Below are 57,671 nucleotides of genomic sequence, written 5' to 3'. Positions count from 1 at the left end.
GCATGGCGGAACAGGCGCAGCAGAACGGCACGCTTCTGAGCGCGCCGCGCATGACGGGGGACGGGTTTTACGAAGCGGTGATCGCCGACCCGGACGGGAACCGGATTGAGCTGGTTGGGGAGTCGTTCTAAGAATAAAACCGCATCCCCGCATAGGTTTTTTCCCGACACGCCGCCAGTCGCGCGGCGATATCACCCACGTGCAATTCCAGCTTATGTCCGTCCGGGTCGAGAAAATAGAACGACGCCCCTTCGCTTTTATTGGTTTTCCAGACGGTGACGCCAGCCTGCTCCAGCTTGTGCGAGAAAGCGTCAAAATCTTCGGGTGCCACGCTGAACGCATAGTGGGTGTAGTCGCTCTTCTCAGGCGGAACGTAGTTGCGAGTTTCGTCGAAAGACAGGCACAACCAGAGGTCGCCGCAGGTGAGATATGCGCCCGTGTCCCACTGCGCATGGAGTGACAACCCCAGCAGATCGCGCCAGAAATTCACGCTGGTTTGCAGGTTGCTGACGGCCAACGTGAGGTGGTTCAGTGATTGCAGCATAGGATCCCCTGTTGTGTTTCGCTCAGAACATGATACGGTAATTCAATGAACAGAAAACACCTCCCCGCTTTCCATCACACCCAGTGGTGGCTGCCTTCTTAAAGGCGGCCCGGAATTGTTTTCCCTCTTTTTCAGATAGCCGCCGAAAGGCGGCTATTGCATTTCTAAGACGTCTTTCGGCTTTTAAAACCTTAAGGAGTCTTACATGAACACCAAAACCACTATTCTCACCGGCGACCGTCCGACTGGCCCTCTGCATCTTGGGCACTATGTCGGATCGCTGCGCCAGCGCGTCGCGCTCCAGCAGGATTATCAGCAGTTTGTGCTGGTCGCCGACCTGCAGGGCCTGACGGATAACGGCAGCAACCCGCAAAAAATCCGCGATAACATCCCCGAAGTGCTGGCCGACTATCTCGCCGCGGGTATCGACCCCGATCTCACGACCATCTGCCTGCAATCCGCCCTGCCCGCGCTCGCCGAGCTGACGATGCTGTACATGAACATCGTCACCGTAGCGCGCGTGGAGCGCAACCCGACGGTGAAAAACGAAATCGCCCAGAAAGGTTTTGCCCGCTCGCTGCCCGCCGGTTTCCTCGTGTATCCCATCAGCCAGGCGGCGGATATCACCGCGTTTAAAGCGGAAGTGGTGCCCGTCGGCGATGACCAGCTGCCGATGATCGAGCAGACCAACGAAATCGTGCACAAGATGAACAGCCTGCTGCCCGCCCCGGTGCTGCGCCACTGCAAGGCGATGCTGAGCGACACCAGCCGCCTGCCGGGCGTCGACGGCAACGCCAAGATGTCAAAATCCCTCGGCAATACGCTGCATCTGTCGGCCAGCGAAGAGACCATCCACCGCGCCGTCAGCGCCATGTATACCGATCCGAACCATTTGAAAGTGAGCGATCCGGGGCAGGTCGAGGGCAACGTGGTGTTTACCTATCTGGATGCGTTCCACGCGGATAAAGCCAAAGTCGCGGCGATGAAAGCGCAGTATCAGCAGGGGGGGCTGGGCGACAGAGCCTGCAAAAACGAGCTGGAAGTGTGTCTGCAGGAGCTGATCGCGCCGATGCGCGAGCGGCGGGCGACCTACATTCAGGACAAAAGCCAACTGATGGCGATGCTGAAAAACGGCAGCGAACGGGCGCACGAGATCACGCAGGCGACGCTCAAAGAGGTGAAACAGGGGCTGGGCGTACCGGTGTTCTGAGGGACAGATGGACGCCTGCCGGGCAGGCGTCCACAAAAGCTAATTCACCGAGACCGGGCGATCCAGCCGCTCGTCACCTTCCACATCCTGCGTGGAAGCATGGCGGCGCTCCGCCAGCAGACGGCAAATCTCCGCATGTTTCTCTTCGGTGAAGGTGAAGCGCGACATGCAGCCGAGGCGGATCAGCGAGCCAATCGCCGGAAGCAGGCAGATGCCGAAGAACAGCCCGGTCAGCACGCCATCGCTCTGGGTTTGCGCCTGCGGCACGTAGCCGATCATCGTCAGGAACACGCCGATCAAGCCCCCACCTACCGCCACCGACATCTTGCCGGTGAAGGTCTGCCCGGAGAAAGTGATCGCCGCACAGCGTTTATGGGTGTGGTACTCGGCGTACTCGATGGTGTCGGCGATCATCGACGAGGTGAGGATATTGCTCATCATGACGAACAAGGTGCTGAGACCAAGCAGCAGGAACAGCAGCGCCGTGTGCTGATACCCGGCGAACCACATCACCGCACGCACCGCGATATCCAGCCCACAGAGGATCATAAACAGTTTTCGCTTCTGCATCCTGCGCGTCAGCATTGGTGCTATCAGGCACACCACCGCCGCCACGATCCCCATAATGCCGATCGCCATCTGCAGGCTGCCGTCGCCGAGGTTGTAGATAAAGAAGTAGATGTAAATCCCGTTGGCGACGTTATGGAACACGCAGAAAAAGAACGACAGCAGGATGACGAAAAGCGGTTTGTTCTGACGCAGATTGTGGAAGGTGTCTCGCATCGTCACCTTCTCCGCGCTCGGCGGGACGCGCTCTTTAATCTGCATAAAGCCGTTCAACATCAGCGGCAGGCCGAAGAGCATCATCACCAGCGCCGCCATGAAATAGCCTTTGTCGTTGCTGTACTGGGCAAAAAACGCTGCCAGTTTCGGGAAGAAGATATTCGCGCAGGCGATCCCGGCGTTGACGCCGAGCATCGCCGCCGTCACCGCGCGGGTGCGCTGGCCGGAGTCGTTGGTCATCACCGACGACATCGACCAGAACGGGATATCGGAGATCGCGTACAGCGTCCCCCACAGAATATAGGTCACCCCGGCGTAGAGGATTTTGGTGGTCATGTCCGCTTCGATTTTATAGAACGACAGCAGCGTGACGCAGGTAATCAGCAGCGGAGCGATAAGTAAAAAATGCCGAAACTTGCCGAATCGGCTGTTAATGGTGTCCATAATACTGGCGAACAGCGGATCGTGAACCGCATCCCAGACGCGGGCAATCAGGAAGATCGAGCTCGCCGCCAGGGCCGAGATCCCCAGCACGTCGGTGTAAAAATAGTTAATAAATGAACCCACTAAACCAAAACTAAAACACTGACCTAAACCATAGCCAAAATAGGACCACAACTCGCGAGACGGTATTTTCATTGTCGTTGCCATAGTGCGTACCTTGCTGTCCGGCGGCGTACCGCCGGATCGTTATTGTTATGCCTGCGGCTGCGGGGCGATTTTGCGCAGCTTGCGCATCAGGGCGATTTCGCTACGCGAGAACGGGATGCCGTTCTCTTCGAAGACGTCGTGGAACCACAGACGGCAGTAGTCGGTGGAGCCGGTCATGATCACCGGCCACGGCAGCCAGGTCTGGGTTTTGCCGCGCACCAGGCCCCACTGGTACGGCGCGACCTTCGCGGTGTACATCAGGGGGAGCTGCTCTTCGATGGTGCTCCCGACGTGACGCGCCAGCCATTCGGTGCAGAACATCGGGCGGCCAAGCTGCTGTAACTGCTGGATAATGGCGGTCATGCGCCCGGTGTTGAGGTAGGCGTGGTAGCTCACCACGTCCGACAGTTCCAGCGCGGTTTGATCGAGCGGATGCTGGAAGAACGTCTCCCCTTCCACTTCCACATCTGGCGACACGCGCCACGCGCAGACCGTCAGCGGCTGCTCCGGATCTTCTTTCCGCGCCCACTCGAACGCCCGTTTCATCAGCTCATGCGCGTAGCTTTCCAGTTTTTCGTCGTACTGCACTTCCACGGTGCCGGTCGCAAAAATCCCGCGGTTGCCCGGTTCGTTATAGAGATCCCACACCAGGACGCGTTTATCGTCGCGGAACTGGCGGATAACGTCGCGGATATAACGTTCAATCTGCGGCCAGCAGTCGCGATCGCACACTTTATCGCGCCCTGGGCTCGCCGCCGCCTGGCTGTTGTGCTTACCCGGGATCGGCGGCTTCTGCGGGCCGAGATACGGCTCATCGCCGGAGAACCCGCAGTCGTCCATCAGCGTCAGCATGGTGCTGAACCCGTGGCGGTCGGCAAGCGTCAGAAAGTGGTCAATACGCGCCAGCAATCCGTCACGATCGTGCTCCCAGACGATAAACGGCAGGTTGATGCGCAGGGTGTTGTAGCCCGCGTCCGCCGCCCAGCCCAGTTCCCGGTCAATGGTTTCAGGATCGAAGGTCTCCTGCTGCCAGATATCCGTCCAGTTCACCGCCGTCGACGGCAGATAGTTAAACCCGCACAGCCACCCTTTCTGCTGATACCACGCCTGCGCCTGTTCTTTACTCCACTGCTGTTTCATCGTCACCTCACTTGCTGATAATATTTAGCTAATAAATATTAGTTGAACTATAAATGAGCAAACTGGCACGTTCAGAAAAGCGACAGCAATCACAAAGTTCAGGCTTGAGCGCATAAGAAACGTGATCGACCGCGCTTTGGAAGACGGTTAAGGTATGATGCTGTTTCTCAAGGGGGAGCGAGCGGATGAAGCGGAAAAACAAAATCACGATGAACGATATTGCGCGTGCGGCGGGGGTGTCGCAGGCGACGGTATCGCTGGTGCTCAACCAGTCCCGCAACATCAAGCTCAGCGACGAGACGCGCCAGCGGGTGATCGGCGTGGCCGCCGAACTCGGCTACAATCGCCTGCCCGCCATCCACGCGCCGCGCAACCAGGAAGAGGTCGCGCTGCTGGTCAGCTCCCTGCAAAGTTACGACCCCTTTATCGACGCCATCAGCCAGGCGCGGGATGCGGCCTGGCGGAACGAGACGCTGCTGACCGTGTACGACTACGGCGACGACGTGGAGCTGGCCCTGAACATCATCCGCCAGTTGGAGAAGCGCAACTGCGTGGGAATTATCCTCGCCTCCCCCGTCACCACTCTGGTGGACATGACCGATTTCCAGGACTTTACGCAGCTCCCGCTGGTGCTGCTCAACCAGCGTGATCCCGGTTCGCCGCTGCTGCCGTCGTTCATCCCCGACGACTTCGCCAACGCCTTCCAGGTGACGCGCCATCTGATTGCTCAGGGGGCCACGCGCATCGCGCACATCACCGGCGAGAGCTGGATGGAAGCCACCCGCCAGCGTAAGGCGGGCTACCAGGCCGCACTGGAACAGGCCGGACTGGCGTTCGACGAGCGCCTGGTTCGCCCGACCAACTGGCAGTTCAGCGAGTCCTTCACCGCGACCGAGGCCCTGCTGGCTTTGCCGGAACGCCCGGACGCGATCTTCTGCGCCAGCGACTGGCTGGCGATCGGCTGCTATCAGGCACTGGCGGTGAACAACGTGCACATCCCGCAGGACATGCTGCTGGCGGGCTATGACGATCAGAAGATTTCCGAACAGCTGACTCCGGCGCTGACCAGTATTCAACTGCCTTATAGCGAGCTGGGGCGGTTAGCCGTGGAGTATCTGTGCAATCAGGAAGATGCGGCGACGCATGTGACGCTGGCGGGAAGGTTGAGGGTGAGGAGATCGAGCGAGCGTCATTAATTAAACACTTATTCCGGCAATATATATTGTGAATAATGAATTCATTATTTTTATATATTCAAATCACTCCGAATAACGCTTATTACGTTTTGTATTCAGCTGGACTTTAAATATTTTCCTGATTAAATATACAGGTATTCATAACGCGATGCGGACATGCGCCAACACGTCCGCACCGCTCATCACAATCACTATTTACGGAGAATAGTAACCATGACTAACGTCGATTGTATTGCAGATTCAATTGAACCAGAAGTGTTCCCCGCCGATAACCGCACCTTCACCGTGAGTTATGCGAGCCGTTTTCACGATCACGCCCGTATGCCAGCCTTTATCATGAAGGGCTACTGGCTGGACGAAGCCGGATTCAGCACCGGCACCAAAGTGGACGTGAAGGTGATGAAAGGCTGCATGATCCTGACCGCACGAGAGCCAGAACCGGAAGAGACGGAGATGGAGAGGCTGGTGCGCGAGGTAAGTAAGCTTTCAGCGCGCAAGCAGAAGCAGGTGGTGGAGTTTGTCGGGGTGATATCGGCGAAGAGTTCGAAAGGCTGAAAAATCAATTGAGTGGAGAAGGCGCCGATGGGCGCCTTTTTTGTTGGATGTGAGAGGTGGGTGGTTGATTGGGAGGGGTTTTGCGAGCATTGCAAAGGGTTAATACCATCAGAATAAAGGAGCTTTACACACGATATGCAAGTCTCTGTCAACCGCTTTCGGCCCTTCAACGAGGTGGATGATTTTAACCGCGAAGCACTGGCGATCAAAATTGACCTAAATATCCCGGTGCAGCGGGTCGTGAGAGTGCTGGATAGGATCGTGGCAAACCGAGGATATCCCCGGAAGACGCGGATGGATAACGGTCCGGAGCTGGTCTCGCTGACGCTGACACAATGGGCAGAAGAGCATGGTGTGATGCTGGAATTTATCAGGTCTGGTAATCCAACATAGAATGCCATTACCGAACGGTTCAACCGAAAACACAGAACAGAAAGACTGGATTTTTAGCTGTTAAGAGCACTGAATGAAGCACGGAAAATTACAGAGTGCTAGCTGGCTGAATATAACGGCGAGCGCTCCATAAATCCCTGAATAACCTGACACCGGAAGAGTACCGGCTGATGGCCGAATCTCAAAAAGTGCGTGGAATTAAAGCTGGGATACTACATAACCAACGGTGCACCCGATACACTCACAGCGCGACTAAGCGTTATTGGGATCAATCTACATCTTGCTTTTTACTATCACTAACATTTTGAGTTTGAGAAAAAAAACTATTACGGCCAGCAACTTTCGCATTTTCATGATCCACTTTACTCTTAATCATATCAGCAGGAACCAATGTCAAAATAACGGTCCATATCTGCCAAGTTGTAAGTGCAATGAGCAAACTAAATGACACTCCTCGTAGTAATTCCTTATGGGGGAGCAGAAAAGAGACTTGCTTAATCAATGGTGCCAAAACTCCCACCATTAGTACAATGCACAAAATAAATGTAGAGTTTACAGCTGGATGCAATAGCTTCCCCATATTGACAGGCATAGATGTTGATTCACTACTGTCTGGTTTAAATGTGAAGCGCAACCTTTCAGGGTAGATGATTGCCATCCACGCCCCCACAACTGCAAATATTATTGACGCAGTCGTTCTGAGAGCTTCAAAAAGTGGAGACTGTTGAGCAAATGGAACAAATCTCCCATACCAGAATCCCACACCTATTAACCCTATGAGGCAAACGATGATGAACAACTTCACTATATTCCAGAACATTACTCCTCACGTATTTGTCGTAGAAGCTCTGCTTTACCAGCAGTTAAAACTGATAACAACGATTCACTATTAACAACCTCATTATTATCCCAAACAACATTCAATTCAGCAGATGCTGTTAGAGTACTATAGCTCAGCCAGTGGACCTTATTGGCATCACCTTTAAAAGTAAAGCCATAATCATCCCATTCTGAACGCGTAGGCTCAGATCCATCCCACTCTTCCATCATCGAATCAACTTTTTGCAAATCAAAAAATTCAGGACGTAGCTCATACTTTACATTCACATCGTCTGTTCTTCTATAATCGCTACCACTGCTAATCCCCAAACGGCTTAAGGCAGATTGCCACCATTGGCGTTCATCATCGTGGTTCAATCGTAATGTCTCTTTACGAATAATTTTGCTAACTCGAGTAGCATTTTCCCTGATGTACTGCCTATTACCGACATCATGCGCAAGAGAAGTTTTGAAACGAGGAGAAGGACTTGGGCTAACCAAATCCTCTCCTACCGGTGCGTAACCAATCACCTGTCTTGAATCATCGACCCCATCTTCACCATATCTGACGTAAGAAGAGATCAAAGAAAGTGCCTGCTCCATATACTTTCTAAATGGTTGTTGACCAGTTTGAGTACGTTTTTTGAATCGCAAACTAGCAAACAAGCCATCATCCGGTAATATCCAAAAATACGTCGCATAACCTGGAATGGAGTTATCCTGGATACGGTTCATGATCACATCAGCTGCAGTAACACTTGAATCCCTTATAACAGATGCTATACCGGCTTCAGTTGATGGTACTTCATTCCAAGTAGTAACCAACCAATCTTCACCCATACACTTGATATCAAACAAATAAGTTGAGAGATAGTCACTACCTACTTGTGGTTCATACAATTTGGTATTTTCAATGCTCTTGTCCGCACTCCAGTGGAGAAGGTCCGTTAGCAGTTCCTGTATAGACCCAAAAACTGGGGAACTGTTTCCCCATGAGTAGTAACCACACTCATCCACTTGATAAAAACTAAACTTAACAGACTCGCTCATTGGTCAGATGATCCATTACCTTATGATTCTCAATAGGATCATCTTACCTTGTGGGGCCGATCCTTACGAGTTAAACGGTCACATTTCGCCCCATAAATTGCAAATACTAACCTAATCCAACTAAGTATCATTTAGGTAAATGGTGTCTCAATTACTGAACATCACAGATTCACTTTAAGAATACAAGTAATACGGAATCTCTAAGTGCCCCCACGAAGTTAAGGGGCACTTAATATTGGTGGTTATCGTAACAATTTTCTAACTTTGAGATGTGCTTGAGGAAGATTTGAACGGAGAAGATATTCGTTCAACGCCAAATGATTATCGACTTTTTTGCAATTACAGACACCATGCTCAAACTCAGGTCTGTCAATCAGGCCAGGATAGCTTCCTAAAGCTACAGAATGGCCATTGAAGGAAACGACCAAAGGCACGTCCAGGGCCCTATCCTCTGAACATTGAAAACCATCTAGTTCTAAGCTCGCCCTTAACTGCGACAGTTTTTCCACCTGAATATCATTTAAGGAACAACTCGGCACTTCACCGTATATTGCATAACGGAGCAAAGAAGCGCCTAGTTTTCTATCAAGGCGACTCTGGATGTGCTGATTATGGAAATGATTCAAACACTCTGTACAGGAAGTGTCGCACTCACAACCTTCGAGTAAATCGAGAGTTGCTATAAGTATTTCTTCTAGGTTAGAAGCAGCGACCTCAGCATAACCAGCACCGCCAGATAAAGTATCATAAAGAAAAAGATCTAACGTCTGAGCGTCTTCTGCCTCAACAGGTAAAATCCTGAAACCGGAGCCGAACTCGGCCGGGTCGAGATCTAGCTGTTTATGGCGGCTAGCTGCGAGTCGAAGTGCTTCAGCGATTGAGTATAATGCGTCCTCGTACATTCTAAGCACAATCACATTTGAAGTGTCAGTTACAAGTGGGGAATTAACAGTTAAACTTAGTAAAAGCAAATCAGTACGGAAATCATGCCCAAGAAAAACACGTTTATATTCACCAGAACATTGTGGCGGTGTCTCTTTGGTTTCATTATATCTATAAGGCCTTTTATGCGGCCCTTTTACTGGGGAGTAGGAATCAAACACTGAAGCAGCACCACACTCAGTACATACGGAGAAACCACTGGATTGACCATCATTTTTCCCCCTGTTCACCGTTACCAATTTCTGGTTAATTGCATGGGTAAAAAGGATATGCGCCCCACCGCTTCTGAATTCAAAATCTTCAGGATCAACGGGCTGAGGATACTGTGCTACTGTTGCATAAGTAATTTCTTGTTCTCTATCATCCTCATTCAGTTCTCTGGCGTTTTCAGCTCCAAATACTTCGGGCTGAATCATTATCTCTTCTTTGAGAATACCTTCGCAAATTGGGCAAACATTTTTATCATTCTGAGACTTATGAGGATCTCGAACAAAAGAACATTTATCACAATGAACAAATTTTTTAGATTTTTCGAATAATACTTTCGCTCTATTAACTTCTCCGTTCGAAGAATTGGAAAAAACTCCACCTGAGCGATATGTCTTCCTATCAATGACAATTAGTCTTCCTGGTGCGTATTCACTAAGAGCTTGTGAGATTGATTGCTGCGGTTGTTGCACCGTACGAACCTCATAAGTTCCTCTGGAACTTTTTTCGATCTTCTCTACCAAGAAACTGCAGAGGCTCGTAGGAAAAGCATAACTCGGTAATAGACCATGATAAAATAAGAATTCAAGCAACTCTTTTTGCACAAATTTATCTTCAATATCATCATCACTCTCTTGCTCTAAAAGAACAATTGGTAGTGGCACGTTTTCAGCTAAGCTATGAAGTTGGTTTAAAAACTCTTTTGAGACAGTAGATAACCACTCACCGAGAGAAAGTCCGTTAGTCTCAAGAACTGAAGGAAGCCATTTCTCAACACTTGCTCTCAGATCACCACTCTCGGATAGTATCCGATCCTCTACCCAGCGATCGAAACAATCCAAATTTAGGCCAGTATCCTTTGCTCCGTGGAAAAAATCGCTAGTAGTGCCAAGCGCTTTTTCCAATATAGATGTTTTTTCACTAGGGCTATTAACACCCTGTTCCATTTTTTCATGGAAAAATGTCTGAATCAAAAATGAATGTACGTGCCTTCTGGCTATTTTGGGGTTATTAACTTTCACTTCAGGCGTTCTAGGTGCACCTGCGACGATGTACTCAGGATTAAGAAAATAATAACTGTCATGAGGACCATTTTGAGAATATGTCACGACCGTAGAAACAGAAGCACCTCGACGACCAGCACGACCTGCTCGTTGCTGATAATTTTCGCGTTGTGGTGGAACATTCCTTAGTGCTACAGCAACCAAAGAGCCAATATCAACACCTACCTCCATAGTAGTTGTACAACTAAGAACGTCGATTGGCCTATCAGAATTGTTAATTAGAACATCCTGAAATCGGAGTTCATAGAGTTCAGTAGTTGCATGAACACTAGCTCGATCTCTATGTGATAGCTGTGCTGTATGCTCTTCAACATTAAGGTTTAGAAGCCTTGAATGGGAAACCAAAGCATCCTCTACTGGTGAACGCCAAAATCCTTTTCTAGTTTTGATGTAATTGCTTTCTAACGGATCAACTGATTTAACATTGTTACTACCACAGGCAAGACAAGTGGATTTACCCAAAACTAATGGCATAAGTGCCGTACAATCTGGACACTGCATCCATATATGTGAAAGATCAATTTGTAAACGAAGAGAATTTGGTGAAAGATACCACGCCCCATCTTTTTCAGATGCCAATTGATTACGGAAGATTTCTTCCAATTTATTTACTGCGGATTCATCCATAGCCGGATGATGCTTTAGAGCTTTTCTCAGGGACTTTCCAAATTGTCCCTTACTCCCCCAATTTGGCTTATAGAAACCTGCTGCTTTGCAGCGTAAAGCTGAATCAATAGAATCATCAAAAGAAAATTCAGTGAGTAATGTATCAATCCAAGCAATAGCCAAGGCATTCATATCACTTTTTTCGATCTTAATATTTTTTCCCTTGACTTCCTTCCATATTCTTTCTTTTTTAGCTGGTAATGGTTCGACGAACCCTACAGTAGTTCCTGAAAGTGAATAGTAGTTGCCGCATAAAAGTTTAAGCAACGCCATTTTGTACCGAGACGGCGGGTCCTGTGGTCTAAAATCATCATCAAAAGCCTCTGCTAGATCACTACCATAGTCTCGCTCAAACTCAGTACGAGCCATTACAACCTTCCGAGAATCCTCTCCATCAAAAATGAGTAAATCATGTTCAGATAGAACTGATAGGAAAGCGAGGTAAAGAATAGGTGTTGGCCTAGGCTCTTTAGTAATATCTTTCAGCTTAGAGCAAGCGAGTGCAATAGATTGTCTGAATAAATCAAGTTCTATGTCTCTGGGAATATCCCGCGCTAATCTAGCTGCTTTTTGGCGGCCGTCAGAAAAAATGAGTACTTTTTTTCCACCATTTGGGTGTGCAATATCCGTTGGACGGCTATCAGGCTGACGCGACATCTGCGTTCGAACTAATGTAGTAAAAGGGGCCTCACCTTTGGTCACATGATCCATAATCTTTGAAGGTTCATCAGGTTCACCTCTTGTCTTACGCATACAAACCGGACACTCATCGAATGTTATATCTGTGCCCGACTTAAATCTGTCTGGTATAAATACCTTGCGATACCCTAAGCTATTATCAGGGCATTGTTTAAAAAGACGCCCTGTTTCGATATGTAGCCACCGATCTTGATATTCACTATTGGGGTGTGGATTTTCCTCAACTAAAATCTCTATAGAAACTAAATCTATACTTCCTTCCTCAGATAATGGTCCATTAGGTTGATGCCATACAAAACTCATTTCCGCATCGACATACCCACGAATAAAGGCCGCACCACAATCACGATGCGTAAGTAATTCATAGATCCGCCCTTTTGATGAACATGTACAATGATCTAACGGTTTCGTATGCAAGCGTCCAAGTATTGTAGGCTTACTGTGATTTGCTAGTCGTTGATTACATTCGGGATCAATGCAGGAATAAAGACCAGGTAATCCCCTAAAAAAAAGATGCATACGAGTAGGAATCAGCACTCTATTATCAGAGCTTCGTTGAGCATAGCAGCCCAATGCAAGCAGTGAATCTAGAGCACGTATTGCCATTTCTTGCGGGAAATTAGGGAAAATTTGTTCACTTAGAAAATCCAATCTTACTGCTTTTCCAGAAACGCGTTCAATTAGAGTTTCAAGTGGCTCAAAACCGGTAAGTTTTTCAAACAACCAATTTCGCAGCGTGTTGTGATCTTTTGTTATTGGTTTATCCCAACCGATTTTTTCAGCAAGAATATCTATTTCGTCAAGAGCAGAATGAATATTATTAGCTACATTCTGAAATGAATTAAGATTAAATTCAGCCAGCGCTTTAAGCTCTTTTTGGGAAACCATTCGAGCGGGTGTTCTTACTTCCCGTGTACCTTCAATTATTCGAAATTTTCTTGAGGATGTTTCTGACAACCCAGTTAAATCTTGTGCAAAATGTTCACCTTCCTCGATAGATCCAAGGCTTGCGCTAGTTAAAATACAACGCATTCGTTCTCGAGGAATATTCAAACGAGCACAAAGACGGCGAATGAGAAGCGCTACTTCGGCTCCCCCTGCACCTCGATACATATGTGCCTCATCAAGTACGAGGATAAGTTCATTCTTATCGTCTGCTTTAAGCCAATCTCTTGTCTGTTCAAAAATGTTACGCTCAATTGGTCGCATCAACATATATTCAAGCATGGAATAGTTGGTTATCAACAACTCTGGGCATCTATCTTGGATCTCATGCCGAGTCATTAATTCACGATCCCCTGATTGTGTAATTAACCTCTCCCCCCAATTGTTTGAAACATATTGCTTTCCTTTATTTTTACCAGATTTGTAAGTCTTTGACTGGGATAAACCTGGCCCATAAAAAGCATCTAAGTCTTTACTTGGCCAACGACCAATCTTTTCAAGCGCCTCTCTCACAGGAGTATTGTCTGCAATCTTATTATAAAACTCTTCGAATAGTGGCTTAATGTACTGTTCGTCTCGTTTAGAACTTCGACGCCCTGGGTAAGGAGTTCTTCCCGTATATCCGCCAAAGCGCACAGGAAAGTCTCTTCCAGCCATAAGCACTTTAGATGCCTCTGAATCACCAAAAAGACGCCTAATACGAGCTAACTGATCATTTACTAATGCATTCATCGGATATAGCAAAATAGCTCTACAACCTGGCATAGATGCAGACTTAGGTCTTTCAGTTGCCTCAATCGCCAAATTACCGATGATAGGCATCAAGAAACTTTCCGTTTTACCGGAGCCGGTACCCGTGGCTATAACTAAATCTGATTTTTCATCCCCAAGAAATGAAGTAAGTGCTTGAGATTGATGTTGATAAGGGCGTGGGTAAAGACCAACTCCCATTTCCGATAATTGAGTCAAAACATCACTTGCAACTTTAGGAATAGGTAATTCACTATATGTTATTCCAGATTCATAAACTGGTGTTGCTTCAATATACGGAACTTGTGCAATTGTTTCGTCTTTCTGAAGTAGAGCCCGACGTTCGTCAATTAGGCCTTCATCACGAATATGATATTGCGCTTCAATATATTGCCGCAAATTATCGGTTAGACTTCTCACTGTCTCATGTATGCCAGAACGATCAGATACTTTATTTTTATCAATCATAATTTATTCCGTCATTTAGATTCATTAACTAAAACAATTCCGAGTCCTTCAAAAGTACAACGCACTATCGGTAATACTTCCTCAGGAAATATATAGTGTGCTATCCAAGAGGGCTCATATTTGTGGCCTGACTCACGCCATCCGAGCATAAGCACCTTTGACTCTCTTCTTGGTAATGGTCTAACCAGTTTCATTTTTATTAGTCCATTATCTTTTTTTATTTTTATTTTCAATGAACAAGCTTCCCGTATATCCTGATAGAAGCGTAACCTTCTAGCATCATCAGATGACTCCAAAGAACTCATCCTCGATAGTTCCCCATCCACGAACTCCCCCAAAAAATATGAGAAACTGGTACCAATAGAGAGCTTGCATAGCAATATAATTCTTTCACAAGAAGGTATTTCTGATAACTTAAGCCAACGGCCTTTCACGTATACAGTTACATCTCCGATATTATTAGGAACATCCGTTAATCGAGAGCATGTATGCGAAAACAGATTTGACATCCATATTTCATGACCTTCAACTGGAGCTCCTATCCACTCATTTGCATCCCATAGCTCCACTATTCCTTCGCAAACTCTTTGTTCGACTAGTCTTACTCTACCAATAGTTTTTACATCCATATCTATTGGAAGAGCATATGCTGGATCTCCACCAATTAAAATTGCCATCTCATTATCAACACGGACAGCATGTAAAGGTGCAGTCAACCATTTACCGCCCTCTAACCTAATCATGTCACCTAATTCAGCCATACTTTCAAGCACTGCCAAAGCCCCAGGATAAATGACATTGCTACAATCTAAAACATCTGGCCATAATGGCGCTAGCTTTCGCCTTACTGCATTAGTGAGGCGAAGAGAGGCTACAGCTTCTCTAGTATCCTTAATATCAGAAACAGAATATTGGTACAGTACACTTCTCAAACACTCAGATATTATTGAAATTCTCAATCCTTCATTAGAGAGTCGGCATTTTATCGCAGCCGAAATAATTTTAAGAGATTCTTCTCGTGATACTGCCGTCCATTCCATGCCATTCCTCTCACGCAGATAACTGTTCACCACGTTCTGTTAATTCACGCTCAGCAATACTTGCAATTTTTTCAACTGGCCCATTTTTGACACGAGCCCAAGGCAAGGTATAATAGAATAAAACAGAATAAAGATCATAAGTTGCATTTCCATCAGGAATACTCATGAGTGATATATAAAAACGGCTGATCATTCTTTTCCATAAATTACCGCCATCAAAGTCAGACTCATCCAATAGATCTCTCAACTCACTGACATCCTCCCTAGTCACATCTGATTGCATGCCTTCAATTTCAGACCATTTTCTCTTTGAAAAAACCCCGAGTTTTAACTTAGGCAAAATAACAGTGACGCCACGAATTTTTAATGTATCTGTATCAATTACTGGGCCCAATTCAGCTAACATTCCACCGTCAGGAAATACAGCATGACCTTGTTTCCAGGTAGCAATCAGTGCAAGATGATCATAATCTGTTTGATATATTTGACGCTGAACCACAATATCCCTAATTGCAGTGCCATAAATTTCAAATGCTGAAAGGTTAGCACCTTTCAAAACTAGGCAATGTGACGAATTGGCTGCAGACTGAACAAAATCAAAGGCAGTAGCATCAGAAATAAGTCCTACTGGAACTCTCCATTCATGATAAAGAGAAGCTCCTACTGCAGAAGCAATCGCATCAGCTACTATATCAGCTAGAGAACCGCACAATTGAACTATCTGACCTGAAATAAATGCAGCAAGTACTAATCTAGCTACATCTCTAGATGACTCTTTATTCAGACCAACAGCTTGAAGATTCGATGAAATAATATTAAACGCTTCATCGTGAGTTGATATATGTTCAACTGACTCTATGGTTTTATTTTCACGGATTTCATTACATTGGGGGTAAATTAAACCCGAATTTTTCTTTTCGAAATTCAAGTCAAGGATATCAATTCTTTCAGCGAGTAATTTATAAGTCTCATTATGATTAAGAACATCATCATTGCTTTCTTTTTCGTAAATACCCTCTAATGAATTTTGAATCTCAACAATCTTTTTATTTATACAATCTAGATTTTTTCCATACTCGTAAAATTCATCTAAAGCTGAATCATAGGTATTATTTCTAATTGTGATGTTTTCTAAATTTAAATATATATCTTTATTAGAAATAGATAGTTCATCGACGGCCTTATTTACCTTATCAGTTCTTTTCACCTCTTTTTCTATTATTTCTTTCAAATCAATGAGCGACTTTAAAACAAATTTATTATCCTTTGCATATTTTTTTAACTCTGTGGCAAGTGAATTAGTTGCTGATTTGAGCGATTTAATACCACTTTCATTATCTTCAATAATATATTTTGCAAGCTCAACACACTCTTCTAGCTCATCTAATCGAATGGGAAGAGCATCGAGTGCATTATCACGAGCAAGTATCCTCGCTGGCCGAAAAAACTCAAATGCTGCTGTAATTTTTGAATCATTAGTAAAACCGCTAAAATAATAAAGACGTTCAACATCCTCTCTTGATACCTTAGGAAATGTATCTGCAAGTTCCTTAATAAAAATCAAGCCAGTACCAGGTTCAACTCCCTTCTCTTCACATATTGTAAATGGCTTACCTATTTTTTCTTCTGCCCATAGTTTCCAAAAAAGAGCAAAACTTTTCCATGCATATGTCTCCTCAGGAGAGGAATGAGTCTGAAACATGTATCCAATGAGCCGCTTCTGCTTCTCTTTTATTTCTAACGGTTGACCTACTCTGAACCCAGGAACTTTAGGCATAAGGCTGAATACCTTGCGCCGAAGGGCAATAGGAACCTCCCCAATAAAATCAATAATATCAGACTGTCCTAACTTACGGACTCTCTCCTTAGCCTCTTGGCTATATTGATAACTCATGAGAAGGCACCTTATCTAAAGCGATTAAATTCAAATCCACTGGCAACAACTTCTTTTACCAATGCTCGGTAGTGGGGTAACAGGTGTTTTTTAGGGTTTAATTTTCCCAATACTTCAAGTAACTTAGAATCATTAATCATGACAACCTCATTATTAATTGATTGCATCTGCAATATGAAGCTCAATATACGAAGACGTAGGCTCGAAGATATTTCATTACTTACGACAATGTCTTTTCCAAGTTTTTTAAATCCAGTAAGATGTAATTCCCCTAGCCCTTTAAACTCAATATCCAGATTATAACTCACATCAGATAAACATTCAGATAACTTAGAAAAGGCATCAGAACGTAGTAATCTCATATTGCTATCATGAGGAGCCACATGATCACTTGAAAAAAGATTGATACGACTAATATCTATTTTCCTCTGTATTTTGGCCGTCCCTTCGGCCCCAGAAGGCATAGACAAGTACTCTAACTTATAACCTAACAGTCGAGCTTCCATTGTAAGTTCAACACATCTTCTCTGATGCAATGAGACTATTTCTCTCGCACCATTTTTTTTTGTATAAACTAGATCAACTGAAGGATATTTATGGTTTTTTATCTTATTAGTAAAAAAAGAATAATATTTTTTTATATCTTGATCATTTGAAGCAGATACTCCTACTATGTCACTATTATCAGGGGTAAGAGTAAAGAATGCCGGTGATTTTTCTACTCCAATCGCTGAGAGGACTGAAGAGGCCCCTTGAGCACACATTGTCGGCCCAGTTTCATTGGGTGGGGTCGAAATCATATTTGCAGACAATAGTAAAAAATTGGAATGAATGCACTCGACCTGATTAATACTGATGTCTTGAGTTTGGAATGGCCAAATAGCTGTAATAGAAGCTTTTGCAGGAACAATTGGAAGTTGAGTGAAGGAGTTAAGCCATGAAATGCTCTCTGGGGAAAGAGTTTCAGGTATTGTCACAATGGCTAAATTCCATCCTTGCCTACTAACTAAACTATCAATGTCTAATTCATCAGGAAATCCGGGACTTGCAGGCTCCCGCCAAAGGAAAGCGAAGGTTTCAGTGCATCTTAATTCCTGCGCCAGAGGAAATCCGTTCGATGCCCCACCTCCCATTGCGGTGAATACAGCAGCCCCTATTGAGGGTAGTCCCGGACATTCCCTTTCCACTTCTCTAACAAACTCAGGATCAGGATTGCCAGTAAAAGATACTATGCGATATGGTCTAGCTGAGAGCTCAGCACTAATCTGACGGCGCGTTACCATACCTCTCATATCAATCGTTTGAGATCTTCCTCCTACGTCAAGAATGACCTTAGCTTGACATAAGTTACAAGTGGGTAATGCTAGCTCTAATGACCATTCTCGAATCTTTTTGGCAGTAGAGATCAACAAACGCAGCTCCATACGCCGCTTTACAATATCGTTGATATTTTCTTTTGTAGTGAAGGATAAATGAGCAGGGACAAAATTTTCACAGTCGAGTGTGCCATATCCCCGAAAATGGGCAAAATACGGAGGTATTATTTTTCCGCGTCGGAGACTAACTCCTTTTTTACAAACTGGGCATATATACCGACTATATCTCAATGCTTGAGAAGCCGATACTAACTTCCCACTAGCCTCGTTAATGGCGTAGTCCACTACCCTTCCCTCCACCCAAGGTTAACTAATAGTCTTTTTTTTATCAGTTTCCACTTCCAAGCTCAACCAATTATTATCAATAAAATCAAAAAGATAATCTGAATCCCAAGAACGATACTCAGTTTTGCGTATTGATCGAGGAATCATCCACCTCTCCATAGCTAGCTCAGCGATGTCTTTCGCAGAAAGCAATGATGTAAGATCTGGTTTACCTCTACCCGTTTGCAGAATATTAGTTGCATTATCAGCTAACTGACTGATAAATACTTCGCGTTGGATTCCATGTTTCATCATATCATCCCTAAATCCTAGCGCATTTAAAGCCGCCTTCATCGTTCGTAGACGCCAGTTGGGACCATTCCCAAACATATGGTGGTCTGCATAGCGATGATCCATGTCGCGCAGGTAATCACGTAATTCAATAAACAAGCTATCAGGTATGTGAAAATGCCCCCAGCCGCCAGTATAACCAATGGGTTCCATATACTGAATTCCATCAAGTTTTAATCTGTTGTATACAGAAGAGCGCCCCATCGATGATGTAGTTGTAATTGCTAAAAGACGGGCTCTCTTCTTCTTTTGAGATATAACCCCCACACTGTTGCCATACACTCTTGCAAAGTCATCATATAACTCGCGACTACGAAGTAGGCAAGCTACCAGTTTTCCCCCAAGCAGAAAATTATAAGGTGGAAGTGCGCCAAGTACATACGCATCCATCACATTAACAAGTCTTGAGCTTCTATCCTCTGTACTCCAACCAATCAATCTATCCCTGACGGCAAGATTGAAAACGGGGTCACCAATAGCAATTAACCCTATCAATTTTCCATTACTTTCATCCCAAACAAGGTATCGGAGACGCCTTCCAAATCCGTTTGAAACCGGTACAGACCAAGTTAATGCCGCTAACCTAAACAGATCTCCTTGCCAAGTTCCTGATGACACCCGCTCAAGAACAGGCGATATCTTGTCAGGAATAACATCCTTACCAGATGCAAAAAATTTCAATAATTTTGAGGACTTGAGTGTTATGAAATTTTGGTTTGCAGCAAGTCGCTCAGCCCGTTGAGCGCTATGAAGGGTCCTGATTACCTCTTTCGTGTTTCCTGGGGCCTGTAGCGCTCCTGCATCAGATTTTGTAAATCCCAATGATTGTAAATGTTCTCGAACCTTCTTTTTTAACCGGGCTTCACGCAGGTTCACATTAACTATTATTGAGGGATCTTTGTGCATTTTTCTCACGCTCCAATTAATATTTGCCGCATTAAATTTAACTTAAGGTGATAGTTATCGATAGCGTAGTACCATAGAGCATAAGCTCGACACTTAACGGGGCGACGCCAATGATAGCATCCATCCAAACTCTTCAGGGGCTTTCTCTAATGTATGAAATTGTCGCGGCGACAAAGATTCAAAGAAGCATTGACGACACATTTTTAGTCATAAACATGCTGTATTAAGTCTTGTTGCACCCTAAATTCCAGCTACGGCTACACTAATTATTCTTGTAAAAACATGGAGATACTATCGGAAAAGATGTTAACTCAATTTTTGATCATAACCTCTTTACCTCATAGCTCAATCACCTCTATAAAACAAAAAAAACATATCCACTTGATTTCAATGGGTTTTCATCACAAATATATAATTAACTAATAGAATTATTAGTCTTTGCGTAATCAAAAGGTGTCATCAACTTATACATTAATGACTCTAGATAATCAGCCCACCACTGCAACATCAGCCTACGCTCGTCCAAATGCTCAGCCTTATGGATATAAGCCGCTCTTACAGAGTTACGTTCCATATGACTCATCTGCCGTTCTACCGCATCCCTCGACCACAACCCCGATTCAATCAACGAGCTACAGGCCATCGTCCTGAATCCATGCCCGCAAACCTCAACCTTCGTGTCGTATCCCATCACGCGCAGTGCCTTGTTCACCGTGTTTTCGCTCATCGGTTTACGAGGGTTATGATCGCCAACGAAAACAAAATCGCGCTCGCCACTAAGCTTGTGAACCTGTTTGAGGATTGCCAGAGCCTGGTGAGACAATGGCACCAGATGAGGCGTGCGCATTTTAGAACCACGTTGAGAGTGTTTCACTCCTTCGATCGCTTCTCGTTCTGCCGGTATCGTCCACATTGCCGTATCGAAATCGATCTCAGACCAGCGGGCAAAGCGCAATTCACTGGAACGAATGAAGATTAACAAGGTTAGCTCAACAGCCAAGCGGGTCAAAGGGCGTCCCGTGTAACCGTCAATTCGGTGGAGCAGTTCAGGTAGGCGTTTCAGCTCAAGTGCAGGGCGATGGACACGGTTAGTGGAAGCAACTGCGCCAGCCATCTCTTGGGCTGGGTTGTAATCAATCAAGCCACTTTGGACGGCATACCGCATGATGGCGGTTGTTCGTTGCTGAAGACGCGAAGCAATTTCAAGGCGGCCTGTTGCTTCTACAACTTTAATGGGTGCAAGCAGGTCGCGAGTCTTTAGCTCTTCAATACTACGCTTGCCAATCGAGGCGAATAGATTGTCTTCCAAACTCTTCAATACCCTCCGACTGTGATCCTCTGACCATTTCTTGTTAGTTGCATGCCAAGCTCTGGCAACTGACTCAAAGGTGATAGCTTCTTTCGTCTGTTCTTCTTTCGCAGCACGTTTGTATTCGCGAGGATCGATTCCAGCAGCAACAAGCTTTCTGGCCTCTTCCCTTTTTTGACGAGCATCAGCCAGTGACGTTTCAGGGTAAACCCCAAACGCCATCAGGTGCTGCTTACCCCCAAAGCGAAAACGGAACCGCCAATATTTTGAGCCGTTAGGGTGAATAAGCAAAAACATGCCATCCCCATCGACAAGGGTGTACTCCTTTTCCTGCGGTTTTGCAGAACGCACTTTAGTATCTGTCAGAGCCATAAAAGTTCTCCTTCCATGTGCCGCTGTGAGTATACAACCATTATCGAACCAGCATATATACTCGGTTCTATACTCACAAGCGACTTGATGTGGGTTGACTCAGATTGACTTCTATTGAAAGGAAAATCGCGGAAAGCCTTGTGTGGCGCGGATTTCAGGCACAAAAAAAGACGTCCGTTGACGTCTATTGATGTTCCGATGGTGCCGAAGGCCGGACTCGAACCGGCACGTATCTCTACGGTTGATTTTGAATCAACTGCGTCTACCGATTTCGCCACTTCGGCACTGAAGGGGTATGCGGAAACGTTGTGGATTATACCTGTCACGCGCTGCCTTGCAAGCGGCAGCGCGTGGATCCTGCGCTAAGTGTTGAAAAAACCAGCGTAAGGCCTACTCCAGCTCGGAAACCGCCAGACGGATCACCCCGGCGGCATGGCTTTCAGGCAGTTGCAGCACTTTGGCCCACATCTCCTGCACCATATCGCACGACAGCTTCTCCTTGCCCACCGCCTTGTCCGGAGCCTGCAACAGCTGAATATCCTCGCCGTACTTCGCGGCCAGCTCCTTCATGATCGGGCGCACGTCGGCGACGGCGGTGTCGCGCTCCTGCGCCGTCACCGTGTGGCGGTTTTTGCCGTAGGCGGCGCGCATCATGTCGGCGTCAGCCTGCATGCGGCGCTGCATCATCGGTTTATCCAGCACCCGCAGCGGGTTGATGCCGCCCTTCACGTCCGGGTAGAGGAAACGAAAACAGGCGTCATCGCTCACCTTCTGGATGGCGGCGGTCTGTTCCATGTTGGCCTTCATATAATCCACCACGCTCGCGTCCGGCGCGGTCTGCAGGCGCGACATCTGCAGGTGCAGGATCTGCGGTTGAATCACATCGATAATCTGCTGCTCGGAATCGCCCTCTTTCTGCATCGCGAGGATCTGACTGCGGATGCGCTGCTGGAATGCGGGGTCTTGCTCCTTCAGCACCTGCCAGGCAGGCATGCTGTTAAGCGTGGTGTCGAGCTGCTGTTCGGGGGTGTGTTGCAGGCGTTGCTTATCGTAGTAGACCCAGCACGCCACGGCGGCGGCCAGTACGGCAACAATCACAATCGGTTTCCAGGCTCTCTTCATCGTCTCGCATCCTTTTGATCTGTCGGATTACACCGGCACGCCGCTGTGAAAACGGAACTCACTGTCCGGTGTCGAGATAAGTGTGGCTTCTATTTCGCCAAATTGCTGTACGCGTGAAGAGATATCCTTGTCGCTGACCTGTTGAGCCAGCGCCAGATAGTCCTGATAGTGGCGCGCTTCCGAGCGCAGCAGCGAGAGATAGAACTTTTGCAGGTCGTCATCGAGGAACGGGGCCAGCGCGGCGAAACGCTCGCAGGAGCGCGCTTCGATGTACGCCCCGCAGATCAGTTTGTCGATCAGCGTCAGGGGTTCGTGAGTGCGCACTTCCTTCAGCATCCCTTTGGCGTAGCGGCTGGCGGTGATTTTGACGTACGGAATGTTGCGCGTCAGCATCGCCTCGCGCACCTGCCAGAAGTGGTGCAGCTCCTCTTTAATCAGCAGCACCATGCTGTCGATCAGGGCCTGGCCCCAGGGGTCGTCGGTTTTGGGCATCACGCTTTTGCCAATCTGCTTGTGGAGAGCGATAAAATCCGGTTCCGGGCCGTCGCGGAAGGTGAAGGCTTCGTAAGGTTTTAGCCACTCGAGTAGCGCGTCGGCCCCGCTTTTGTCGGTGACATATTTACGCACTAGCAGCAGCGCGGTCTGGGCGGCTTTGAGTTCGCACACCATATGGTCGGTGAGCAGCAGCGGCAGGTTCGCCGGGTCGCGGGCTTTATCAATCCAGGCTTGCGGGGTCGGGCAGTGGAGGAAGTTAAGAACGGGGCTGAGAATCTGCGGATAGTCCATTATGAAACCTTGCAAAGCGGCAGCCGAAGCTGCCGCAGATAACACTTAGTGGCGCACGCCGTCGTCATCTTCGTCGACGAAATCTTCATCGTCTTCGTCATCGCCGTCTTCGCCGTTTGGATCTTCGTAGTAAGTTCCCCAGCCGTCGTATTCCACTTCAAACTTCTCGGCCAGATCCATCAGTTGCTCAACCTGCGCGTCGATCAGTTCTGCTTTCAGCGCGCCTTCGCTCAGGATATCGCAGCAGATGACGGTTTCGCCCTCTTCCACCTCCAGCTCTTCCGGCTCGGTCACTTCGTAACCCATTTTGAACGCTTCTACCGCCAGTTTCTCCAGCGATTCGAAGTCATCTGCAGAGAAATGGTGCTCGATGGTGTACAGCGCGTCCGGATCGCTGCCGTCTTCCAGCAGCTCTTCAATGATCAGGCGCGTCTCTTCGCGTTGCTCTTCCAGCAGTTCTGGGTTTGCCATGGCTCGTTCCTCTTTAAGTTCGGCAGATACTTCTATTTTCACACACGGACGTGTTTGCCTCCACCTAATGTAAGAAAGATTTGTGAAACAGGGTTGCAAATGAATATTCATACATATAAAGTGAATTTTAATTCAATAAGTGGCCTTAGCCATGTGAGGATAACATGTCTGAACTCTATAAAAAGCACTTCCTGAAATTGCTCGATTTTACTCCTGCACAGCTTCACTCTCTGCTGTCGCTGGCCGCCCAGCTGAAAGCCGATAAAAAAAATAACAAAGAAGTACAGAAGCTTACTGGTAAAAACATCGCGCTCATCTTCGAAAAAGACTCGACCCGTACACGATGCTCTTTCGAAGTTGCCGCATTTGACCAGGGTGCACGCGTCACTTATCTCGGCCCGAGCGGCAGTCAGATTGGGCATAAAGAGTCAATTAAGGATACCGCTCGCGTACTCGGGCGGATGTACGACGGAATTCAGTATCGCGGTCACGGGCAGGAAGTGGTCGAAACCCTGGCGGAATACGCGGGCGTGCCGGTGTGGAACGGGCTGACCAACGAGTTCCACCCGACCCAGCTGCTGGCGGATCTCCTGACCATGCAGGAGCATCTGCCGGGCAAAGCCTTTAACCAGATGACGCTGGTCTATGCGGGCGATGCGCGCAACAACATGGGCAACTCGATGCTGGAAGCGGCGGCGCTGGTCGGTCTGGATCTGCGTCTGGTGGCCCCGAAAGCCTGCTGGCCGGAAGAGAGCCTGGTCGCGGAGTGCAGCGCGCTGGCGCTGAAGAACGGCGGCAAAATCACCCTGACGGAAAATATTATCGCTGGCGTGAAAGGCGCGGACTTCATCTATACGGACGTCTGGGTATCGATGGGCGAGCCGAAAGAGAAGTGGGCGGAGCGGATCGAGCTGCTGCGCGGCTATCAGGTGAACTGTGAAATGATGGCCCTGACGGGCAATCCGAACGTCAAGTTCCTGCACTGTCTGCCCGCGTTCCACGACGATCAAACCACGCTCGGCAAGCAGATGGCGAAGGAGTTCGATCTGCACGGCGGGATGGAAGTGACGGATAAGGTGTTTGAGTCGGCGGCGAGCATCGTGTTTGACCAGGCGGAAAACCGGATGCATACGATTAAGGCGGTGATGGTGGCGACGCTTGGGCAGCCGTAGTCCTCTGCGGTCTGGTGCCCTCACCCTGACCCTCTCCCACGGGAGAGGGAATAAAGCAGCGCCGAACAGTCCCCTCTCCCTGTGGGAGAGGGTTAGGGTGAGGGGTAAACTAGCCCACCAACATCTTCACCACCACCTTCCGCACCTGCGCCGGGCTGCCCACCGCACACAGCGGCTTATGCACTTCACCCGGATAGAACACCACAAAATCCCCTTCACTCAACACTACGGTTTTTTCCTGCTCACCTTCCGGCAGGAACGCAATGTCTTTGTCCGCCAGCCAGTCGGTGTCCGGCGTGCCGTGCGGCAGGGTGCTAAACGTCATCCCTTCCTGGCCTTTCATCACAATCTGAATGTCCAGATAGCGGGCGTGGTACTCCGCGCGGCGCTCGGCGAACGGCTGGGTCATGTCTTCCGAGACCAGGTAAAAGAGGTTGTTGCCGTCGATGTCGTGCTTACCGAGCGAGGTCGCTTCAGTAACGTGCGCTTTGACGTGTTCGATAGCCTGACGCAGCTCTGCCGGCAGCCAGGACTGGAGATGATGGATATTGCCAACGATCATGTCTAAACCCTCAATATAAAACAATGTTTCAATTTCGACTTTTATACGAGAATTTCCACTGCCATACCAGCCCTTTCTACATCATCTTTGCGGCAACGCATGTTTATCGGGAAATGTGTTATCCGCCTGTTAAAGCCAGCCAGGCAACTATGCAGCGATTATGCATAACACCGGTCCGGGTGATCTTCTGTAGACCAGTAACCCACTGATTTAAATGATGTATGCAAAAAACACGCTGCCGGGTCACACTTTATTCACTCGGTTAATTTCATTTATTCTGGATAGTTATTTATTAATTTGCCTTAAGGCAAAAATAGATAACGTCTTTTATTGCATATTCATGCCAAGCAAAATAATTTATTCATAAAAATCAATGCATTGATTATTTATGTCCGTTTGTTTCCATCTACATAATAATAACAATCTCAGATAACCCCAGCGAATTATGCTTAGCCATTCACTCCCGAATAATGGCTAATTAAGCATTATCTGATGCGAGTCATGCAATCGAAAACAAACTCGTTAATATCCGATCCTGCGTGAGCAATATCACAAAAACCAATTCTCAAGCGCTTACTATTGGCCGTGAAATCAATTGAGCTTAAAGGGCTATGAATTAATACCCGTTCATAGCACAGCCCTTTTTATTCTGAAAAAACAGTTAAAGGAATAATTATGGAAAAGCATTACGTCGGTTCTGAAATTGGTCAATTGCGTAGCGTTATGCTGCATCGCCCGAATTTAAGTCTGAAACGCTTAACCCCGTCTAACTGCCAGGAGCTGTTATTCGATGACGTTTTATCGGTTGAGCGGGCGGGTGAAGAGCATGACATCTTCGCAAATACCCTGCGCGAACAGGGTGTGGAAGTCCTGCTGTTAACCGATTTGATTACCCAAACACTTGATATTGCTGAGGCTAAAGCCTGGCTATTAGAAACCCAAATCTCCGATTATCGCCTCGGGCCAACCTTCGCCAACGACGTCCGCGGCTGGCTGGCGGATATGCCGCATCGCGAACTGGCGCGCCGTCTGAGCGGCGGGTTAACCTACGGGGAAATTCCTGCCTTTATTAAAAATATGGTGGTCGATACCCATACGGCAAATGATTTTATTATGAAGCCGCTGCCGAACCACTTATTTACTCGCGATACTTCATGCTGGATTTATAACGGAGTGTCGATTAACCCGATGGCAAAACCGGCGCGTCAGCGTGAAACCAATAACCTGCGGGCAATATATCGCTGGCACCCGGCCTTTGCCGACGGCGATTTTATTAAATACTTCGGCGACGAGAATATTAATTACGACCACGCCACTCTGGAAGGCGGCGACGTATTAGTGATTGGTCGCGGCGCAGTATTAATTGGCATGTCCGAACGCACCACCCCGCAGGGCGTGGAATTCCTCGCGCAAAGCCTGTTCCAGCATCGCCAGGCCGAACGGGTCATCGCCGTCGAACTGCCGAAACACCGCTCCTGTATGCACCTCGACACGGTCATGACCCACATCGACGTCGACACCTTCTCCGTCTACCCGGAAGTGGTGCGCAAAGACGCCCAGTGCTGGACGCTCACCCCGGACGGACGCGGCGGCCTGCTGCGCACCCAGGAAACGGATCTGCTCCACGCCATCGAAAAAGCCTTAGGCATTAACCAGGTACGCCTGATCACCACCGGCGGCGATGCCTTCGAAGCCGAGCGCGAGCAGTGGAACGACGCCAACAACGTGCTGACCATCCGCCCCGGCGTGGTGATCGGCTACGAGCGCAACATCTGGACCAACGAGAAATACGACAAAGCCGGGATCACCGTGCTGCCGATTCCGGGGGATGAACTCGGACGCGGTCGCGGCGGCGCGCGCTGCATGAGCTGCCCGCTGGAACGAGACGGAATTTAAAGGAGCCATCATGGAAAGAAAACCCACTCTGGTCGTGGCACTGGGCGGCAATGCGCTGCTCAAACGCGGCGAGCCGCTGGAAGCGGATATTCAGCGTCAGAACATCGAGCTGGCCGCCCGCACGATCGCCGGACTCACCGCTCAGTGGCGCGTGGTGCTGGTTCACGGTAACGGCCCGCAGGTCGGGCTACTGGCGCTGCAGAACAGCGCCTACGACAAGGTCACACCCTACCCACTCGACATCCTCGGCGCCGAAAGCCAGGGAATGATCGGCTACATGCTCCAGCAAGCGCTGAAAAACAACCTGCCGCAGCGCGAAGTGAGCGTGCTGCTGACTCAGGTCGAAGTCGACGCCGCCGACCCGGCGTTTCGCAACCCGACCAAATACATCGGCCCGGTGTACAGCGAAGAGCAGGCGAAAACCCTGCAGGCGGAAAAAGGCTGGGTGTTTAAGGCCGACGGGAGCTACTTCCGCCGCGTGGTGCCCTCCCCGCAGCCGAAACGCATCGTCGAGAGCGACGCTATCACCGCCCTTATCGCCCGCGATCACCTGGTGATTTGCAACGGCGGCGGCGGTGTTCCGGTGGTGGAAAACGCCAACGGCTACCACGGCATTGAAGCGGTGATCGACAAAGATCTCTCCGCCGCCCTGCTGGCCCGTCAGATAGAAGCCGATGCGCTGCTGATCCTCACGGACGCTGACGCGGTGTACCTCGACTGGGGCACGCCGACCCAGCGCCCGCTGGCGCAGGTCTCGCCGGATGTCCTCAAAACCATGCAGTTCGACGCCGGATCGATGGGGCCGAAAGTGAGCGCCTGCCGTGAATTTGTCGAGGCGTGCAACGGCATCGCCGGGATCGGCGCGCTGGCCGATGGCGCCGCGATTCTGGCGGGGGATAAAGGGACGTTGATTCGCAATTGATTCGTATTTTCCCCTCACCCTAACCCTCTCCCAAGGGGAGAGGGAACTCATACTCCCTCTCCCCTTGGGAGAGGGCCGGGGTGAGGGCACCAGACAACTCAAATTTAAAAAGGATCACCACATGACCATCAACCTGAAAAACCGCAACTTCCTCAAACTGCTGGACTACACCCCGGCAGAAATCCAGTACCTGATCGATCTCGCCATCGACCTCAAAGCCGCCAAAAAAGCCGGGCGTGAAAAACAGACGTTAGTCGGCAAAAACATCGCCCTGATCTTCGAAAAAACCTCCACCCGCACGCGCTGCGCCTTTGAAGTGGGCGCGTTCGACCAGGGCGCGCAGGTCACCTACCTCGGCCCAAGCGGATCGCAGATTGGCCATAAAGAGTCGATGAAAGACACCGCCCGCGTGCTGGGCCGCATGTATGACGGCATCGAGTATCGCGGCTACGGCCAGGAAATCGTCGAAGAGCTCGGCGAGTTCGCGGGCGTGCCGGTGTGGAACGGCCTGACCAACGAATTCCACCCGACGCAAATCCTCGCCGATCTGATGACCATGCTCGAGCACGCGCCGGGCAAAACCCTGCCGGAGCTGAGCTTCGCCTATCTGGGCGATGCGCGGAACAACATGGGCAACTCCCTGATGGTCGGCGCGGCGAAGATGGGGATGGACATCCGCCTGGTCGCCCCGAAATCCTTCTGGCCGGAAGCCGGGCTGGTCGAGCAGTGCCGCGCCATCGCCAAAGAGACCGGGGCGCGCATCACCCTCACTGACGACGTGAACGAAGGCGTCCAGGGCACCGATTTCCTCTACACCGACGTCTGGGTGTCGATGGGCGAGCCGAAAGAGGCCTGGGCAGAGCGCGTGAGCCTGATGACGCCGTACCAGATCAACGCCCAGGTGATGAAAGCCACCGGCAATCCAAACGTGAAATTCATGCACTGCCTGCCGGCGTTCCACAACGAACACACCAAAGTGGGCCGCGAAATCGAGATGGCGTACGGCCTGAAAGGGCTGGAAGTGACGGAAGAGGTCTTCGAATCCCCGAACTCTATCGTCTTCGACGAAGCAGAGAACCGCATGCACACCATTAAAGCGGTCATGGTGGCGACACTCGGCGACTAATCACCGCCCGGCGCGGCCACAGGCTGCGCCGGGGCAAGGAGAACATCATGGGCAAGTTCAAATTTCCTTCCGCTTACACCATTCTCTTTTTCCTGATCGCCGTGGTCGCCGCCCTGAGCTGGATTGTTCCGGCCGGGCAGTACCAGATGGCGATGAACGCCACGCTCGGCAAAGAAGTGCCCATTGCCGGAACTTACGCGCACGTCGCCGCGCATCCGCAGGGGATCGTTTCGGTACTGATGGCCCCCATCGCCGGGCTGTACGATCCTGAATCGGGCCAGGCAGGCGCGATCGACGTCGCGCTGTTTATTCTGATCATCGGCGGGTTTCTCGGGATCGTCACCAAAACCGGGGCGATTGACGCCGGGATCGAGCGCGTCACCACCCGACTGCGGGGCCGCGAAGAGTGGATGATCCCGATCCTGATGGCGCTGTTCGCCGCGGGCGGGACGATTTACGGCATGGCGGAGGAGTCGCTGCCGTTCTACACGCTGCTCGTCCCGGTGATGCTCGCCGCCCGTTTTGATCCGGTGGTCGCGGCGTCTACCGTGCTGCTCGGCGCGGGGATCGGCACGCTCGGCTCCACCATAAACCCGTTCGCCACGGTGATCGCCGCCAACGCCGCCGGGATCCCGTTCACCAACGGAATCATGCTCCGCGTGGCGCTGCTGGCGATCGGCTGGGTGATCTGCGTGTGGTGGGTGATGCGCTACGCCCGCAAGGTGCGCCAGGATCCGACCCTGTCGATCGTCGCCGACAAAGAGGCTGAAAACCGCGCGCATTTCCTCGGCGATAAAGGCGAGCAGTCGCTGGAATTTACCCCGGTGCGCAAAGTGATCCTGGTGATTTTCGCTCTCGCCTTCGCGGTAATGATCTACGGCGTGGCGGTGCTCGGCTGGTGGATGGCGGAGATTTCTGCGGTGTTCCTCGCCAGCGCGATCATCGTCGGCCTGATTGCCCGCATGAGCGAAGAGGAGCTGACCTCAACATTTATCAACGGGGCGCGGGATTTGCTGGGCGTCGCGCTGATTATTGGGATTGCGCGCGGTATCGTAGTCATCATGGATAAGGGCATGATTACGCACACGATTTTGCACAGTGCGGAAGATATGGTCACGGGATTGTCAACGGTGGCGTTTATTAACGTCATGTACTGGCTGGAAGTGGTGCTGTCGTTTCTGGTGCCTTCTTCCTCGGGCCTTGCCGTTCTGACGATGCCGATCATGGCACCGCTCGCCGATTTCGCTAACGTCAACCGCGACCTGGTCGTGACGGCGTACCAGTCAGCTTCCGGGATTGTCAATCTGGTCACTCCGACGTCCGCCGTGGTGATGGGTGGACTGGCGATCGCGCGCGTGCCGTACGTGCGTTATCTCAAGTGGGTCGCCCCGCTGCTGGGAATTTTGACGGTGCTGATTATGGCGACGTTAAGCCTGGGTGCGCTTATCTGATTTGCCGGATGGCGCTGCGCTTATCCGGCCTACGGTAATCTTTTTGCAGGCCCGGTAAGCGTAGCGCCACCGGGCATTTTTTGTTGGCAACAGAGATGGGAACCAGATGATGGAATATGGAGAATACTCCCCAAAAGAACAACTTCAGCTCGCGGTATGCCAGAGCCTGATTAGCGAGAACAGCTACCTTTCCCAGGAAGAGATCCGCCGAGACCTGCAGGAGCGCGGGTTTGACAGCATCAGCCAGTCGAGCGTCTCCCGTCTGCTGAAATTGCTGGGTGTCATAAAAATTCGAAATGCCAAAGGGCAAAAGATTTATTCGATGAATCCGCAGTTACGTCCCGCCCCGGACGCGGCCCGTTCGATCTCCGAAATGGTGGTCAGCGTGGAGCACAACAGCGAGTTTATCCTTATCCATACCGTCGCCGGATATGGCCGCGCCGTGGCGCGAATTCTGGATTATCACCAGTTACCGGAAATTTTAGGTGTGGTGGCCGGAAGCAGTATTGTCTGGGTCGCGCCCCGCGTGGTGAAGCGCACGGCGCTGGTGCACAAGCAAATTAATTATTTACTCAGAACGCATTAATATTCAAATAGAACCGTTTGCACTGAGTAAAGTGTGCATTAATCGCTTGATCAGAAAATCGAGCTGAGTATAATGCCCGACAATTTGCCGGGAGGAAGTCATGGTCAAGCGTGTACGACATACAGTCATACCGCGTCTGAAAACAGACGCTGGCCTGCCGTTTTTCTTCCCGTTGATAACCCTATTCCCAGAGCCCCTCATTTGAGGGGCTTTTTTTTGCCCGGCGTCAGGAGATAAACATGAATCCGCTTTATCAAAAACACATCATTTCCATCAATGACCTCAGCCGCGAAGAGCTGGAACTGGTTCTGGATACCGCGGCAAAACTGAAGGCCAACCCACAGCCCGAGCTGCTCAAGCACAAAGTGATCGCCAGCTGCTTCTTTGAAGCCTCCACCCGTACTCGTCTGTCGTTCGAGACCTCGATGCACCGCCTCGGCGCGAGCGTGGTCGGTTTCTCCGACGGCAGCAATACGTCGCTCGGCAAAAAAGGCGAGACGCTGGCGGACACCATCTCCGTCATCAGCACCTACGTGGACGCGATTGTGATGCGCCACCCGCAGGAAGGCGCGGCGCGTCTGGCGACCGAGTTCTCCGGCGGCATTCCGGTGCTGAACGCCGGGGACGGCGCGAACCAGCATCCGACGCAGACCCTGCTGGATCTGTTCACCATCCAGGAGACTCAGGGGCGTCTGGAAAACCTGCACATCGCGATGGTTGGGGACCTGAAATATGGCCGCACCGTCCACTCTCTGGCCCAGGCGCTGGCGAAATTTAACGGCAACCGTTTCTACTTTATCGCCCCGGCCGCGCTGGCGATGCCGCAGTACATTCTCGATATGCTCGACGAAAAAGGCATCCAGTGGAGCCAGCACGCCAGCATCGAAGAGGTGATGGGTGAAGTGGATATTCTGTACATGACCCGCGTGCAGAAGGAGCGTCTGGACCCGTCCGAGTACGCCAACGTCAAAGCCCAGTTCATCCTGCGCGCCAGTGACCTTGAAGGCGCGCGTACGAACATGAAAGTGCTGCACCCGCTGCCGCGCATCGACGAAATCGCCACCGACGTGGACAAGACGCCGCACGCCTGGTACTTCCAGCAGGCCGGGAACGGCATCTTCGCTCGCCAGGCGTTACTGGCACTGGTTCTGAATCGCGAATTCGCTCTGTAAGGGGAAATGACAATGACACATGATAATAAACTCCAGGTTGAAGCCATCAAACGTGGCACCGTGATTGACCATATCCCGGCGATGGTGGGCTTTAAGCTGTTGACGCTGTTCAAGCTGACCGAAACCGACCAGCGCATCACCATCGGCCTGAACCTGCCGTCCGGCGAGATGGGCCGCAAAGACCTGATCAAAATCGAGAACACCTTCCTGACCGACGAGCAGGTGAACCAGCTGTCCCTGTACGCCCCGGACGCGACGGTGAATCGCATCGACGATTACGAAGTGGTGGGCAAATCACGCCCGAACTTACCGGAACGCATTGAGCACGTACTGGTTTGCCCGAACAGCAACTGCATCAGTCATGCTGAGCCGGTTTCGTCCAGTTTTGCAGTGAAAAAACGGGCGAATGACATCGCACTCAAATGCAAATACTGCGAAAAAGAGTTTTCTCATTATGTGGTGCTGGCCAACTAATTGAGGTTGGTAATGGGATCCCGGACTCCGGTTACACGAAATCATTCGCGTCGCATCGAGGCGGCAAGTCCGAATATCCCCGGGAGCATAGGAAACTATGTGACCGGGGTATGAGGACGCAGCCAACGAAGAGGCGGCGTGAAGGATGATGTGTATAATGGCCGGGAACTTTTTAACGCTGTTATCCTGGAGAAAACATGAGCAAAGTACTTGCGACGGAAAATGCACCAGCGGCTATCGGTCCTTACGTTCAGGGCGTAGATCTCGGCAGCATGATTATCACTTCCGGTCAGATCCCGGTGAACCCGAAAACCGGCGAAGTGCCAGACGATGTGGCGGCGCAGGCGCGTCAGTCGCTGGAAAACGTGAAAGCAATCGTTGAATCCGCGGGCCTGAAAGTGGGCGATATCGTGAAAACGACTGTTTTCGTCAAAGATCTGAATGATTTTGCGACCGTTAACGCCACTTACGAAGCGTTCTTCAACGAGCACGAGGCGACCTTCCCGGCGCGTTCTTGCGTGGAAGTGGCGCGTCTGCCGAAAGATGTGAAGATTGAGATTGAGGCGATTGCGGTTCGTCGCTGATTGGGGCTGTTCTGTTTAGCCTTTGAGGTTGTTCCGTTCACCTTATGTTCGGCAGAATATAAATGCTTCATAACCTGTGAACGTGAAAAGGGGGCTGCGCGGCCCCCTTTTCAATCCCCGCGCCCCGTCAAGAAATCGGTGCTGCGCACTGCGCTCACCTCCCGGCCAGCTGCCCGCGGTCGGCTCGACTCGACATCCCTGTCTCGTTTCGCCTCTGGTCGCCATCCCTGGCGCCCAGACCTTGTCATCCGGCCTCCGGTTCGCCGATTTCAGCGGGGACCCACACCGGTGCCAAATGTAACGTTTCATTCCGGCTTTAATTTTCTCTGAAGAGCGTTCGCATTTCGCGAATTTACTCCATTTTGAAAGCACTGTTTTTTTATCCAGAAGAGTAGAATTGGGCTTACGCGATGAGGAGTTTAATCAGAGCGGGAAATTAAGAAGCGCGATGCAAAGGTGTTACAGCACCCTTACACCGCTAACCACAAAAAACTGACAAGGAGTTAATTATGGCTGCCAACGAGTTTATGCCAGATCCCACTATTGCCCAAACAGATCCTGAGAGATCAGAGGGTAATGATCATTTCCCCGAGGTGACTCGCAAAAAAGACGCCCGTCGTCTGCACGGCAAAGCCCTGAATGAGGCAACGGCTCATGCGAGAGCCGACACGCCCCAGTCCAGCGCCGCCTGCTGCGAACTTTATTCCCGTATGGGTCATCGCTTCCTTCCGCTCGCCGGAGAGTGGCTGCCAAAAGCCGGTTTTATCGACGGGATGCCGGTAAAAATCCGCGTCATGCCAGACTGCATCATCATCACCCCGCAAAACACCCGCGAGCTGTGGGGATGTCTGGAAGGAATGAGCGTGGCGGGAATCAATCAACAGCGCGTGGCTGAGTGGTTGAAGACATTTCCTGGGGCGCTGAATGATACGGGGAATATTCCAGCGAGCAGGCGGCAGTCGAAGGATTGGGTTCGTCCCGCTTAATCTCCTGCCCGTTGCCTGAATATGGCACCGGTGTTGGTCCCCGCAGAAATCGGCGAACCGGAGGCCGGATGACAAGGTCTGGGCGCCAGGGATGGCGACCAGAGGCGAAACGAGACAGGATGTCGAGTCGAGCCGGCCGCAGGCAGCAGGCCGGGAGGTGAGCGCAGTGCGAAGCACCGATTTCATGGCGGGGCGCGGGGATTGACAAGGGGGCCGCGCAGCCCCCTTGTCACGTTCACAGGTAAAAGAGTGATTATATTCTGCTGATCATGAGGTGAACGGAACCACCTCCCATGCCCAACGAATCCCGAAAAAACCTACTGATTCCGCACCGCCCTAAGCAACTTATCCAGCGAATAAACCGCCGCAATCCCCCCTCATCATAATGTTTTGCGGCCCAGGCTGACGGTTTTCTTGCAACGTTTCATTCGCCAGCCTTTTCCTCTGAAGCAGCTACACATTTTCCCAAACTCAACTCATTTCCAACGTCCTGTTTTTTATCCCGAAGAGTATGGTTTACCCACAAAGTTTATAATGCTTTAGATGGGGAAAATGAGTGCGCATTGAAGAAGAAGTTTTTCTTGAAGATTACGGCCTGAGGAGGAAAAGGTTCGTCTATGATCGTCGGGTTCACCACAGCTACGTGTTTGTTGCCGGTAACGAAACCTACACGGTCATCATTGGAAGTCTGGTTGAGGAAATGACCTTTAGTCGGATCGGATACGAAATGCCAGCAGGCGTGCCATTCCCGGTTAACGGCATGGCAGAAGTGTATTTTGACGTCTTTGACGGTATGGGTAATTTGGCCGATTTTCGCCATGTCAGATTTGAGGGCTTAGGCAGCGCTGTCGTGTTGCAATCGGTCTCACTGGCTTTGATTGCACACAATGAGATATTTCATATTGGTGGCTTCGTTTTTCAGGCAGCCTCAGGCGGAGTGGTCGATATGGGTCGCCGTATCACGCTTGAAGAGATCTATGACTACATGCTTGGGTTAAAAAATGAGCCGCGTTATAATAAAAAGACAGGGTTGCTTAAGAAAGCCCCGCGACCACTGATATCAGAAGATTTACAGGCGTACAAAACAGTTACAGAGGGGAGAGCAAACTATGTCGTCTTACACTAAGCAAGAACGCTGCGCACTTCTCGCCTCCAGGAATGGTGGGAAGACGGTATTTCAGGCCTTAGCGTCTGCTGAGTTGAACGCGCATTCTGCCAACCCTGAAGCACAACTGCATGACCTCAAAGCCAGCCTGGCGAAGGGCAAAAAGCACTCTTCTGCCACTTTATTACGCAGAAAACTCGAAGGTCATCTTGGGCGTGAGTGGCGAGAAATCTAACTGAATTATGCAAAAAAGGCCTGAAAATCAGGCCTTTTTGATTTTATAACACACCTATCCTACTGATTCCGCGTCGCCCTAAGCAACTTCTCCAGCGGATAAACCGCCGCAATCACCACCTCATCCTGAATCTTCGCCGCGTTATCCAGCTCGCTCTGAATCGAGGCGATCTCCTTATCATCCAGCGTCCCCTGACGCGCCACCAGATCCGTCAGACGCAGGCCGATCGACGCCAGTTTGTCCACTTCCTGAATCACCGGTTTGATGGCCTTCAGCTGATAGTTGCTCTCACTCAGCGCCAGCGCGTCGCTGGTGTTGTTCTGCCAGCGGGTGAAGACATGGCGCAGCGCTTCCGCGCTTTCCGTATCTTCCGCGTCGCTTACCAACCGCTCGACCCACTTATCCATTTGACGGACCGTGGCGCTCTCGGCGGTCAGTGCGTCGGCGTAGCGGTTTAGCGGCTCAAACTGATGATAATTCCCGGCCTGGAATTTCAGGTGCTGACGGGTGTAATACTGCGCAGGCTCCACGGCCTGAGCGAGGATCTGCAGTGGCACCGTGTCGGCGTTATTCGCCAGACGGGTGAACTGCGCCTGCTGCTGGCTGTGCTGTTGCAGCCCGACCGACACCGTCGTCCAGCTGTCCATCGCCTGCAAACGGGTGTACATGTTGTCGATATCCTTCACGTCCTGCGCCGACCACAGGCGCTCCGCCACCGCAAACGCGCGCGGCCAGAGTTTGATATCCAGAACCGGGGCAATCACGTTTTCTGCCCACAGCGCCGCTTCGCCGCCGAGCAGGTTGGCCTGCTGATCGGCATCTGGCACCGTCGGCTGAATGCCTTCCGGCACCTCATTGAGACGCGCGCCGGAGATCGGGTAGCGGGCGTTGCCGACCAGGAAATAGCCGGTGAGTTTGTCGTCCGACACATTCACCACCGGGCGCGTTTCACCCATCCAGGTGTCGACGGTGAAGCTCACCTGGTTGTCGTCGCGCCATTCGATGTTGTCCACCGCGCGGCGGGATTTGCCGCTGAAATCGATGAATCCGCGCCAGCCGGAAACCCCTTTCACCAGGGTAAAGCTGCCCTCGACCGGTTTGCCTTTCAGGCGCGGCATGGAGAAAGTCCAGCTCTGGGCGCTGTCGGAATCGGCGATGATATCCATGCCGTTTAAGCCCTGCGGCACAATCTCATTACGATAGTGATAGGCCGTGGACTGCGGCTGATCGAGGTAAAAACCGGTGGAGAGAATGCCTTTATAGCCGTGTTTCGCCACCTCGCCGAGGGCGTCCTGCCCCTGCCAGGACTGGATCAGAATGCTTTTCGGCAGGTCCGGATGATAGATCTCGTCCCAGCCGACCATCTGCCGATGATGTTTCTCAAGAAGGGTTTCCAGTTTGCGGTTGAAATACGCCTGCAGCGCGTGGCTGTCGGCGAGTTTGTTGTCGCGCATAAACTGCTGAATGGCGGTGTTGTTTTTCCACTGGGTATCGTCGACTTCATCGCCGCCGATGTGCAGGTACGGATCGGGGAAGATCGCCGCCAGTTCGCTGACCATCGCGTCGGCAAAGGTGTAGGTCGCGTCTTTGGTAGGGTCAAGAACTGGTTTTAACACGCCCCAGTGGCGCTCCATCTCATAGGGTCCCGGCGCGCTCATCAGCTCCGGATAGGCCACGGCAATCGCCGACGCATGACCCGGCATGTCGATCTCCGGCACCACGCGAATACCACGCGCGGTGGCGTAGCGCACCACGTCGCGCATCTGCTCTGGCGTGTAGAACAGCCCGTCGCTGGCGAGCTGGGTCAGTTTAGGGTAGCGCTTCGAGGTAAACCGCCAGCCCTGATCGTCCGTCAGATGCCAGTGCAGGACGTTCAGCTTCGCCGCCGCCATGCCGTCGATCTGACGTTTGATGTCCTCCAGCGGGACGAAGTGGCGCGCCGAATCGAGCAGCAGACCGCGCCACGGGAAGCGCGGGGAGTCGTCAATCGACACCCATGGAATCGAGGTGTTTTCGGCACCGTTTTGAATCAGCTGGAGCAGGGTTTCCATCCCGCGCAGCGCGCCGAAGCGCGTATTGGCGGTGAGGTTCACGCCGTTCGCATCCACGGTGAGTTTGTAGCTTTCATCGCTGTCCGGCAGCGGCTGCGGCTTCACTTTTTTGGCGATAGAAATCGTAATAGTCGGCTTTTCGGGTCTGTCGGCCTGAGGCTGGAGCGTCCAGCCGGTTTGCAGCGCAATGCGCTGGCGCAGACGGTTCGCGGCATCGCCCAGATCGTCCCCGCTGATGCTGACGGAGAGGTTATCGCTGAGGATCAGTGCGCCCTGTTTCGCAGGACGTTCAACGTGTGCGGGCCAGGGCATTAACGGCAGATCGCCTGCCGGAGCGGCCAGCGCAGAGGTGCCGAGCAACAGCCCGGCGGTGATGAGGCTAAGACGTAACATAATGTTCCTTATCAGAATTTGACGGGCCAAAAACAGACAAAACATTTTGTTAACATGCGTATAAATTGTCGTCAAGCACAGCGCATGACGGGGATCACAGGTTGGGGAATTTGGGAGGAAGGCTATTTTGCCGGGTGGCGGCTCAGTGTTGTGCGGCCTGATGCCCTCACCCCGGCCCTCTCCCACGGGGAGAGGGAGTCAAAGTCCCCTCTCCCTTTGGGAGAGGGTTAGGGTGAGGGGAAAAACCTTACTGCCAACCATACCGACGGCTATAGAACCCTTTCACCATCTGGGTCAGGACCATGTAGCCCGCCAGAATTGCCACCAGCCATGGGAAGTAGCTCAGCGGCAGCGCCTGCAGGCTGAGGTAGCTCGCCAGCGGTGAGAACGGCAGCGCGATGCCCAGCACCATCACCACGCCGGTCATGATGATCAGCGGCCACGCGGCGCGGCTCTGGATGAACGGAATACGGCGCGTACGAATCATATGCACAATCAGCGTCTGCGACAGCAGGCCGACCACGAACCAGCCGGACTGGAACAGGGTCTGGTGTTCCGGCGTGTTGGCGTGGAACACAAACCACATCAGGCAGAAGGTCAGAATGTCGAAGATCGAGCTGATCGGGCCAAAGAACAGCATGAAACGACCGAGATCGGACGGGTTCCAGCGCTGCGGTTTTTGAATCTGTTCGTCATCAACGTTATCAAACGGGATCGCCACCTGGGAGACGTCATACATCAGGTTCTGAATCAGCAGGTGCAGCGGCAGCATCGGCAGGAACGGCAGGAAGGCGCTCGCCACCAGCACGCTGAAGACGTTACCGAAGTTAGAGCTGGCGGTCATTTTGATGTATTTCAGCATGTTGGCGAAGGTGCGACGCCCTTCGATCACGCCCTCTTCCAGCACCATCAGGCTCTTTTCCAGCAGGATGATATCGGCCGCTTCACGCGCAATATCGACCGCACCGTCAACGGAAATCCCGATATCTGCCGCGCGCAGCGCCGGGGCATCGTTGATGCCGTCGCCCATAAAGCCGACCACGTGCCCTTCGCGGCGCAACAGGGTCACGATGCGCTCTTTATGCATCGGCGTCAGGCGCACAAACAAGGTGGTGGTTTTGGCAAGCGCAGCCAGTTCGTCGTCGGAGAGCGTTTCGATGTCGCTGCCCGTCACCACCTCACCCGCATCCAGCCCCACTTCATGGCACACTTTCGCTGCCACCAGCTCACTGTCGCCGGTGAGGATTTTCACGGTGATGCCGGAGGCTTTCAGCGCTTTCAGCGCCGGTGCCGTGGTCTCTTTCGGTGGATCGAGGAAGGCAATGTACCCTTCGAGGATCAGATCCGACTCATCGACACGATGATAATCCCCTTCGCGGCCCGGCAGGAATTTGCTGGCGACTGCCACTACGCGCAGCCCCTGACGGTTCAGGTTATCGGTGACGCGTTTGATGCGGCGCAGCATGGTGTCGTCCAGCGGCACGATTTCACCGTTATGACGCACCTGGGTAGAGACATTGAGGACCTCCTGCAGCGCCCCTTTGCAGATCAGCTGATGCACATCCGCCTGCTCGCTCACCACCACCGACATGCGGCGACGCTCGAAGTCGAACGGGATCTCATCCACTTTTTGCCAGCGCGTTGAGAGCGTGCGCGCAGAATCCTCGTCCACCCCTTCCAGCACCGCGACGTCCAGCAGGTTTTTCAGCCCGGTCTGGTAGTGGCTGTTCAGCCACGCGGTTTGCAGCACGCGTTCGCTGACTTTGCCAGAGACATCCGTATGATTCTCCAGCACAATTTTATCCTGCGTCAGGGTGCCGGTTTTATCGGTGCAGAGAATATCCATCGCGCCAAAGTTCTGAATGGCGTCGAGGTGTTTCACAATCACTTTCTGTTTGGAGAGTTTTACCGCCCCGCGCGCCAGCGTGGAGGTGACAATCATCGGCAGCATTTCCGGCGTCAGGCCGACCGCTACGGAGAGGGCAAACAGCGCCGCTTCCCACCAGTCGCCTTTGGTGTAGCCGTTGATGAGCAATACGACAGGCGTCATCACCATCATGAAGCGGATCAGCAGCATGCTGACGCGACCGATGCCTTTCTGGAACGCATTCGGCTCGCTTTCCTGCTCGCTGACGCGCCCGGCCAGCTGTCCGAACCAGGTATTGCCGCCCGTGGCAATGACGATCGCCTGCGCGGTGCCGCTCACCACGGTGGTACCCATGAAGCACAGGGTATCGCTTTCGAGCGGGTTGGTTTGCTGCGGGTCGCGGCTGCGCGCCACTTTCTCAACCGGCAGTGATTCACCGGTCAGGGACGCCTGAGCAACGAACAGATCGCGGGCCTGCACCACGCGCAGGTCCGCCGGGATCATGTCTCCCGCCGCCAGCTTGATAATGTCGCCCACCACCAGCTGATCGATAGGCAGCTCGAGCCAGGCGCTTTCGCCCTTCTCATTGATGACGCGCTGGACGGTGGCGGTGTTGCTGACCATCGCTTTCAGGGCATCCGCCGCACGGGTGGAGCGCGCTTCCTGAATGAAGTTGAGCATCGTGGAGATCGCCACCATCAGCGCGATGACGCCTGCGGCAAACAGATCTTCAGTGGCGTAAGAGATGATCGCCAGCACGGTCAACAGCAGGTTGAACGGGTTGCGATAGCAGAGCCAGAGATGGACAAACCACGGAGCCGGTTTTTGCGCCGGGATTTGGTTGTCGCCGTGCTCGGCGCGTGTTTTTTCCACTTCCGCCGCGTTCAGCCCTTCCGGGTGACCGCCGAAGGCGCGCCAGACTTCGTTTTCGTCCATCGCGGCGGCTTTGAGGCAATGTTCCGTCAGCGTGGGCGGAATGGCGGCCCCGGCCAGATTTTTAGCGTTAGGTAGCGGATCGCGCTGAACGAGACGGCGCGGCAGGTGGCGGTGAAGCTGAGCAAGCAGCTGCTGGGTGATATTTTTCAGCATAAAAAGTCCCCCGCATCCGCAAAGGCGGACGCAGTGTTACCTTCAGGCGCAACAAGGCGGTACCTGAATGGCACTTAAATTTTTATAGCAGGAACATTGAGATGTCACTGCCTCACATCACCGGCGAGACAGTTAGAGGACGACTGGCTTACCGGAAAGTACTTAAACTCCATTGCTGGAGAGGTGTGGGATCGGGATCCATACGGCCTCCGGTAAGTAAAAAAAGGGTTAATCGCGGCGCAGTATCGTGTTTTAACCATACCTTTAGTAGCGATTCGGGCGGTATGATACGCCCGCAGATTTAAACCGTACATATACCAGACTTTGCTCATTGCGAATTAAATCGTAAGCAGTAGTCTCAATTGACGACTTGCCGCCGTTACAGGGAATAAAGGATGCAGAACCGCCTGACCATTAAAGACATCGCCCGTTTAAGCGGCGTGGGGAAATCCACCGTGTCGCGCGTACTGAACAACGAAAGTGGCGTCAGCGAACGCACGCGCGAACGCGTCGAGGCGGTCATGAATCAGCACGGTTTTTCCCCTTCCCGCTCCGCGCGCGCCATGCGCGGACAGAGCGACAAAGTAGTCGCCATCATTGTTTCGCGTCTCGATTCCCTGTCGGAAAACCTGGCGGTGCAAACCATGCTCCCCGCGTTTTACGAGCAGGGCTACGATCCGATCATGATGGAGAGCCAGTTCTCGCCATCGTTGGTGGAAGAGCATCTGGGGATGCTGCAACGACGCAATATCGACGGCGTAGTGCTGTTTGGTTTTACCGGCATTAAAGACGAAACGCTGAAACCCTGGCAGTCCTCATTGGTGCTGCTGGCCCGCGACGCCAGCGGATTTGCTTCGGTCTGTTACGACGACGAAGGGGCGATCCTCACCCTGATGCAGCGCCTGTACGAGCAGGGCCATCGCCACATCAGCTTCCTCGGCGTGCCGCACAGCGACGTCACCACCGGCAAGCGCCGCCACGAAGCCTATCTCGCATTTTGTAAGCAGCACGCGCTTCCGGCGGTTGCCTCCCTGCCCGGCCTGGCGATGAAACAGGGCTACGATCAGGTGGCGAGCGTGTTGACCCCGCAAACCACGGCGCTGATCTGCGCCACCGATACCCTCGCGCTGGGAGCCAGCAAGTATTTGCAGGAGCAGCGCATCGACAGCGTCCAGCTCGCGAGCGTGGGCAGCACGCCGCTGATGAAGTTCCTCCATCCGGAGATTGTCACCGTCGATCCGGGCTACGCCGAAGCGGGCCGTCAGGCGGCGATGCAGCTGATCGAGCAAATTAACGGGCGCAGCGAGCCACGCCAGATCGTCATTCCAGCCCACCTCTCTTAACCCTCGTAAAACGGATTATTGTGATCCTCGCCTGATTTCGGGAACGTTCCCATTTTCACCGTGTCGCTCAAAGAGTAGGCTTGCGTCCAGGTTATTACCCTCCACATCTGTCATGAGGCTTCATGATGAGCAAAGTTAAACAATCTGATATCGACCAGCTGATCGTGCTGGTTGGGGGCCGCGAAAACATCGCCACCGTCAGCCACTGTATTACCCGTCTGCGTTTTGTGCTGAACGATCCGGCCAAAGCCAATCCGAAGGCCATCGAGGAGCTGTCGATGGTCAAAGGCTGCTTCACCAACGCCGGGCAATTCCAGGTGGTGATTGGTACCGAAGTGGGCGATTACTATCAGGCTCTGCTGGCGACCACCGGGCATTCGACGGCGGATAAAGAGCAGGCCAAGAAAGCGGCGCGCCAGAATATGAAATGGCACGAGCAGCTGATCTCCCACTTCGCGGAGATCTTCTTCCCGCTGCTGCCGGCGCTGATCAGCGGAGGCTTGATTCTCGGCTTCCGCAACGTGATCGGCGATGTGCCGATGAGCGACGGCAAAACCCTGGCGCAGATGTATCCCGCGCTGCAAAGCATCTATGACTTCCTGTGGCTGATTGGCGAGGCGATCTTCTTCTATCTGCCGGTCGGGATTTGCTGGTCGGCGGTGCGCAAAATGGGCGGGACGCCGATCCTCGGTATCGTGCTCGGCGTGACGCTGGTCTCTCCGCAGTTAATGAACGCTTACTTACTTGGGCAGCAGGTACCGGAAGTGTGGAACTTCGGCCTGTTTACCATCGCCAAAGTGGGTTATCAGGCGCAGGTGATCCCCGCTCTGCTGGCCGGTCTGGCGCTGGGCTTTATTGAGACCCGCCTGAAACGCATCGTGCCGGATTACCTCTATCTGGTGGTCGTTCCGGTCTGTTCGTTGATTCTGGCGGTGTTCCTCGCCCACGCCTTTATCGGTCCGTTTGGCCGCATGATTGGCGACGGCGTGGCCTTCGCGGTGCGTCACCTGATGACCGGCAGCTTCGCCCCGATTGGCGCCGCGCTGTTTGGCTTCCTCTATGCGCCGCTGGTGATTACCGGCGTGCATCAGACCACACTCGCCATCGACATGCAGATGATTCAGAGCCTCGGCGGCACGCCGGTCTGGCCGATTATCGCCCTGTCGAACATTGCGCAGGCGTCTGCTGTCACCGGCATTATCCTGGTCAGCCGCAAACACAACGAGCGTGAAATCTCGGTTCCGGCCGCCATCTCCGCCTATCTCGGCGTGACCGAACCGGCGATGTACGGCATCAACCTGAAGTACCGCTTCCCGATGCTCTGCGCGATGATCGGCTCCGGCCTCGCGGGGCTGCTGTGTGGGCTCAACGGCGTGATGGCGAACGGCATCGGCGTGGGTGGCCTGCCGGGCATCCTCTCCATTCAGCCGACCTACTGGCAGGTCTTTGCTCTGGCGATGGCGGTGGCGATTATCGTCCCGATGGCGCTGACCACTGTTATCTATCAGCGCAAGTTCCGTCAGGGCACGCTGCAGATTGTTTAACTTCTTCTTTCGGGGCGCAGTTGCGCCCCTTCGCATTTGCAGGAACGCATTATGAATACCCTTCCGCACTGGTGGCAAAACGGCGTCATCTATCAGATTTACCCAAAGAGTTTTCAGGACACCACCGGGCGTGGCACCGGTGATTTACGCGGTGTGACCCAGCGTCTGGACTACCTGAAAACCCTCGGCGTGGACGCCATCTGGCTGACGCCGTTCTATATCTCCCCGCAGGTGGACAATGGTTACGACGTGGCGAACTACACCGCTATCGATCCGGCCTACGGTACCCTGGATGATTTTGACGAGCTGGTGGCCCAGGCCCACGCGCGCGGCATCCGTCTGGTGCTCGACATGGTGCTCAACCACACCTCCACGCAGCACGCGTGGTTCCGCGAGTCCCTGAATAAAGAAAGCCCGTACCGTGAGTTCTACATCTGGCGCGACGGCACGCCGGACCAGCTTCCGAACAACTGGCGCTCCAAGTTTGGCGGCAACGCGTGGCGCTGGCACGCCGAGAGCGAGCAGTATTATCTGCACCTCTTCGCCCCGGAGCAGGCGGATCTGAACTGGGAAAACCCGGAGGTGCGCAGCGAGCTGAAAAAAGTGTGCGAATTCTGGGCCGACCGCGGCGTGGACGGCCTGCGTCTCGACGTGATTAACCTGATCTCCAAGGACCAGGATTTCCCGAACGATGCGCTGGGCGATGGCCGCCGTTTCTACACCGACGGCCCGCGCGCCCATGAATATCTTCAGGAGATGAGCCGGGACGTCTTCACCCCGCGCAACCTGATGACCGTGGGCGAGATGTCCTCCACGTCGCTGGAAAATTGCCAGCAGTACGCCGCCCTCGACGGGCGCGAGCTGTCGATGACCTTTAACTTCCATCATCTGAAAGTCGATTATCCGAACGGCGAAAAGTGGACGCTGGCAAAACCCGATTACGTGGCGCTGAAAACGCTGTTCAGCCACTGGCAGCAGGGAATGCATGGCGTTGCCTGGAACGCTCTGTTCTGGTGTAACCACGATCAGCCGCGCATCGTTTCGCGCTTTGGCGACGAGGGCGAGTATCGAAGCGCATCCGCCAAAATGCTGGCGATGGTGCTGCACGGCATGCAGGGCACGCCGTACATTTATCAGGGCGAAGAGATCGGCATGACTAACCCGCACTTCGCGCGCATCACCGATTATCGCGATGTGGAAAGCCATAACATGTTCGCCGAACTGCGGGCAACAGGCCGCGATGCGGACGAACTTCTGGCGATTCTGGCGAGTAAATCCCGCGACAACGGCCGCACGCCGATGCAGTGGGATGCCACGCCGAACGGCGGATTTACCACCGGTGAGCCGTGGATCGATCTGTGCGATAACGTCGAAACCATCAACGTGGACGCGGCGCTCAACGATCCCGATTCGGTGTTTTATACCTATCAGTCGCTGATCGCCCTGCGTAAATCACTCCCGCTACTGACCTGGGGCGACTATCAGGATCTGCTCCCGATGCACCCTTCCCTGTGGTGCTACCGCCGCCAGTGGCAAGGGCAGACGTTGATGGTGGTGGCTAACCTGAGTCGCGAATGCCAGGAATGGCGGCCGGATGCCGTGAGCGGAGACTGGCGCGTGGCCATCAGTAACTACGCCGAAGTGGCCGCGAAACCGACCGCGATGACGCTGCGGCCGTTTGAGGCGGTGTGGTGGGTACAGGAGTAATGCTTCCTGCCGGGTGGCGCTTCGCTTACCCGGCCTACAAACCCACAATATTTATGGTGTTGTAGGCCCGCGCAAACGAAGTGCCGCCGGGCAAAGGTGTCTGGCTGCGCTACGTTTTCCCGACAATACCTTACTGTTTTTGTTGAATAATTAATCAGATTTTTCCTTCCCTTATTTACAATCGCTGTAGTGCCCGCCGTTTGTACTCTCGTCTTTTTACTTTGTTCTGAATCAAAAAAATCGCAAACATGTTTGATGCAAATCACTACATATAGAACTTAAAATGCACGCCGACCCAACATATTGTATTTATCGTCTACTATTCCAACAAGACAACGGCGACTCAGCCTTCCGGAATTGTGGATAACAAGCGTCGGGAACGAGGGAAGTGACTGAGACATCGGGACTTGCGTCCTGTGCCGTCTTCCCCACCTCTGTGGATAACCTGTTTTTAATGGAGTGATCATGACACCGCATGTGATGAAACGAGATGGCTGTAAAGTGCCGTTTAAGTCAGAGCGCATCAAAGAAGCCATTCTGCGTGCAGCTAAAGCAGCGGGAGTCGATGACGCAGATTACTGCGCCACCGTCGCAGAAATTGTCTGTAGCCAGATGAATGAACGCAGCCAGGTGGATATCAACGAGATCCAGACTGCGGTGGAAAACCAGCTGATGTCCGGTCCGTACAAGCAGCTGGCGCGCGCCTACATTGAGTACCGTCACGACCGTGACATCCAGCGTGAAAAACGCGGTCGCCTGAATCAGGAGATTCGCGGCCTGGTCGAGCAGACCAACTCGGCGCTGCTCAATGAAAACGCCAACAAAGACAGCAAAGTGATCCCGACCCAGCGCGACCTGCTGGCCGGTATCGTCGCCAAGCACTATGCCCGTCAGCACCTGCTGCCGCGCGACGTGGTGCAGGCGCACGAACGCGGTGAGATCCACTACCACGATCTCGACTACTCGCCGTTCTTCCCGATGTTCAACTGTATGCTGATCGACCTGAAAGGCATGCTGACCCACGGCTTTAAAATGGGTAACGCCGAGATTGAGCCGCCAAAATCTATCTCCACCGCCACGGCGGTAACGGCGCAGATTATCGCCCAGGTCGCCAGCCATATTTACGGCGGGACCACCATCAACCGTATCGACGAAGTGCTGGCCCCGTTCGTCACCGAGAGCTTCAACAAGCATCGTAAAGTGGCGCAGGAGTGGAACATTCCTGATGCCGACGGTTACGCGCACTCCCGCACCGAGAAAGAGTGCTACGATGCGTTCCAGTCCCTCGAATACGAAGTGAACACCCTGCACACCGCCAACGGCCAGACGCCGTTTGTCACCTTCGGTTTTGGTCTGGGGACCAGCTGGGAATCGCGTCTAATTCAGCAGTCGATTCTGCGCAACCGCATTTCGGGCCTCGGCAAAAACCGTAAAACCGCGGTGTTCCCGAAACTGGTCTTCGCCATTCGCGATGGCCTGAACCACAAGTTTGGCGATGCGAACTACGACATCAAACAGCTGGCGCTGGAATGCGCGAGCAAGCGCATGTATCCGGACATCCTGAACTACGACCAGGTGGTGAAAGTCACCGGTTCGTTCAAGACCCCAATGGGCTGCCGCAGCTTCCTCGGCGTGTATGAAAATGAACACGGTGAGCAGATCCATGAAGGCCGCAACAACATCGGCGTGATCAGCCTTAACCTGCCGCGCATCGCGCTGGAAGCGAAGGGTGACGAAGCGGCATTCTGGACGCTGCTCGACGAACGTCTGCAGCTGGCGCGTAAAGCACTCATGACCCGTATCGCCCGTCTGGAAGGAGTCAAAGCCCGCGTGGCACCGATTCTGTATATGGAAGGAGCCTGCGGCGTGCGCCTGAAAGCGGACGACGACGTGTCTGAAATCTTCAAGAACGGCCGCGCATCGATCTCCCTGGGGTATATCGGCATCCACGAAACCATCAACGCCCTGTTTGGCAATCAGCATATGTATGACAGTGAAGCCCTGCGCGAGAAGGGTATCGCTATCGTTCAGCGTCTGCGCGATGCGGTGGATCTGTGGAAAGACGAAACCGGCTATGGCTTTAGCCTCTACAGCACGCCGAGTGAAAACCTCTGCGACCGCTTCTGCCGTCTCGATACCGCCGAGTTTGGCGTGGTGAACGGCGTGACCGACAAAGGCTACTACACCAACAGCTTCCACCTCGACGTGGAGAAAAAGGTAAACCCGTACGACAAGATTGACTTTGAAGCGGCCTATCCGCCGGTCGCTAACGGTGGCTTCATCTGTTACGGCGAGTACCCGAACATTCAGCACAACCTGAAAGCGCTGGAAGACGTGTGGGATTACAGCTATCAGCACGTGCCGTATTACGGGACCAACACGCCGATCGACGAGTGCTACGAGTGCGGCTTTACCGGTGAGTTTGAGTGCACCAGCAAAGGCTTTACCTGCCCGAAATGCGGTAACCACGATGCGGCCCGCGTCTCCGTGACTCGCCGCGTGTGCGGATATCTTGGCAGCCCGGACGCCCGTCCGTTTAACGCCGGTAAGCAGGAAGAAGTGAAGCGTCGCGTGAAGCATCTGGGGAATGGGCAGATCGGGTAATCTTCTGCGGGATTTTCCCCCTCACCCTAACCCTCTCCCTCAAGGGAGAGGGGACTTGAACTCCCTCTCCCTGTGGGAGAGGGCCGGGGTGAGGGCATCAGCGTGCTCATTGGGAAACAGAAATGAGATACCACCAGTATTACCCCGTCGACATCGTCAATGGCCCAGGCACCCGCTGCACCCTGTTCGTTTCAGGCTGCGTTCACGAATGCCCTGGCTGCTACAACAAAAGCACCTGGCGGCTGAACTCGGGCCTGCCGTTTGACGACGAAATGGAAAACCGGATCATCCGCGATCTGAACGATACGCGTATCCCGCGCCAGGGGATCTCCCTCTCCGGCGGCGACCCGCTGCATCCGCAGAACGTGCCGCATATTCTCAGGCTGGTGAAGCGCATTCACAAAGAGTGCGCGGGGAAAGATATCTGGGTATGGACCGGCTACAAGCTGGATGAACTGAACGATGCGCAGAGAGAAATCGTCGACCTGATTAATGTCCTGGTCGACGGCAAATTTGTGCAGGATTTGAAAGACCCGGCTCTGATCTGGCGGGGCAGCAGCAACCAGGTTGTGCATCATTTGCGTTAAAACCGGCTCAAACTCTCCATCGCCACCGCTTTGAATTCCGTAAAATCGCGGCAGTTGCACAGCCGCGTCATGGCCCGTTCGCGCAGGAAGGTGACGAAAATATCGTAGATCGCCATCGCCTCTTCGTACTCGCTTTTACTGATCGCCAGCAGGAAAATGACGTGCGCCGTTTCGTCGCCCCACTTGATGCCCTGGGGTGCCAGCACGGTGTAGACCACGGTTTTTTGCGCCAGCAGACCAAGGGAGTGCGGCAGCGCGATGCCGTCGCCGAGCATGGTGCTGACGATGGCTTCACGTTCCACCACCGAATCAAGAAACTCCGCGTCGACAAACCCTTCCTGACGCAGCTGTCCGCACAGTTCCTGGAACAGGGTTTGCTGATCCATGCCTGAATCGATCACGCGGAAATGGTCGGCGTCGAAGTACTTTTCCAGCATCCACGGACGGGTGCGATCCACCAGCACCAGCTTGCCGATCTGCTCCAGCTGATAGTCGGTCGGGAACGGGGCGATCTGCACCACCGGTTTGGCTTTTTCGCTGATGCGCGCGGTGGAAATGACAAAATCCTCGCTAATACTTTCCGCCAGTTCGTACTCACGCAACGTGACGGTGCGCGTCACTTCCACCTGCGGGTATTTACGCGCTAGAACCGCTTCAATCATGCGCGCCATCGCGTTCCCGGCATCGCACACCAGCAGCACGCGCGGCTGGCGCTGATAGCCCACGTTATAGTGCCGCTCCAGCCCGACGCCGATATGCAGCACCAGAAAACCAATCTCGTTTTCGCTGATGACGTAAGGAGTGTATTTCCCCCAGCCGGAGACCGCCGCCAGGGTCATGTCCCACGCCATCGGATAGTGCTGTTTGATGTTATCCAGCAGCGGGTTGGGGATCATGATTTGGTAACGCACGCGAGTGATCATGGTTTTTATATGCGTCAGCAAATCCGCGTGCAGCTGGGCGTCGTTCAGCAGGTTGTAGTTATAGTGGGTGTTGATGTAGCGCAGGATGTAGTTCACCAGCGCTTCGTCATCGTCGGCGTTAATCGCGCTCGGGGCGATCTCCTGAATCTGGCGCGCGGCGATGTGCACACAGAGCCAGTTCTCCTCCGACGGCGAGAGCACTTTGTCCGCCAGCCGGGCGATGGCGGCGGCAATATCCCGCGCGGCATCGTGCACGTTCTCTTCCACATCTTCGGCGTTAAATTCCGGCAGCGGATAGCCTTCGCTGATGCGCCTCACGGAGACCGCGCAGTAGAGCCGCACAAACAGCTCGCCCTCATCCGTGAGACGAATGTGATGGCGCGTCAGCGTGTCGTGCAGTACCCCCACCAGCTGCTCCGGCACGCCCGCATTCAGGGCGACCTCCGTCACCAGCGGATTAAGGCTGTCCTGCTGCGCCAGTTCCCACAGCAAGTCCGTCAGGCAGGCGCGAATCGACATCTCGCTGCCGAACAGTTTCATGCCGTGACGCGGGCGAGTTTCCAGCGTCAGGCTGTAGCGCTGGAACCACTCCCGCACTTCCACCATGTCGTTTTGCAGGGTGGCGCGGCTGACGAACCATTCATCAGCCAAATCTTCCAGCTTCAGGGAAAAGGCGGAGGTGAGAAACCGCACCACCAGATAATGGACGCGCTCCTGCCCGGTGCGCGGAATACGCAGCGCGCGCGGACGGGAGTCCTGCAGCGACTGATAGCGCGCGGCATCGTCAATCTTCAGCTGATAGCCGTTGCCGCGGCTGAGAATAAACTGCGCGCCGTGGCCTGCCAGCAGCGCGTTCAGGGCGGTGATATCCGCCCGTACGGTACGCGTGGATACCGATAACCGCTGCGCCAGTTCATCCTGCGGCAGCGTCTCGTTTTGCAACAGATCAAACAGTTGCGCTAAACGTTGGTTCGGAAATCGCACGTCTTTGTCCTCTTACGGCTCATGGCCCGATTGAAATGACCATCTGTGATGGACTGCCGACCGGCGTGTAGTCCGGTTCAAAGCTTAGTGTGCCATCGGGCGCAACGCGAAAACGGGTGATGTTATCGCTGCGCTGATTCATAACGTACAGCCAGCGGCCCTGCTGATCCAGGGTCAGGGAGCGCGGATAATCCCCGCGCGTCCAGACATCGTCCTGATGCACCAGCGTGCCGTCCGCCGTTACCCTAAAGTGCGCGATGCTGTTATGCAAACGGTTCGCGACATACAGCTGCTGGCCGTCGGCGCTCAACGCCAGCCCGGCGGCAAAACTGGTGCCTTTGTACTCCTTCGGCAGCGACGAGATCGTTCTGCCCGCTTTCAGGGTGCCGGAAGTCTTATCCAGCGCATACCAGGTCAGGGTTGAGGACTCTTCGTTGATCAGCCACAGACCATCGCCTTTCGGCGTAAAGACGAAATGCCGCGGCCCCGCGCCTTTCGACGAGGCGCTGATAAACGGCGGATCGTTTGGCGTGAGTTTTCCGCTTTGATCGTCAAAGCGATACTGATAGATGCGATCCAGGCCGAGATCCGTCGAGAAGACGAATTTCCCGCTCGGATCGGCGGCGATCATATGGGCGTGCGGGCCGTTGTGATCGCTCGCAGCGAAACTCCCCTCCACTGCTGCTTCCGGTTTCGCTGCGCCGGGTTCACCCTGATCCTGATGGGTGTCCGTCGCCTCGCCCAGGCTGCCGTCCGCCTTCACCGGCAGTACCGCAATCGAGCCGCTGACGTAGTTCGCCACCAGCAGATGACGCCCCTCTGGCGTGAGGGACACATACACCGGCCCCGCTCCGCCAGACGCTACCTGATTCAGCTCGGTGAGTTCACCGTCGGCACCGATGCGCAGCGCCTGGATTGCGCCTTTCTCGGCTTCGCTTGCCAGATACAGGGTTTTGCCGTCGTGTGAGACGGTGAGCTGCGCGGCGTTGGGCAGTGGGCTGACGAGCTTTTTCTCACCGAGCGCGCCGGTTTGCGGATCGACGGTAAAACGGTACAGCCCTTCGCCGTTCGGGTTGTAGGTGCCGACCCAGGCGTACTGGGGCTGAGCAACGGCGGCGGTTGCGAGCAGGGAGAGTGAAGCGACGAGCAGGTGATGGGGGTGCATGGTGGCTCCTGGCTTTGGCTATGGTGCGGTTTGATGCCCTCACCCCGGCCCTCTCCCACAGGGAGAGGGAGATAAGAGTCCCCACTCTCACAGGGTGAGGGCGGTTTTAGTCCCCTCTCCCTGTGGGAGAGGGTTAGGGTGAGGGGAAAAACTACTGAACCAACTTCTTCGTCATCTCCAGCAACTTACGCACGTCCTCAGGACGGGTGTCGCCGCTGGCTTTGTCGATAATCGAGCTATAAATATGCGGAATGATTTTGCTCACGCCCGCATCCAGGGCGATCTGCAGGATCTCCTCGAAGTTCTCCAGGTCGATACCGCCGGTCGGCTCCAGCCAGAAATCGTGGCGGGCGCAGGCTTCGGCGACGGCTTTGTATTCGTCACGACACTCAAGGCCGCCCATCGGGAAGTATTTGATTGAGCTGCCGCCGAAATCTTTCAGCAGGGCAATCGCGGTTTCCACCGGAACAATGCCGTCCGGCGCTTTGCTGCTCAGCGGGCCGGTGGAGATTTTGACCATCCCGACGGTGCCCGTTGGCGAGACCAGACCGTTGACCACGGACGCGTTCTGCCCGAGCAGCGCGCGGCTGGTCGCGACGCCAGTGAACACCTGGTTAACGTGCTGCGGCTGCACCTGGCGAGAAATCTCGCTCACCATCGCCGACTGGTTCGGATCGCCCGCGCCCAGCCCGACGGAGAGCGCGTTGTCGATAAGCGCGGCGTATTCGCGCATATCCGCCACGGCGCTCGCCACATCAGGATAGTTTTTGGAGAGCACGCCCACCAGGACATGACCTTCTGCGGCCTCATAGATCGCGCTGGCGTTGGCTTTGGAACCCGCCAGCACGTTCAGGCACACGCGGTCACGATAAAAATTGGGGGTCAGTTTCATGCTGATTTCTCCTGGCTTAAGACTTCGCGGATGCGGCGATAAACAATGTTCAGCTGATCGGCGCTGACGCTGCGTACGTCCGCTTCGATAATCCCTTCGTTGGCCTTATAGCCACGGAAATAGATCGCGTATTCACCCTGCTTGAGCTGACTGACCAGCTCGCCGGTGCCGACGCCGGTGGTGGCCTCGTCAAATTTAATTTCGGTGCGCGCGATATCGCGACCGGCGCTGTCCCAGACCACGCGGGCCGTGACGCCGTTGAGGGTATTCAGGGAATCGATAAATGGCGTCATCTTCGCCACCATCTCAGCACCGCTCTCTTTGGTCGCCGTCAGGTAGTGTTCGATGGCGCAGGTCAGGCCGAGAATCCCCTCTTTGCCCACTTTCATCGCCCGGCCAATGCCCGCCGTCTGGCGTTTTACCCATTCCACGTACTGCGTTTTGCCGATCACCAGCCCGCTGGTTGGCCCTTCGATCGCCTTCGCGCCGCTGTAGATCACCAGATCCGCGCCGGAGCGATAGTAGGTGTGAAGATCTTCTTCCGCCGCCGCATCGACGATCAGCGGAAGATCGTGTTTACGCGCCACCACCGCCGCCTGCTCGACGCTAAGCATGCTTTTCTGCACGCAGTGGTGCGATTTGATGTAGAGGATCGCCGCCGTGCGCGGGGTGATCGCTGCCGCCAGCTGATCGGCGGAGCATTCGTTGGCGTACCCGGCTTCCACCAGTTTACCGCCGCCGAGCGCCACCATGGTGCCGACCGGCGCGCCGAAGTTAACGTTGTGGCCTTTTGGCAGTACGATTTCGTTGTTCTCGATCGGGGTGACGTGCAGGTTTTCCAGCAGCCAGTCGCTGTCTTTCACCAGCACCGCCGCAACGGACTGGGCAATCCCCGCCGACGCGCAGGAGACCACCGTCGCCCCTTCCACGTCCAGCAGCTTCGCGATGTACTCCCCGGTTTTATTCACCAGATCTTTCATCTCGAAGTACTGATTCATGCCGTCCATCGCCGCCTGCACCACTTCCGGGCGCGGGGTGGATACGCCGAGCGCGGTCATGCGGCCAGACGTGTTGATCACCTGTTTTAAATTGTACTTCTCATAAATCGAAGGCATTTTCCGTACTCCCTTGTTCGGTCATATAGCCCTTGCCCGCGCGGATCGCGGCAAGCGGCACCAGAATATGTTCAGCCTGCAGGCTGTCGTTTTCCGCATCCACCAGCAGCGTCGGCTGGCGTTTGACGGTGAAGAGCGTCAGGTCGGCGTCCAGACCCGGCTGAAGGCGGCCTTTATGGGCCAGGCGCAGGCCATCGGCGGCGTTGGCGGTGACACACTCGATCACCTGCGGGAGCGACATGCCAATGGCGAGGAATTTCGACATCACGCTGGCCAGACTGCCCACCGGACCGTTGATGCGATTGCGGCAGTAGATGTCCGAGCTGATGGTGTGCGGCAGAATGCCCATCGCGATGGCGCGTTTCGCCACTTCAAAGCTAAAGCTCGCGGTCCCGTGGCCGACGTCCAGACGCACGCCGCGCTTCAGCGCACGGGTGACGGAAGCGCGCAGCTCCCCTTCCGGCGTCAGAATGCGGTTCGGTTTGCCGTTGTAGCAGTGAGTGATGATGTCGCCAGAGCTGAGCAGATCGGCAATCTCGTCGAGATTCGGCGGGTTGTTACCGATGTGCACCATCAGCGGCAGATCGCCGTTCTCTTTCTGAATGGTTTTCGCACGCTCCAGCGGCGTGATGCCGTTTTCGCCGACCACGCTGCTGCTCATGCGCGCTTTCAGGCCAACGATAAAATCCGGGTGGCGTGCAACGGCCTGCTTCACCGCGTCGGCGTCGATATTGGCCATGTTCGCCAGTTCGTTCTGGGCGATCAGCCCCACGCGGGAGATATTCAGCAGGGCAAAAACGTCTGTAGACGCTTTGCGGGTGATGTCGTAGAAGTCGTCCACGTCATCCGCGCCGGTGCTGCCTGCATCCACCACCGAGGTGACGCCCGTGGCGATGCCGACGCTGTCGGGCTCATCGTGGTAGATCGGGGAGTTCGGGTAGCAGTGAACGTGGGAATCAATCCAGCCGGCGCTGACGAAGACTTCGCCGTTCAGCTCGACGGTTTTGTGTGCGGGAGTGGAAATCTCGCCCAGCGCTGCGATTTTGCCGTCCTGGATGGCGATATCGGTCAGGGTATCGTCGGTCAGGCGCGCACGGCGCAGGAGTAAATCAAACATGCGTATCTCCTGAAAGGACGGGCGCCTGAGCGCCCGTGGGTGTTAAAGGGCTACCGGGAACAGCGAGCCTAAAATCATGGCGCCGAGGATCGCGCCGCCGGTAATCGGCTTCTGCCAGAGGTAGAACAGCAGTGCGCCGACCAGGGAGCCGATACCAATCGGAATGGAGGCGGTCATGGCGCTGAGGATAATCAACGGCCCGAGGAAGCGGCCCGAGGCGTTACCCGCGCCCATCATCACGTCAGCCCCGTAGGTGGAGTTGCTCTGATTGATGGTGAATTTACGCGCCAGAATGATGACGTAACCAATCGCCAGACCAATCACCAGGCCGGTCGCCAGCGAGGCGATAAAGTTGGTCACCGGGAACATAATCCCCGCGCCCAGCAACAGCGCCGGAACGCCGAGGCCGACGCCGGTCTGAATCGCACCGCCGATATCCAGGATCCCCACCAGGGAGCCTTCGATGATACGGGCGAACAGGAAGCTCGCGCCGAACGCCGCCACCGCGCCGTACACGCCGGTGTCGATGCCCGCTTTCAGCATCGCCACGAAGGCCACTTCGTTAAATGCGCCGATGCCGTACAGGTAGTACATGTGCGTCCCGGCGAAAACGCCGGAGGAGAGCAGGCCAACGAAGATCGGGAACGACCAGTCGGCATACCAAAAACCTTTATTCTGTTCCATGTCGAGGCTCCTGTTATTTGCCGCTGAGCGAGCTGTGGATCAGTTCGAGCCAGTTCGGCACGGTCAGATGGAAGGATTCGATCATCTTCATGTCGAAGCCGCGGAAGAAGCCGCTCAGGACGAACAGCAGAACGATGGCGACCATCATCACTTTGGTGACGTGGTTCCAGCCGCTCTCTTCGACGCCTTTACCGATCAGAATCCCCAGCACCAGACCCGGTACGGCGTTACCCATGATCAGCTGCGCTGCGCCGCCAAACACGGTTGCCCAGAAGCCCGATTTTTTGCCCGCATCAATGGCCGCCAGCCAGAAGATCACCGGCATCACGGTGTTCACCAGCAGGTTGGCTGCCGGGACCAGAACCTTCACGGCGGTGACCTGAAGGGCTGCCGGAACGGACGACGCGGTGAGGTTAAGGAAGGTGACGACGAACATGCCGATGATGCCGCAGGCAATCGCCATTTTGCGCGGGTCGTGCAGGGTTTCGCCGACGTTGCGGTTTTTCAGCATCAGCGCCGCCGCACCCCAGTTCGGGATGATGCGATGGTCAACGTCCTGAGTGAATGCCCCCGCAGCCACTGACGATGCCCAGGCGTTAAAGAAGAACCCCAGACCAAAGGAGAAGTGAGACGCAGGGTCCCCTTCACAGGAGTTCAATTCCCCCAACGTACGAAACGCGCCCATACCTTGTGTGGTAGGCGCATGAAACATGCGTGCCGCTCCGGCGCCCACACCGACGCCAACCAGGCCGCCGATGATGAGCGATTTTATTAAAATTATCAGGAACATTAGTCTGCCCTATTAGTAAGAATCAGCGTTGCGTGACAAAGTCCACCTTGTCGAGATTGATGGCGGTCACGTTGACGGTCACATCCAGCTCCACGCTGTAGGTGCGTCTTTCCCGGCGCAAAAAGAAGTACAGAAAGGCTTCTTTACGCACCGCTTCTTGCGCCTGAACAACCTGCACATCCTGTGGCTCAATACGCAGTAAGATATGCGGTGATGCTTTCATCACCGCGGCCTGAACGTGGTTTAGCGCGTCGGCAAAGGCGCGGGATTTCATCTCGCCTTTGCCTTTCACTCTCACCGTGGTGGTGAATTGTTCTTTCATGCTCAGGCGCCGTGCTTCTTCTGCCACGCCTGGACCAGACGCTCGCCCAGCTCTTCTTTATCCATAAAGCCAAAGCCCAGCACGTTGCAGCCTTCGTTGATGGCGGTGACGCCCTCTTCCACCGAACGCATGCCGTATTTGGCTTTGTAGCCGTATTTGGTCTGAGCGGTGATAGCGCCTGCGCCGCCGCTGCCGCAGAAAGAGATGCCGAAGGTAGCGTTTTCCGCTTTCATCACGTCGCCCAGCTTCA

At 53.3% G+C, this 57,671-nt stretch carries 50 protein-coding genes, 1 tRNA gene and 1 pseudogene (2 of these 52 cut by a window edge); 24 read left to right on the top strand and 28 right to left on the bottom strand.

Annotation, left to right across the window (positions count from 1 at the left end; all coding sequences use genetic code 11):
* Positions 1-131: the final stretch of a VOC family protein gene (locus tag QQF33_RS08320; protein WP_285150393.1), read on the top strand. 262 nt of this gene lie to the left of the window's left edge; only the last 131 of its 393 coding nucleotides appear in the window; its start codon lies off the left edge, out of view; its stop codon occupies positions 129-131.
* Here the strand turns inward: QQF33_RS08320 and QQF33_RS08315 are convergent.
* Positions 128-544: a FosA family fosfomycin resistance glutathione transferase gene (locus tag QQF33_RS08315; RefSeq protein ID WP_285150392.1), complete on the bottom strand. Its 417-nt coding sequence runs from the start codon at positions 542-544 to the stop codon at positions 128-130. The two genes, QQF33_RS08320 and QQF33_RS08315, sit on opposite strands and share 4 nt — an antisense overlap.
* A gap of 205 nt (positions 545-749) precedes the next feature.
* Here QQF33_RS08315 and trpS point away from each other — a divergent pair, with 205 nt between their 5' ends.
* Positions 750-1,754 carry a tryptophan--tRNA ligase gene (gene trpS, locus QQF33_RS08310; protein ID WP_285150391.1) on the top strand — a complete coding sequence of 335 codons (1,005 nt, stop codon included), beginning with the start codon at positions 750-752 and terminating at the stop codon, positions 1,752-1,754.
* A gap of 39 nt (positions 1,755-1,793) precedes the next feature.
* Here the strand turns inward: trpS and QQF33_RS08305 are convergent, their stop codons facing one another.
* Together QQF33_RS08305 and QQF33_RS08300 are read right to left on the bottom strand one after the other, a co-directional pair.
* Positions 1,794-3,188: an MFS transporter gene (locus tag QQF33_RS08305; protein ID WP_285150390.1), complete on the bottom strand. Its 1,395-nt coding sequence runs from the start codon at positions 3,186-3,188 to the stop codon at positions 1,794-1,796.
* A 45-nt stretch (positions 3,189-3,233) separates the two neighbouring features.
* Entirely contained in the window at positions 3,234-4,328 is a 1,095-nt protein-coding gene (locus QQF33_RS08300; protein ID WP_285150389.1) for a cellulase family glycosylhydrolase, read from the bottom strand.
* Positions 4,329-4,513: 185 nt separating this feature from the next.
* Between QQF33_RS08300 and QQF33_RS08295 the strand changes: the two genes are divergently transcribed.
* The 3 genes and pseudogenes from QQF33_RS08295 to QQF33_RS08285 form a co-directional block, all read left to right on the top strand.
* On the top strand, positions 4,514-5,524 hold the full coding sequence (locus tag QQF33_RS08295; protein WP_285150388.1) for a LacI family DNA-binding transcriptional regulator: 1,011 nt from the start codon (positions 4,514-4,516) through the stop codon (positions 5,522-5,524).
* A 213-nt stretch (positions 5,525-5,737) separates the two neighbouring features.
* Complete coding sequence (gene symE, locus QQF33_RS08290; protein WP_285150387.1) at positions 5,738-6,079, top strand: endoribonuclease SymE; 342 nt, start codon at positions 5,738-5,740, stop codon at positions 6,077-6,079.
* A gap of 150 nt (positions 6,080-6,229) precedes the next feature.
* Positions 6,230-6,639, top strand: a pseudogene (locus QQF33_RS08285) (integrase core domain-containing protein); the annotation flags it as partial.
* Between the two features lie 101 nt (positions 6,640-6,740).
* Here QQF33_RS08285 and QQF33_RS08280 read toward each other — a convergent pair.
* The 12 genes from QQF33_RS08280 to rraB form a co-directional block, all read right to left on the bottom strand.
* The gene (locus QQF33_RS08280; RefSeq protein ID WP_285150386.1) at positions 6,741-7,130 is read right to left on the bottom strand and encodes a hypothetical protein; all 390 of its coding nucleotides are present in this window, start codon (positions 7,128-7,130) and stop codon (positions 6,741-6,743) included.
* A gap of 161 nt (positions 7,131-7,291) precedes the next feature.
* The gene (locus QQF33_RS08275; protein WP_285150385.1) at positions 7,292-8,341 is read right to left on the bottom strand and encodes a hypothetical protein; all 1,050 of its coding nucleotides are present in this window, start codon (positions 8,339-8,341) and stop codon (positions 7,292-7,294) included.
* Positions 8,342-8,583: 242 nt separating this feature from the next.
* Positions 8,584-14,082 (bottom strand): Druantia anti-phage system protein DruE, encoded by a 5,499-nt coding sequence (gene druE / locus QQF33_RS08270; protein ID WP_285157670.1) that lies wholly within the window; start codon positions 14,080-14,082, stop codon positions 8,584-8,586.
* A gap of 11 nt (positions 14,083-14,093) precedes the next feature.
* Complete coding sequence (locus QQF33_RS08265; RefSeq protein ID WP_285150383.1) at positions 14,094-15,122, bottom strand: hypothetical protein; 1,029 nt, start codon at positions 15,120-15,122, stop codon at positions 14,094-14,096.
* A gap of 10 nt (positions 15,123-15,132) precedes the next feature.
* A complete protein-coding gene (locus QQF33_RS08260) occupies positions 15,133-17,016 on the bottom strand; it encodes a hypothetical protein (RefSeq protein ID WP_285157669.1) in 1,884 nt (627 codons plus the stop codon).
* A gap of 11 nt (positions 17,017-17,027) precedes the next feature.
* Positions 17,028-18,677 carry a competence protein CoiA family protein gene (locus QQF33_RS08255; protein ID WP_285150381.1) on the bottom strand — a complete coding sequence of 550 codons (1,650 nt, stop codon included), beginning with the start codon at positions 18,675-18,677 and terminating at the stop codon, positions 17,028-17,030.
* Positions 18,678-18,698: 21 nt separating this feature from the next.
* Entirely contained in the window at positions 18,699-19,913 is a 1,215-nt protein-coding gene (druA, locus tag QQF33_RS08250; protein WP_181230837.1) for a Druantia anti-phage system protein DruA, read from the bottom strand.
* A gap of 415 nt (positions 19,914-20,328) precedes the next feature.
* Positions 20,329-21,594 (bottom strand): tyrosine-type recombinase/integrase, encoded by a 1,266-nt coding sequence (locus tag QQF33_RS08245; protein ID WP_285157668.1) that lies wholly within the window; start codon positions 21,592-21,594, stop codon positions 20,329-20,331.
* Positions 21,595-21,793: 199 nt separating this feature from the next.
* Positions 21,794-21,878, bottom strand: a tRNA-Leu gene (locus tag QQF33_RS08240).
* Between the two features lie 106 nt (positions 21,879-21,984).
* Positions 21,985-22,716 (bottom strand): topoisomerase II, encoded by a 732-nt coding sequence (locus QQF33_RS08235; protein WP_103948342.1) that lies wholly within the window; start codon positions 22,714-22,716, stop codon positions 21,985-21,987.
* 27 nt (positions 22,717-22,743) lie between these two features.
* Complete coding sequence (gene miaE / locus QQF33_RS08230; RefSeq protein ID WP_285157667.1) at positions 22,744-23,502, bottom strand: tRNA isopentenyl-2-thiomethyl-A-37 hydroxylase MiaE; 759 nt, start codon at positions 23,500-23,502, stop codon at positions 22,744-22,746.
* Between the two features lie 45 nt (positions 23,503-23,547).
* A complete protein-coding gene (gene rraB, locus QQF33_RS08225) occupies positions 23,548-23,973 on the bottom strand; it encodes a ribonuclease E inhibitor RraB (protein ID WP_100777805.1) in 426 nt (141 codons plus the stop codon).
* Between rraB and argL the strand changes: the two genes are divergently transcribed.
* Both argL and argF (QQF33_RS08220) read left to right on the top strand, forming a co-directional pair.
* Complete coding sequence (gene argL, locus QQF33_RS25840; protein ID WP_390888465.1) at positions 23,863-24,168, top strand: putative translational regulatory protein ArgL; 306 nt, start codon at positions 23,863-23,865, stop codon at positions 24,166-24,168. The two genes, rraB and argL, sit on opposite strands and share 111 nt — an antisense overlap.
* Positions 24,138-25,145 (top strand): ornithine carbamoyltransferase, encoded by a 1,008-nt coding sequence (gene argF / locus QQF33_RS08220; protein WP_282493388.1) that lies wholly within the window; start codon positions 24,138-24,140, stop codon positions 25,143-25,145. Before argL ends, argF (QQF33_RS08220) begins: the two co-directional genes overlap by 31 nt.
* A gap of 109 nt (positions 25,146-25,254) precedes the next feature.
* On the opposite strand, the gene QQF33_RS08215 is transcribed toward argF (QQF33_RS08220), so the two are convergent.
* On the bottom strand, positions 25,255-25,707 hold the full coding sequence (locus tag QQF33_RS08215) for a YhcH/YjgK/YiaL family protein (RefSeq protein WP_285150378.1): 453 nt from the start codon (positions 25,705-25,707) through the stop codon (positions 25,255-25,257).
* 675 nt (positions 25,708-26,382) lie between these two features.
* Here QQF33_RS08215 and arcA point away from each other — a divergent pair.
* The 12 genes from arcA to QQF33_RS08150 all read left to right on the top strand — a co-directional run bounded on the left by arcA (position 26,383) and on the right by QQF33_RS08150 (position 36,244).
* Positions 26,383-27,603, top strand: coding sequence for an arginine deiminase (gene arcA / locus QQF33_RS08210; RefSeq protein ID WP_282493386.1), 1,221 nt, complete (start codon positions 26,383-26,385; stop codon positions 27,601-27,603).
* 10 nt (positions 27,604-27,613) lie between these two features.
* On the top strand, positions 27,614-28,525 hold the full coding sequence (gene arcC / locus QQF33_RS08205; RefSeq protein ID WP_285150377.1) for a carbamate kinase: 912 nt from the start codon (positions 27,614-27,616) through the stop codon (positions 28,523-28,525).
* Positions 28,526-28,646: 121 nt separating this feature from the next.
* Positions 28,647-29,651, top strand: a complete 1,005-nt coding sequence (gene argF / locus QQF33_RS08200; protein WP_282493384.1) for an ornithine carbamoyltransferase — start codon at positions 28,647-28,649, stop codon at positions 29,649-29,651.
* Between the two features lie 47 nt (positions 29,652-29,698).
* Positions 29,699-31,102, top strand: a complete 1,404-nt coding sequence (locus QQF33_RS08195) for a YfcC family protein (protein ID WP_285157666.1) — start codon at positions 29,699-29,701, stop codon at positions 31,100-31,102.
* A 106-nt stretch (positions 31,103-31,208) separates the two neighbouring features.
* Positions 31,209-31,688, top strand: coding sequence for an arginine repressor (locus QQF33_RS08190; RefSeq protein ID WP_095280563.1), 480 nt, complete (start codon positions 31,209-31,211; stop codon positions 31,686-31,688).
* 100 nt (positions 31,689-31,788) lie between these two features.
* Positions 31,789-31,893, top strand: coding sequence for a pyrBI operon leader peptide (locus tag QQF33_RS08180; RefSeq protein ID WP_095280562.1), 105 nt, complete (start codon positions 31,789-31,791; stop codon positions 31,891-31,893).
* A gap of 34 nt (positions 31,894-31,927) precedes the next feature.
* Positions 31,928-32,860, top strand: coding sequence for an aspartate carbamoyltransferase (gene pyrB / locus QQF33_RS08175; protein ID WP_095280561.1), 933 nt, complete (start codon positions 31,928-31,930; stop codon positions 32,858-32,860).
* A 12-nt stretch (positions 32,861-32,872) separates the two neighbouring features.
* Positions 32,873-33,334 carry an aspartate carbamoyltransferase regulatory subunit gene (gene pyrI, locus QQF33_RS08170; RefSeq protein ID WP_095280560.1) on the top strand — a complete coding sequence of 154 codons (462 nt, stop codon included), beginning with the start codon at positions 32,873-32,875 and terminating at the stop codon, positions 33,332-33,334.
* Between the two features lie 197 nt (positions 33,335-33,531).
* Positions 33,532-33,918 (top strand): 2-iminobutanoate/2-iminopropanoate deaminase, encoded by a 387-nt coding sequence (gene ridA, locus QQF33_RS08165; RefSeq protein WP_202674092.1) that lies wholly within the window; start codon positions 33,532-33,534, stop codon positions 33,916-33,918.
* 509 nt (positions 33,919-34,427) lie between these two features.
* The gene (locus QQF33_RS08160) at positions 34,428-34,904 is read left to right on the top strand and encodes a SymE family type I addiction module toxin (protein ID WP_285157665.1); all 477 of its coding nucleotides are present in this window, start codon (positions 34,428-34,430) and stop codon (positions 34,902-34,904) included.
* A 556-nt stretch (positions 34,905-35,460) separates the two neighbouring features.
* Positions 35,461-36,030 carry a hypothetical protein gene (locus QQF33_RS08155; RefSeq protein ID WP_285150374.1) on the top strand — a complete coding sequence of 190 codons (570 nt, stop codon included), beginning with the start codon at positions 35,461-35,463 and terminating at the stop codon, positions 36,028-36,030.
* Positions 36,014-36,244, top strand: a complete 231-nt coding sequence (locus QQF33_RS08150) for a hypothetical protein (RefSeq protein ID WP_285150373.1) — start codon at positions 36,014-36,016, stop codon at positions 36,242-36,244. Before QQF33_RS08155 ends, QQF33_RS08150 begins: the two co-directional genes overlap by 17 nt.
* 59 nt (positions 36,245-36,303) lie before the next feature.
* Here the strand turns inward: QQF33_RS08150 and QQF33_RS08145 are convergent, their stop codons facing one another.
* The 3 genes from QQF33_RS08145 to mgtL all read right to left on the bottom strand — a co-directional run bounded on the left by QQF33_RS08145 (position 36,304) and on the right by mgtL (position 41,846).
* Complete coding sequence (locus QQF33_RS08145) at positions 36,304-38,688, bottom strand: beta-N-acetylhexosaminidase (RefSeq protein WP_285150372.1); 2,385 nt, start codon at positions 38,686-38,688, stop codon at positions 36,304-36,306.
* Between the two features lie 247 nt (positions 38,689-38,935).
* Positions 38,936-41,644, bottom strand: coding sequence for a magnesium-translocating P-type ATPase (gene mgtA / locus QQF33_RS08140; RefSeq protein WP_285157664.1), 2,709 nt, complete (start codon positions 41,642-41,644; stop codon positions 38,936-38,938).
* 148 nt (positions 41,645-41,792) lie between these two features.
* Entirely contained in the window at positions 41,793-41,846 is a 54-nt protein-coding gene (mgtL, locus tag QQF33_RS25755) for a mgtA regulatory leader peptide MgtL (RefSeq protein ID WP_350315582.1), read from the bottom strand.
* A gap of 193 nt (positions 41,847-42,039) precedes the next feature.
* Here mgtL and treR point away from each other — a divergent pair, with 193 nt between their 5' ends.
* The 5 genes from treR (at position 42,040) to nrdG (ending at position 49,429) form a co-directional block, all read left to right on the top strand.
* Positions 42,040-42,987, top strand: a complete 948-nt coding sequence (gene treR, locus QQF33_RS08135) for a trehalose operon repressor TreR (RefSeq protein ID WP_285145764.1) — start codon at positions 42,040-42,042, stop codon at positions 42,985-42,987.
* A gap of 125 nt (positions 42,988-43,112) precedes the next feature.
* Positions 43,113-44,531, top strand: coding sequence for a PTS trehalose transporter subunit IIBC (treB, locus tag QQF33_RS08130; protein WP_282493479.1), 1,419 nt, complete (start codon positions 43,113-43,115; stop codon positions 44,529-44,531).
* Between the two features lie 51 nt (positions 44,532-44,582).
* Complete coding sequence (gene treC / locus QQF33_RS08125) at positions 44,583-46,238, top strand: alpha,alpha-phosphotrehalase (RefSeq protein WP_285150370.1); 1,656 nt, start codon at positions 44,583-44,585, stop codon at positions 46,236-46,238.
* A gap of 465 nt (positions 46,239-46,703) precedes the next feature.
* Positions 46,704-48,842 (top strand): anaerobic ribonucleoside-triphosphate reductase, encoded by a 2,139-nt coding sequence (gene nrdD, locus QQF33_RS08120; protein ID WP_285150369.1) that lies wholly within the window; start codon positions 46,704-46,706, stop codon positions 48,840-48,842.
* A gap of 122 nt (positions 48,843-48,964) precedes the next feature.
* Positions 48,965-49,429 carry an anaerobic ribonucleoside-triphosphate reductase-activating protein gene (gene nrdG / locus QQF33_RS08115; protein ID WP_285150368.1) on the top strand — a complete coding sequence of 155 codons (465 nt, stop codon included), beginning with the start codon at positions 48,965-48,967 and terminating at the stop codon, positions 49,427-49,429.
* On the opposite strand, the gene QQF33_RS08110 is transcribed toward nrdG, so the two are convergent.
* The 9 genes from QQF33_RS08110 to QQF33_RS08070 all read right to left on the bottom strand — a co-directional run.
* Complete coding sequence (locus tag QQF33_RS08110; RefSeq protein WP_285157663.1) at positions 49,426-51,336, bottom strand: BglG family transcription antiterminator; 1,911 nt, start codon at positions 51,334-51,336, stop codon at positions 49,426-49,428. The two genes, nrdG and QQF33_RS08110, sit on opposite strands and share 4 nt — an antisense overlap.
* 19 nt (positions 51,337-51,355) lie before the next feature.
* The gene (locus QQF33_RS08105) at positions 51,356-52,501 is read right to left on the bottom strand and encodes a lactonase family protein (RefSeq protein WP_285157662.1); all 1,146 of its coding nucleotides are present in this window, start codon (positions 52,499-52,501) and stop codon (positions 51,356-51,358) included.
* 151 nt (positions 52,502-52,652) lie between these two features.
* Entirely contained in the window at positions 52,653-53,393 is a 741-nt protein-coding gene (dagF, locus tag QQF33_RS08100; protein WP_285157661.1) for a 2-dehydro-3-deoxy-phosphogluconate aldolase, read from the bottom strand.
* Positions 53,390-54,508 carry a DgaE family pyridoxal phosphate-dependent ammonia lyase gene (locus QQF33_RS08095; protein WP_285145757.1) on the bottom strand — a complete coding sequence of 373 codons (1,119 nt, stop codon included), beginning with the start codon at positions 54,506-54,508 and terminating at the stop codon, positions 53,390-53,392. The genes dagF and QQF33_RS08095 overlap by 4 nt, the downstream gene beginning before the upstream one ends.
* On the bottom strand, positions 54,492-55,625 hold the full coding sequence (locus QQF33_RS08090; RefSeq protein WP_285150363.1) for an amidohydrolase/deacetylase family metallohydrolase: 1,134 nt from the start codon (positions 55,623-55,625) through the stop codon (positions 54,492-54,494). Before QQF33_RS08090 ends, QQF33_RS08095 begins: the two co-directional genes overlap by 17 nt.
* A gap of 42 nt (positions 55,626-55,667) precedes the next feature.
* Positions 55,668-56,309: a DUF4310 family protein gene (locus tag QQF33_RS08085; protein WP_095280544.1), complete on the bottom strand. Its 642-nt coding sequence runs from the start codon at positions 56,307-56,309 to the stop codon at positions 55,668-55,670.
* 13 nt (positions 56,310-56,322) lie between these two features.
* On the bottom strand, positions 56,323-57,099 hold the full coding sequence (locus QQF33_RS08080; protein WP_103947894.1) for a DUF4311 domain-containing protein: 777 nt from the start codon (positions 57,097-57,099) through the stop codon (positions 56,323-56,325).
* A gap of 22 nt (positions 57,100-57,121) precedes the next feature.
* Positions 57,122-57,421 carry a DUF4312 family protein gene (locus tag QQF33_RS08075; RefSeq protein ID WP_100777834.1) on the bottom strand — a complete coding sequence of 100 codons (300 nt, stop codon included), beginning with the start codon at positions 57,419-57,421 and terminating at the stop codon, positions 57,122-57,124.
* 2 nt (positions 57,422-57,423) lie between these two features.
* A protein-coding gene (locus QQF33_RS08070) for an SFCGS family glycine-rich protein (RefSeq protein WP_100777835.1) crosses the window boundary here: on the bottom strand, positions 57,424-57,671 show its 3' portion. 115 nt of this gene lie beyond the right edge of the window; only the last 248 of its 363 coding nucleotides appear in the window; its start codon lies beyond the right edge, outside the window; the stop codon is at positions 57,424-57,426.

Origin of the sequence: Lelliottia wanjuensis (genome assembly GCF_030238365.1) — a bacterium.
GTDB lineage: Bacteria > Pseudomonadota > Gammaproteobacteria > Enterobacterales > Enterobacteriaceae > Enterobacter > Enterobacter wanjuensis.
The sequence above is the reverse complement of the archived record's forward strand: the minus strand, read 5'-3'. Positions and strand labels throughout refer to the sequence as shown.

Coding starts and splice junctions, on each gene's coding strand:
- arcC (WP_285150377.1), top strand. CDS start 27,614: ATGGAAAGAAAACCCACTCTGGTCGTGGCACTGGGCGGCAATGCGCTG.
- QQF33_RS08195 (WP_285157666.1), top strand. CDS start 29,699: ATGGGCAAGTTCAAATTTCCTTCCGCTTACACCATTCTCTTTTTCCTG.
- QQF33_RS08315 (WP_285150392.1), bottom strand. CDS start 544: ATGCTGCAATCACTGAACCACCTCACGTTGGCCGTCAGCAACCTGCAA.
- QQF33_RS08145 (WP_285150372.1), bottom strand. CDS start 38,688: ATGTTACGTCTTAGCCTCATCACCGCCGGGCTGTTGCTCGGCACCTCT.
- argF (WP_282493388.1), top strand. CDS start 24,138: ATGTCTGAACTCTATAAAAAGCACTTCCTGAAATTGCTCGATTTTACT.
- QQF33_RS08300 (WP_285150389.1), bottom strand. CDS start 4,328: ATGAAACAGCAGTGGAGTAAAGAACAGGCGCAGGCGTGGTATCAGCAG.
- ridA (WP_202674092.1), top strand. CDS start 33,532: ATGAGCAAAGTACTTGCGACGGAAAATGCACCAGCGGCTATCGGTCCT.
- treC (WP_285150370.1), top strand. CDS start 44,583: ATGAATACCCTTCCGCACTGGTGGCAAAACGGCGTCATCTATCAGATT.
- symE (WP_285150387.1), top strand. CDS start 5,738: ATGACTAACGTCGATTGTATTGCAGATTCAATTGAACCAGAAGTGTTC.
- dagF (WP_285157661.1), bottom strand. CDS start 53,393: ATGAAACTGACCCCCAATTTTTATCGTGACCGCGTGTGCCTGAACGTG.
- QQF33_RS08085 (WP_095280544.1), bottom strand. CDS start 56,309: ATGGAACAGAATAAAGGTTTTTGGTATGCCGACTGGTCGTTCCCGATC.
- pyrB (WP_095280561.1), top strand. CDS start 31,928: ATGAATCCGCTTTATCAAAAACACATCATTTCCATCAATGACCTCAGC.
- QQF33_RS08260 (WP_285157669.1), bottom strand. CDS start 17,016: ATGAGTTATCAATATAGCCAAGAGGCTAAGGAGAGAGTCCGTAAGTTA.
- QQF33_RS08295 (WP_285150388.1), top strand. CDS start 4,514: ATGAAGCGGAAAAACAAAATCACGATGAACGATATTGCGCGTGCGGCG.
- QQF33_RS08275 (WP_285150385.1), bottom strand. CDS start 8,341: ATGAGCGAGTCTGTTAAGTTTAGTTTTTATCAAGTGGATGAGTGTGGT.
- QQF33_RS08245 (WP_285157668.1), bottom strand. CDS start 21,594: ATGGCTCTGACAGATACTAAAGTGCGTTCTGCAAAACCGCAGGAAAAG.
- druE (WP_285157670.1), bottom strand. CDS start 14,082: ATGATTGATAAAAATAAAGTATCTGATCGTTCTGGCATACATGAGACA.
- miaE (WP_285157667.1), bottom strand. CDS start 23,502: ATGGACTATCCGCAGATTCTCAGCCCCGTTCTTAACTTCCTCCACTGC.
- QQF33_RS08075 (WP_100777834.1), bottom strand. CDS start 57,421: ATGAAAGAACAATTCACCACCACGGTGAGAGTGAAAGGCAAAGGCGAG.
- QQF33_RS08090 (WP_285150363.1), bottom strand. CDS start 55,625: ATGTTTGATTTACTCCTGCGCCGTGCGCGCCTGACCGACGATACCCTG.
- QQF33_RS08180 (WP_095280562.1), top strand. CDS start 31,789: ATGGTCAAGCGTGTACGACATACAGTCATACCGCGTCTGAAAACAGAC.
- QQF33_RS08215 (WP_285150378.1), bottom strand. CDS start 25,707: ATGATCGTTGGCAATATCCATCATCTCCAGTCCTGGCTGCCGGCAGAG.
- QQF33_RS08160 (WP_285157665.1), top strand. CDS start 34,428: ATGGCTGCCAACGAGTTTATGCCAGATCCCACTATTGCCCAAACAGAT.
- QQF33_RS08080 (WP_103947894.1), bottom strand. CDS start 57,099: ATGTTCCTGATAATTTTAATAAAATCGCTCATCATCGGCGGCCTGGTT.
- rraB (WP_100777805.1), bottom strand. CDS start 23,973: ATGGCAAACCCAGAACTGCTGGAAGAGCAACGCGAAGAGACGCGCCTG.
- trpS (WP_285150391.1), top strand. CDS start 750: ATGAACACCAAAACCACTATTCTCACCGGCGACCGTCCGACTGGCCCT.
- nrdD (WP_285150369.1), top strand. CDS start 46,704: ATGACACCGCATGTGATGAAACGAGATGGCTGTAAAGTGCCGTTTAAG.
- treR (WP_285145764.1), top strand. CDS start 42,040: ATGCAGAACCGCCTGACCATTAAAGACATCGCCCGTTTAAGCGGCGTG.
- argL (WP_390888465.1), top strand. CDS start 23,863: ATGGTGCTCGATGGTGTACAGCGCGTCCGGATCGCTGCCGTCTTCCAG.
- treB (WP_282493479.1), top strand. CDS start 43,113: ATGAGCAAAGTTAAACAATCTGATATCGACCAGCTGATCGTGCTGGTT.
- nrdG (WP_285150368.1), top strand. CDS start 48,965: ATGAGATACCACCAGTATTACCCCGTCGACATCGTCAATGGCCCAGGC.
- argF (WP_282493384.1), top strand. CDS start 28,647: ATGACCATCAACCTGAAAAACCGCAACTTCCTCAAACTGCTGGACTAC.
- QQF33_RS08235 (WP_103948342.1), bottom strand. CDS start 22,716: ATGAAGAGAGCCTGGAAACCGATTGTGATTGTTGCCGTACTGGCCGCC.
- QQF33_RS08265 (WP_285150383.1), bottom strand. CDS start 15,122: ATGGAATGGACGGCAGTATCACGAGAAGAATCTCTTAAAATTATTTCG.
- QQF33_RS08190 (WP_095280563.1), top strand. CDS start 31,209: ATGATGGAATATGGAGAATACTCCCCAAAAGAACAACTTCAGCTCGCG.
- mgtA (WP_285157664.1), bottom strand. CDS start 41,644: ATGCTGAAAAATATCACCCAGCAGCTGCTTGCTCAGCTTCACCGCCAC.
- pyrI (WP_095280560.1), top strand. CDS start 32,873: ATGACACATGATAATAAACTCCAGGTTGAAGCCATCAAACGTGGCACC.
- QQF33_RS08305 (WP_285150390.1), bottom strand. CDS start 3,188: ATGGCAACGACAATGAAAATACCGTCTCGCGAGTTGTGGTCCTATTTT.
- QQF33_RS08280 (WP_285150386.1), bottom strand. CDS start 7,130: ATGGCAATCATCTACCCTGAAAGGTTGCGCTTCACATTTAAACCAGAC.
- arcA (WP_282493386.1), top strand. CDS start 26,383: ATGGAAAAGCATTACGTCGGTTCTGAAATTGGTCAATTGCGTAGCGTT.
- QQF33_RS08150 (WP_285150373.1), top strand. CDS start 36,014: ATGTCGTCTTACACTAAGCAAGAACGCTGCGCACTTCTCGCCTCCAGG.
- QQF33_RS08095 (WP_285145757.1), bottom strand. CDS start 54,508: ATGCCTTCGATTTATGAGAAGTACAATTTAAAACAGGTGATCAACACG.
- QQF33_RS08105 (WP_285157662.1), bottom strand. CDS start 52,501: ATGCACCCCCATCACCTGCTCGTCGCTTCACTCTCCCTGCTCGCAACC.
- druA (WP_181230837.1), bottom strand. CDS start 19,913: ATGCACAAAGATCCCTCAATAATAGTTAATGTGAACCTGCGTGAAGCC.